The organism is Kitasatospora sp. NPDC004240 (assembly GCF_053603215.1).
In genome coordinates this window covers 1-55,752 of record NZ_JBSGFD010000035.1, presented here as the reverse complement: position 1 = coordinate 55,752, position 55,752 = coordinate 1, and the positions used below count along the sequence as shown (strand labels likewise).

Here is a 55,752-nt window from a genome sequence, read left to right as displayed (position 1 = left end):
ACCCGGCGGCGGGGCCGTCCGGGTCCTGCGGGGGCCGTGCGGGCGCCTCGACGTCCACGCCGATCACCAGGTCGACCCCGGGGCGGCGGCGCAGCTCGGCGACGAAGCGGGCCCCGAGCCGGCGGGCCACGCCGGTGACGAGCACGACCATGCCCACGGTGCTGCACCCCGTTCCTCGGCCCGGACGACCTTGGGTACGGCCCGGGCGACCTTGGGTGCACCGTACCGCGCCGCCCGTACGGGCCGTGAAACGACACCGCCCGCCCGGGCCGCGGAGGGCCTGGGCGGGCGGTGGAAGCGCCGGGCGCGCAGGGCGCGGCCGGGGGCGCTTACTTCTTGTTGCGACGCTGAACGCGAGTCCGCTTCAGAAGCTTGCGGTGCTTCTTCTTGGCCATACGCTTGCGACGCTTCTTGATGACAGAGCCCACGGAACAACCCTCGCTCACTGAGACTCTCGCCCGTGAGAGACGGAGTCCATACGACTGACGGAGGGCCTAGCCTACCGTCGAAGCGGCCAGGGCCGTAATCGTGCCTCCCGGCGCCGGGAAACTCGCGGGAAATCTGCGGCAAACGGGGGCGGGGCCCGACGATACCGGACCCCGCCGACCCGACCAGGACCCTACGCGCTCTCGAGCCGCACGTAGGAGTCCTTGAGGTACTCGTGCACCGCCTGCTGCGGGACCCGGAAGGACCGGCCGACCCTGATGGCCGGCAGCTCTCCGCTGTGCACCAGGCGGTACACCGTCATCTTGGACACCCGCATCACCGCGGCGACCTCCGCCACGGTCAGGAAGACAACCTCCTGCAGGGGGCGCTCGACGGAACTCATGACCATCACCCGACCCTTACCCGTGTGCAAGGCACCGGCTTCCCCTCCGGTGACTCCACCGGCACACGTGTATCCCCAGAGTAGTTATGGGTGGTACCAGTGGGAAGAGGGAGATGCGCAATCCTCGTACGGTGCGGCATCCCCCCGTTGCAGTACGTAGTCGGTCGACGGTCTGTATCAGTGGGTTTGCGCACCGTGCGGGGGCGCGCGACGCAAACGGGCGGTTTCAGGCCAGCAGGCCGTGGTGCGGGAAGATCTCCCGGCGGGCGGCGAGAATCGCCTGGTCAAGACGGTCGGCGGGGTCGTATCCGGCCTCGAAGTCCCGCCAGGCGGGCTCGGCGCCGTCGGTCATCCGGCCCGGCGCGGGCCGGCGGGTGAGCCGGTGGACCTCGGCGCGCCAGGCCTCCGGGGTCTGCGTGGCCGGGTCGACGGGCCGGCCGGCGGCGATCGCGACCAGGTGGGTCCAGCTGCGCGGGACGACGTCCACCACCGCGTACCCGCCGCCGCCGAGGGCCAGCCAGCGGCCGTCCGCGTAACGGTGGGCCAGGGCGTGCAGGTCCTCGGCGACCAGCCGCTGGGCGTCCACGGTGACCGCGAGGTGGGCGAGCGGGTCCTCGACGTGGGTGTCGGCGCCGTGCTGGGTGACCAGGACCTGCGGGCGGAACGCGGCCAGCAGCTCGGGCACCAGGGCGTGGAAGGCACGCAGCCAGCCGGCGTCGCCGGTGCCCGCGGGCAGCGGCAGGTTGGCGGCGGAGCCGGGGGCGTCCGGGCCACCGTGCTCGGTGGACCAGCCGGTCTGCGGGAAGAGCGTGGCGGGGTGCTCGTGCAGCGAGATCGTCAGCACCCGCGGGTCGTTCCAGAAGGCCTCCTGGACGCCGTCGCCGTGGTGGACGTCCACGTCCACGTAGGCGACGCGCTCGGCGCCGAGCTCCAGCAGCCGGGCGATGGCGAGGGCCGGGTCGTTGTAGACGCAGAAGCCGGACGCCCGGTCGGGCATGGCGTGATGCAGTCCGCCGGCGAAGTTGACGGCGTGCGGCGTCGCGCCCCGCCAGACGGCCTCGGCGCCGGCCACCGACTGGCCGGCGATCAGTGCGGAGGCGGAGTGCACGGTGGGGAAGGACCAGTTGTCGTCGGTGCCGAGGCCGTGTCTCAGGTCGACCTCGCCGGGGTGCGCGGCGGCGTGCTTGACCGCCTCGACGTACTCGCGGGTGTGCACCAGGCCGAGGGTGGAGTCCCCGGCGGCCGGGGCGGACCGCACCGTCACGCCCGGCCCGGAGCCCAGCCCGAGCGACTCCACCAGGCGCATGGTGAGCGCCAGCCGGGTCGGGTCCATCGGGTGGCCGGGGCCGAAGTCGTAGCTCGTGAGGGCCTCGTCCCAGAAGAGGTGGAGGCCGCAGGGGTGGTCACGCTCGGCTTCGGGCATGGCCTCCACCGTACTCGGTGAGGCCTCAGGTGCCGGGCAACGGGTCCTGTCCGAGCGAGGTTTCACCGGCGGCGGTGGTGCGGCCGGGGCCGTCCGCGGTGCCCGGCGGCGACTGCCGTACGGGCTGCGACTGCCGTACGGGCTGCGGGGCGAAGCGGCCGGCCAGCGGCAGCACGGCGAGCACCAGCAGCATCGGGGCGAGCAGCGCCCAGCGGTACGAGCCGAGCCCGGCCAGTGCCCCCACCAGCGGTGAACCGACCAGGAAGCCCACGTAGTTGAAGAGGTTGAGCCGGGCCACCGCGGTGTCCGCGGCGGCCGGCATCAGCAGCCCGCCCGCCGCGAACACCTGCGGGATGATCGCGCAGATGCCCAGGCCGAGCAGGGTGAAGCCGGCGATGCCCGTCCCGGGGCCGGGCGCGATCGCGGCGGTGGCGAAGCCCAGCGCGGCCAGCGCGGCCCCGGCCCGGACCACCGGGACGGCGCCGAGCCGCCGCACCGCGCGGTCGCCGACCGTCCGGCCGAGCAGCATGGCGACCATGTAACCGAGGTAGGAGAGCTTGGCGACGTCCTCGGGGCTGCCCAGGGTGTCGGTGAGGTATTTGACGCTGTAGTTGGAGACCGAGGCGTCGGCGATGTAGGCGAAGGCCATCGCCAGGCAGAGCGGCAGCAGCGGCCGCCAGGGGACGGACGCCGGGCCCTTGGCGGTGGCCGGTTCGGGGCCGGCCTGATCGCGGGCGGGGTCGCGGGCCTGATCGCGGGCGGGGCGGGGCAGCCGGGTGCCGACGGCCACCGCGAGCGGCACGATCACCGCGACCGAGCCGCCGAACAGCACGGGCAGGCCGAGCCCGTAGTGCGCGCCGAGGCCGGCGACGGCGGTGCCGAGGATCGCGCCGAGGCTGAACGCGGCATGGAAGCCGATCATGATCGAGCGGCCGTAGCGCTGCTGGAGCTCCACCCCCAGCATGTTCATCGCGGCGTCCAGCGCCCCCACCAGCAGGCCGAACACACCCAGCGCGAGGGCGAGTTGCCAGAGCGTCCCGCCGATCCCGGCGGCCGCGAGGGCCAGGCAGACCCCCGGCTGGACGGCCCGCAGCACCGCGCGGGCGCCGGTGCGCCGCACCACCCGCTCGCAGCCCACCGAGCCGACCCCGGCGAGCACCGGGACGGCGGCCAGGAACACCGGCAGCAGGTCGTCGCCCAGCCCGTACCGCTCCTGGAGCTCGGGGATGCAGGTGACCAGCAGGGCGAAGGTGGCGCCCTGCAGCAGGAACCCGGCCGCGAGGGCGGCCCTGGCCCGGCGCAGGGCGGGGGCCGGGCGGGACGGTGTCGCGGTGCTCATGCGCGCTCCTCGCTACCGCCCGGTAGGACGGCGCGGTGGCGAGGAGCGTAGGCGGTGGCCCGGCGTCGCGGAAGGGGTCGCGCAGACCCGGGTGCGTCAGGACGTCCCGGCGGCGGCGAGGAAGCGGCCCACCTCGGCCAGGTCGGCGACCAGGCCGGTGGCGCCGGCGGCGGTGAGCTTCGCCGGGTCGGTCAGCGCGGTGTACCCGAGCACGTCCATTCCGGCGGCGCGGGCGGCCAGCACGCCGTTGACGCTGTCCTCGACCACCAGGCAGCGGGCCGGCTCGGCGCCCAGGACGCGGGCCGCGTGCAGGAACAGGTCGGGCGCGGGCTTGCCGACGCCGACGTCCTGGGCGCTGAAGATCCGCTCCTCGGGGAACCAGCCGCGCAGCCCGGTGACGTCCAGCGCCGTCCGGATCCAGGCATGGTGCGCCGAGGAGGCCAGTCCGTACGGCAGGGAGCGTTGCTGAAGGTCCTTCAGCAGCCGGTCGGCGCCCTGGACGGCGGTCAGCTCGCTCTCGAAGGCGGCGAACACCCGGCCGTGGAACAGCTCGTCGAAGCCCTCCGGCAGGGTGGCGCCGTGGCGCTCGGCGATCACGTCGTGGATCCGGTGGGCGGCGGTGCCCATGAAGTCCCGGTACGAGTCCTCGATCGTGGTCGGGTACCCGAGCTCGGTCAGGTACTCGGCCAGCAGCCGGTTGGAGAGCGGCTCGCTGTCCACCAGGACACCGTCGTTGTCGAAGATCACCAGTTCGTAGGACATCGCACGAGCCTAAGCCCTGCCCTACTTGCCCCCGGAGGCCAGCTCCCGGGAGCGGTCGCGGGCCGCCTCCAGGGCGCCCAGCAGGGCCGCCCGCACCCCGTGGTTCTCCAGTTCGCGAATGGCGGCGATGGTGGTGCCGGCCGGCGAGGTGACCGCCTCGCGCAGCTTCACCGGGTGCTCGCCGGAGTCGCGCAGCATCACCGAGGCACCGATCGCCGACTGCACGATCAGGTCGTGCGCCACGTGCCGGGGCAGGCCGAGCAGGATGCCCGCGTCGGTCATCGCCTCGACCAGGAAGTAGAAGTACGCGGGGCCGGAGCCGGAGAGCGCGGTGGCCGCGTCCTGCTGGGACTCGGGCAGCCGCAGCGCCTTGCCGACCGAGCTGAAGATCTCCTCCGCGCGCTCCAGGTGCGCCTCGGCGGCGTGCGAGCCGCCGGAGATCACGCTCATCCCCTCGTCCACCAGGACGGGCGTGTTGGGCATCACCCGGACGACCGGGGTGCCGGCCGCCAGCCGGGCCTCGAACCAGGCGGTCGGGATGCCGGCGGCCGCCGAGATGACCAGCCGGTCCGGGCTGATGTGCGGGGCGAGTTCGTCGAGCAGGGTGCCCATGTCCTGCGGCTTCACGGCCAGGATCAGGGTGTCGGCGAGCTTGGCGGCCTCGGCGTTGTCGACCGCGGTGACCCCGTACTTCGCCGCCAGTTCGACGGCGCGCTCCGGGCGGCGGGCGGTGACCAGCACGTCGGCGGGGTCCTTGCCGGCCCGCAGCAGACCGGAGAGCAGGGCTTCGCCGATCTTGCCGGTGCCGAGGAAGGCGATCTTCTGTCCGTGTGCTCCGCTGCTGCTCATGGCCGCTCCTTCGTCCGGTACTGCGGCCATCCTCGCACCGTCGCCGCACCCCTCGGCGGAACCGTCCACCCTGCGGAAGGCCGCGGCCGGGGTGGGCGACGGCCCCGCCCGCGCGACGGCGGGCGGGGGCCCGGTCGCCGGGTCAGACAGGTGTGCGGTGGTGCTGGTCGGGCCGGGGGCCGGAGGTGGTCTCGGGGCCGAAGCTGCGGGCCTGGCGGGCGATCCAGGCGTACTCGCTCGTCCCGTCCGGGAGCTGTCGCAGCTCCCAGCGGCCGTGGCGGGTGATGGGCGGCGGCGCCTCGGCCCGCGGTGCGCGGGCGGCCTGCGGGTCGTCGGGGCGGGGGTCGTCGGGACGGGGCATGCGGAGGGCGGCGAGGACGCCGAGGGCGACGGTGAGGAGGGCGAGGGCCAGCAGGGCGAGCAGGGCGGCGCCGGCCAGGAAGCTCGCCGTACCGGACCTCATCGGCCCACCCGGAGGGCCCGGTGGCCGAGGTGGGCGGCGAGGGTGTGCAGCAGTTCCTCGGCCTGGTCGCGGGTGAGCGGCAGGGCGAGCTGCTCGCCGGGCCCGGCGTGGACGTCGAGGTCGACGGCCAGCCGGAGCTGGACGGCGGCGTCGGGCACGCTCTCGACCGTGAGGTAGGAGACGGTCGTGCGTTCGGCGTGGGCCGCGTCGGCGGCGGCGAGGGGGATCACGACTCCCATGCCGGACCTCCTTCGGTGTCGCGGAGCAGGTGGAGGAGGTTGAGGAGGGTGGCGAGCGGGGCGTTGCCGAAGTCGACGAGGAGGCGGCCGTCGACGGCCCCGTTGACGGTGGTCGCCGAGCCCCACCGGAGGCCGAACGGGCGTCCCCGTTCGTGGAGTTCGCGCAGCAGGACGGTGACCTGGGCATCGGTGTAGTCGCGCATCCGGGGGTCGTCCGGGGCGATCGGCTCGCGGCGGACGGCGCTCACGCGGCGGCGTCCAGCTCGAACCAGACGCGCTTGCCCTTACCGCGCTCGCGCGGGTCGGCGCCGAACCGGTCGGTGAGGGAACGGACCAGGTGCAGGCCCCGGCCGGAGAGCTCGTACGGGTCGGCGGAGCGGCGGGGCTCGGGCAGGTCGGGGCTGTCGTCGGCGACGCAGACCCGCAGGGTGTGGTCGGCGAGCAGGGTGACCACGACGACGGGGGCGGGGCTGTGGCCGTGGCGCCAGGCGTTGACGAACAGCTCGCAGAGAGCGAGTTCAGCGTCGCGGATGAGGTCGTCGGGCCAGCCGGCGAGGGTCATGACGGCCCGCAGCTCCTCCCGGGCGGCCGACCAGTCGGGCGGCGGGGCGGAGCGCGAGGGCGCGGGCGCGGGCGCGGGCGCGGGCGTGCTGAAGGTGCACATGAGGAACCTCCGTGCGAGGTCAGTGGCGTGGTGAGGGAGACAAGTGGTGGCGGATACGTCGCCGTGAGCCAAGCCGGGGGCGGGACTGGTGCGTGCCGCGTCGGCTGCTCTGCGGTGCGAGATGGGCAGCAGGCGCCTACTGCCTTGGAAACAGGCGTTACTGACGATCCGTCCGATCGCTGTGATGTAGACCATAGCGCACGCTGGCTGAGTTTTAAGCCGACTACGCGCGAGTTCCCCCTCCGGAGGGACGTCGCCTGCGCCCGCCCTCAAATGGACCCCCACACGGCCTGCGCGGCACACTGACCTCAGCCCGCAGAGAGAGGACACCATGGCCAACCGCCCGAACCCGACGCTGCGTCAGCGCCGCCTCGGTGCTGAGCTACGGCGGATGCGAGAGCAGGCAGGCTTCGGCGGAAGCCAACTCGCCCGCACGCTCGGGGTGACTCCTGCCCAGGTGACCCAGATGGAGAACGGGAAGAGCGGCGTCAGCGTGGAACGCCTGCGCACGATCGCCGCAACATGCCTGTGCGTCAACGAGCCTCTGATCGACGCCCTCGCCGACATCATCATCGACAAAGGGCAGGTCGGCTGGTGGGAGGAGTACCGCGGATCCTTGGCGACGGACTTCCTTGAGGTAGCCGAGCTTGAGAGCGACGCGCAACGGCTCTCGACCTACACGATCACTTTCATTCCGGGGCTGCTTCAGACCAACGCGTATGCCTCCGCCGTCTTCGCACAGGCCTATCCATCCCCGCCGCAGACCGAGATCGACCTCAGAACGGCTTTCCGCATCCAGCGTCAGCACCTCGTCCGGTCTGGCACGACGCCATACACCGCGTTCATCCACGAGGCGGCGCTACGAATGCAGTTCAGCGGTCCAAAGGTGCGGGCCGAACAGCTCAACGCTCTCGTCGAGGACTCCGAGGCTCCCGGAATCTCGATCCGGGTCCTCCCGTTCGACGGGATCGGCCTGCCAAGTCCGATCGACAACTTCACCTACGCCGAAGGTCCACTTCCAGATCTGGACACGGTGCAGACGGACACAGGCTTCGGAATCAAACTCCTCGACGCCCCAGTCCATGTTGCGAGGTTCCGGGCCATCCTCACCCAGATGGGGGCGGCTGCTCTCTCGGTGGAGGAGTCCCAGGAGTTCATCCGAGCTCTGAGGAAGGAAATGGAGGGCAAGCATGACTAGCGCCGCGTGGCAGAAGTCCAGCTACTCCGGGGCGCACGACGACTGCGTCGAGGTGCGTACCGTCGACGGGCTGATCGAACTCCGCGAGTCCGACGACGGCCACGTCATCATCCGCACCACCCCCGCCAAGTTCGCCGCCTTCCTCCACGGCGCCAAAGCCGGCGAATTCGACCACCACGCCGACCCTGCCCAATAGCCGACGGTGCCCTCGCTCACCGAGCGAGGGCACCGGATGGACCCGCGCGGCAGTGGGAAGTCGCGACGCTTGATCCGGTTCATCAAGGAAGAGCAAGGAGAGCAGGCATGGCTAGCCCCGCATGGCAGAAGTCCAGCTACTCCGGCGCGAACGCCGACTGCGTCGAGGTGCGCACGGTCGACGGGCTGATCGAACTCCGCGAGTCCGACGACGGCGACATCATCATCCGCACCACCCCCGCCAAGTTCGCCGCCTTCCTCCACGGCGCCAAGGCCGGCGAATTCGACCACCTCACCACCCCCTGACCCACCCCGCCCCCGCCGAGCCACCGCTCGGCGGGGCGGCGAAAACCGAGCACCGCGACGCCACTTCGCCTCCTCGCCCCCTGCACGGAGGCGCGCTCCCCGCCCTGGCACCACGCGCCGTACCGGAACCTCTGAGCGGCCCCACGCCCCCGTTCTGCCCCTCGCTGGGCAGAACGGGGCATCTCTGCTTTTGGGAACCCGCATGAACCCCTGACAGCAGGAGCGGCGAGAGCCATGCTGATAGGTCGAGTCCGTACGACGAAGGGAACCGCCGTGGCAAGGCGACTGCGAGTCATCGGAAGCACTTCCGGTGTCGGCGACTGCCCCACGCTGTACGAGGACGTGGACACCGGCGAGGTGGTGGTGCAGGGGTACGCCGTCACCGACCCGGAGGACGTGGCGCAGCTCAAGTACGTCACGGACGGCGAGGGATTCGTCGTGGTGCCGCGCGAGTTGCTGGTGAGGTTCGCGCCCAAGGGGGCGACCAAAGTGCCGGAGTTCGTTCCTCAGCAGAAGATCACCGAGTTCATCAACGACGGATTCGAGCACACCGCTTGGCGGCTGGAGACCCGAACCGGCTACCTGTCCGACAAGCAGATGCCGTCCTATGCCGAGTTTCTGCGCACCGGCGACACTGCCGGAGAAGTCGGGCACCCGTGGTTCGACAACGTGCGTCGAATGATCAGCAACGGCAAGCGGTTCGAGCGGGTCCGCCTGGTCGACAACCCGCCGACCGAGGGGCAGCGCTACCTGCTGGCCTGCGCCAGGACGAACGTCGCAGCCGGTGAGGACATCCGCTGCATGTGGCGCTCGGACGCGGAGGCAGCCGGTTTGGGCGGGCTCTCGGACTTCTGGCTGTTCGACTCGCGGACCGTCGCCCGATTCCACTTCGAGGGGGAACGGACGGTCGGGATGGAACTGATCACCGACCCGCTGGAGGTGCTCCGCGCCTGCCAGATCCGCGATGCCGCCTGGCACCACGCGACCCCCTACGGCGCGTTCCTGTCTCAGGTACCTTCCGCCATGTGAGCACCGACCACCAACAGGCAAGGGCCGCTCTCGGTGCCCGAATGCGGGAGCTTCGCAACGAGAGCGGCCTTTCGGGCCGTGCGCTGGCTGTCCGTCTGGGCTGGCCTCAGTCCAAGATCAGCAAACTGGAGAACGGCAAGCAGACGCCGACCATGGCCGACGTCCGAGCGTGGGCCGAGGCCATAGGCAGACCGGACGCTACGGCCGAGCTGCAAGGCCGCCTGCGGACCGTGGAGACGCAGTACCGATCCTGGCGACGGCAGCTTGCCGGTGGGTACCTGCCGGTGCAGGAGGCGCACGCCGCGCAGGCCAGGCGGACGAGCGTTCGCCGATCGTTCGATCCGACGCTGATCCCAGGGCTGTTGCAGACCGCTGGTTACGCACGGGGAGTGCTGTCGCGCTACACGGCCGTTCACCCTTCCATCAGCGACGTCGATGCTGCCGTGGCCGCCCGTATCGAGCGACAGCAGGTGCTGAAGGACCGCCGCCGGTCGTTTCACTTTCTCGTCTGGGAAGGCGCGTTGGTCTCTCGACTCTGCCCGTCCGCAGCGCACGCCGACCAGCTGGAACGTCTCGTTCCCTGGCTCACTGCGGGGCATGTTCAGCTAGGGATCATCCCCTTCGGGGCCCCGCTGAACGTACCGGCAGGCGTCGGCTTCTCCATTCACGACGATGCGCTTGTGATCACTGAGTCCTGGCATGCCGAGATGTGGCTCGATGACCCGGCAGACGTGGCGCTCCACCGGCGGGCATGGGATGCGTTGGCGGCCAGCGCCGTGTACGGACCAGAGGCTCACCGGGTGATCATCCGAGCCAGTCACGCACTGCGCGAGAATCATTGAGAATCACCGGCGAGTTCGCCGCCCCTGTCGCCCTACCTTTCTTGTGACGATGCGTCACATTACGGAGGGAAGCGGCATCGCATGACCGAGCTGGAGACAGAGGCGGAGCGACTGCGACACTTCCGCGCGGAGGCGGAGGAGGCTGCCGAAGCACTGGAGACGGCTATCAGGGTCTCGGGCCTGCCGCCGCTGATCAGCCTCTCACCGGTCTACGCGGCCAGTGGCCTGCCCGATGGTGCCCACGTCCACATCGGCGGATGTAGCGCCCGCACGGCCCGCGCGCTGGCCGACGCGCTCACGGAGTACGCCCGATTGACCGGGCGGCTTGTCGACGGCGATTCTCGGCGGCTCGTCGCTCGCATGTTCGCCGACTCCGGCGTGACGCCCGCCCTGCCGAGCGACGGACTCTACGTCGTACGTGGGGAGTTGAGCGCGCGACTACTCCGCCACACCGAACGGCCCGGACACCAGCCGGTGACCCGGAACCCCGCAGTGCGAGGAGGCGCCAGTATGAGCACCCCGACACCCGGACCCAACAAGCCGCCCGGCCCCGGCCCGATGCCGCCGGACACCCCGGTGACCCCGCACGCCAACTGACCGGCACCACCGACCGAGAGGAACCCGCCATGGGCAAGCACGGCGACGGCAAGGGCGGAAGCTCCGGGGACAAGCAGCAGTCCCCGAAGGAATCGGACGGGCAGTGGAACAAGCCCATCCCGCCCGCCCCGGGCAAGTGAGCGACAGCTCATGGACAACTACGCGCAGTTGCTCGCCGAACTGACCGAGGCGGGCGCGCTGGGCGCGGAGTGGCGGGGGGCGTTCGAGCGCGCCCCGCGCTCTGCCTTCATCCCGGACACCGTGTGGACCCCCGACAGCGACGCCCCTACCGGCTACCGCCGGATCACCCGGGCCGACCACCCGGCGGACTGGTGGACGCTGGTGAACGCCAACGGGGTGGTGGTCACGCAGGTGGACGACGGAACCGACGACGGGCCCGGCACGGCAACCTCTTCGGCGTCCATGCCGTCCCTGGTGGCGTCCATGCTCCGGCACCTGGACGTGAGCGACGGACACGCCGTTCTCGACATCGGCACCGGAACGGGTTGGACGAGTGCCTTGCTGTGCAGCCGACTTGGTGACGAACGGGTGACCACCATCGAGGTCGACCCGGCCGTGGCCGCCGAGGCTGCGGACCGGCTCACGAAAGCCGGGTTCTTCCCGACACGCGCCGTCGGCGACGGGCTCACCGGCTGGCCGTCGGGTGTGCCGTACGACCGTGTCCACTCGACGGCAGCCGTTCAGCGCGTGCCGCTCGCGTGGCTGGAACAGACCCGCCCCGGGGGTGTGATCGTCACCCCGTGGGGCACTCCGTACGCCAACGCCGGACTCCTGCGCCTGGTGGTCGGCGAGCGCGGCGACCCGTCGCACGGCCGGTTCGTCGGCGACGTCAGCTTCATGTGGATGCGGGCCCAGCGACCGCACCGCGTGACCGGCCCGGCCAGCGCTCCCGAGTACCGCAGCGCATCCCCGATGGACCCGGACCTGGCGCTGGAGGACGTGAACGCCGCGTTCGCCATCGGCGTCCAGGTGCCCGGCGTCCGATACGAACACCTCTGGGACGACGCCGACCCGCACGGCACGTACCGGATGCAGCTCTCGGACGGCGCGGGATCATGGGCGTCCGTCCGGTACAGCGGGTGGGACGCCGAAGACGCCGTTCACCAGACCGGTCCCCGCCGACTCTGGGCCGAGATCACAGCGGCCCGCCTGTGGTGGCTGGAGGAAGGCAAGCCGGACCTCTGCCGGTTCGGCGTGACCATCGCCCCGGACGGCGGGCAAACCGTCTGGCTGGACGACCCCGGCACCGTAGTCCGCTGACCCTGGACCGGCCCGGCCGTCGCCGTTCCCTCACGGAGCGGCCAGGCCCACGTCCCCCGCTGCCGAGATCGGCCGCCCCCGCCGAGCCACCGCTCGGCGGGGGCGGCGGAAACCGAGCACCGCGACGCCACTTCGCCTCCGCGCCCCTGCACGGAGGCGCACTCCCCGCGCTCGCCCGCAAGTGCCTGCCACCGGCCACGGCCGGACAGTCGGGATGGAACTGATCACCGACCCGCCGGAGGTACTTCGCGGCTGCCAGGTCCGCGATGCCGCCTGGCACCGCGCGCCCCCTACGGGATGTTCATCACCTCGGGAGGCGCCTCGGTCCGGTCCTGTTCGATGGTCCCTGCTCCGGGCTTCGCTGGCCGCCGGCGAGGACCAGGCCCGTCTCGTAGGCGAGGATGACCAGTTGGGCGCGGTCGCGGACGCCGAGCTTGGCGATCGCGCGGGTGACGTGGGTCTTGGCGGTGAGCGGGCTGATGAAGAGCTGTGAGGCGATCTGGTCGTTGGACAGGCCGGTCGCGATCAGGCGGGTCACCTCGACTTCCCGCGCGGTGAGCACGGCGAGCTGTTCGGCGGTGTCGGTGGGGGCTGCCGGGCGGTGCGCGAACTGCTCGATCACCCGTCGGGTCACGCTCGGCGAGAGCAGCGCGTCGCCGGCCGCCACCGCCCGGACGGCCTGGCGCAGGTCGTCCGGTTCGGTCTCCTTGGTGAGGAAGCCACTCGCGCCCGCACGCAGGGCCGCGAAGACGTACTCGTCGGTCTCGAAGGTGGTGAGAACGATGACGCGGCAGTCCGCCAGTTCGGGGTCCTCGGTGATCGTGCGGGTGGCGGTGAGGCCGTCCGTGCCGGGCATGCGGATGTCCATGAGGACGACGTCGGGGCGGACGGCGCGAGCCGCACGGACCGCCTCGTCGCCCGTGCCCGCCTCGCCGACGACCTCGATGTCCTCCGCGCGGGCGAGGAGACTGCTGAATCCCGCCCGTACCAGGGCCTGGTCGTCGGCGAGGAGCACCTTGATCGTCATGGGCGGAAGCCTGGCACAGGGATGGCGGCCCGCACGAGCCATCCGTCGCCCTTTCCGTGCGGTCCGGCGGAGAAGTCTCCGCCGAGCGCCCGGACCCGTTCGTCCATCCCGCGCACGCCGTGCCCGGCCGTCCCCGGTGGCTGTGCCGATGTCCGGCCGTCGTCGGTGACGCTCACCTCCACCTGCCCGTCGCCGCACCGGATGCCGACCTCGGCCCGTGACGCCCCTGCGTGGCGGACCGTGTTGGTGAGGGCCTCCTGGACGATCCGGTGGACCGCGAGGGAGACCGGTGCGGGGACGGCGGCGAGGTCGCCGGATGTCTCCAGCCGGATGTCCAGCTCCGTCGACCGCATACGGTCGACGAGCGCCGCGATCTCGAAGACCCCGGCCACGGGATCTTCCGGGGCCTCCCCCGGCGCGCGCAGCACGTGGACGAGCGCGCGGAGATCCCGTAGGGCCTCGGTGCGGACCTGCTGCGCGGTGGTGAGGGCATTGCGCGCCTCTTGCGGGGAGTCGTCCAGGGCCTCGGCCGCGACCCGGAGCTGAAGCCCGACGACAGTGAGGGTGTGCCCGACGACGTCGTGCAGTTCTCGGGCGATGTCCAGGCGGGCCTCCGCGATCCGCCGGCCGGCCTCCAGGTCCCGTTCCCGCGCGGCCCGCAGAAGGCGCTCGTCGAGTTCGGCGCGCCAGCGCAGGCGGTTGCGGTAGGCGGTGGCGGCGGCGAGGAGCACCGCGAGCCAGAGGGCCTCGGCGCCCAGGGAGCCGAGGACCTCGCGAGGGGTGGCGCCGGCGGCCGTCGTCTCCCAGGTCGCGGCGAAGGCCAGTTCTGCCAGACCGACCCCGGCCGCCCAGGGGAGGCCGGGGCGGCCGGGCCGGTCGTCGGCGGCCAGGGTGGCGTACGCGGCGGAGACCGGCCACACCCAGCCCACGTCGGTGAGGCCGGAGGTGCGGAACACGACGACGGCCTGCACGCTCAGCAGCAGCACGGCGAGCGGCCACCGACGGCGCGCCAGAAGGAGCGGGCCCAGCCACAGGGCGAGCGGCAGAGTTCCTGCGGCATCCAGCCGGCCGTCGAGGCGGGCGGTGGCGGCCAGGACGGCGACGGCGGTGCCGGCCGCGAGGAGCCAGTCGGCGGGTCGCACCGCGCGGAGACCGGCAGGGACGGCGAGTCGGTCCATGCGCAGATCATGCACGACGGTCCCGCCCCTGCTCGTTGCGGGTGCCCGCCGCCGATACGGCGAGCGCGACCCATCCGAAGTCGGCGGCGAGTACCAGGCGTTCGACGAGACCGACGAGCGTGGGGGCACCGCCCAGTCCCAGCGAGGGGCCACCGTCCATCACGTCGATCAGGAAGACCGCGAGCGCCGCCGTGGCCGCGACCGAGGCCACGGTGAGGGCGTTCAGAGCCGTACGCAGCCCGGGCCGCCGGGCCGCGAGCGTCCTGCGGAGCAGCACGGCAGCGGTCGGCAGGGCGGCGAAGGCGAGGAAGGCGGCGTTGCCGTGGACGAGTTCCGAGAGAGAGGGGCGGCTCCAACGGCCGGGCGGGTCCGCCGGGAAGACGGCCGCGACCAGGATGCCGACCGCCCACACCAGGAGCGCCACCCGGCCCGCCCGCCGGGTCCCGGCGCCGAGCCGTACCGCGAGGACGGCGGAGGCGGCGCCGACGGCCAGCAGCGCCGCCGGGAGCAGCCAGCCCGCCGTGCCGTGCACGTACCGGCTGAGGGTCTCGCTCACCAGGTCGTACTCCGGGTTGAGCGTCTCCACCGCGGCCATCGCCAGGGCCCCGATGCCGATCAGGGTGAGCGGAGCCCGTACCCCCGCGGCCGGAGCCGTGTTCGTCGCCGTCATGCCGTCCTCCTCGGTGTCGTTCTTGTGATCCAGAACCTACGGAGGGGGCGGGGACGACCGCGTCGTCCCGATGCGGACACCCTGTCGTACACCGGCGGGTGTCGTCGGCCGGCCCGGCTGCACCGTTCGGTGTACGTCTACCCGGAGCTCGCGCCGCTCCTCGCCGAGGAGGCGTCCCGGCTCACCGGGGTCCGCCCCGCGCACTGACCGACCCCGGTCCGCCACTCGGGGGAAACTCCGGGTTGTCCCCTATGGCCCCGCACCGCGCGGAGGCGCACCGTGGAGACATGGCACACGGAGACATGTCCCGACGTGAGAACCGGCAGCTCGCCGTCGCCTCCGCGACGGTGGGACCGTGGCGAACGGCCGCGGGAGTCGGTGCGGTGGTGGGTGCGACGTCCCTGGGGATCGAACTGGTCACCGGGGACTGGTCGCTGAGCATGCTGGCCGGTCCGGCCGGCTGGGCGCTGTTCTTCTTCTTCCTGGTCGGCACGGTGGGCGGGCAGTTGCGCCGCGACACCACCGACCGCAAGCTGCGGCGCTGGGCGGCGGAGCACCCGTGGCAGTCGGCGCTGCCGGCGGCTGGGGGTCTGCTGCTGCTGAACACGCTGGCGCAGACGGTGCTGGGGGACGCCAGCCTGCTCGGCGCGTTCTTCCTGTCGCTGCTGCCGGCCGGCGTGCTGCTGGCCGTGGCGGGGGTGGTGGGGTCGGTGAAGCGCGCCCGCGAGAAGGGGTGACGGGAAGGGTCGACGGGAAGGACCGCGAAAGGGGCCGGGAGAGCGCCGGGGGCGGCCCCCGACCGGACGAATCGGGGACGATCGGTACGGACCGCACCGGCGTTCACCGTCCGGTCCGCCCCCGATCGGCCGACCGTCACACCCCCTCGACATACTGGCTCGATGCCGATAGCCGAAGATCCACAGCCTCGCCCCTCCGAGGGCGGGGAACCGGGCGGTTCCGACCCGTCCGGGCCGGGCGGGAAGGACCCGTTCGCCGACCTCGTCCTGGACGACGATTTCATCCGCGGCGCCAGCGTGAAGGAGCAGACCGCCCGTACCCGGATGCTCAGCGCCCGCTGGAAGCACACCCCGCCGGTGGATCCGGGCGGTCGGCGCTCGGTGAACGACGGCCCCAAGCCGAAACGATTCGCCCGAAAGCCCCGGCCGGTGGACCCGTGGGGCAACCCCCGCCCCCGCCGCCGGTTCGAGTGGCGCACCCCGCTGTTCGTGGCCCTCGCCATCGCCCTGGTGCTCGCCGCGCTCAACGTCGACCAGCTGCGGAACTGGACCGGGCGCGACGGCTCCGACTCCTCCTCCCGGCGCTCGGCCCCGGTGGTCACCGAGGCGCCCGAGACGGCCCGGCCGACCACGGCCCCGCCTCAGGTCGACCCGAAGCAGCCGACCGTGGCCCACCCGTGGGCGGGCTCCCCGGCCGAGGGCTGGCCGACCGGCGCCGAGGCGTTCGTCCTGCCGCAGGCGCAGGCCATCGGCACGTTCAGCGCCGAGGAGGTGGCGGCGCAGCTGCGGCTGGTGAAGGACTACCTGACGGCCGCCAACCTGGATCCGAAGGTGATCGCCGGCGGCCGCCCGGAGGCCGCGCTGGCCATGCTGGGCACCGAGGAGCGGGCCGTCGTCACGGCCGCGCTCGCCGCGCCGTCGGAGAAGAGCGACCCGACCAACTGGTTCAGCCGCTTCGACCCGCGCGACGCCATCCCGGCGACCGAGGTGGTCAAGGTCCAGGGCTCGATGCGGATCGAGAGCGACGGTGAGCGGGGCGTGCGGGTGCACACCGACTTCACCTACGTCTACGCCCTGCGCCCGGGCCCGGAGGCGGCCAAGCGGGCCGCCGCGCCGAAGCCCTCGGCGAGCCGGCCGGCCGCGCCGGCGGCCGCCACGGACGGGGCGGTCAAGCCGGTCGGCCTGGTGACCACGGTGGCCGACGTGCCCGGGGACACCTGGACGGCCCGGACCATCGTGCGACGGACGGAGACCTTCCGCTTCTACGACCCCGCGAAGTACCGGGTCGACCCGAAGAAGATCGTCTTCGAGCAGTCGCTGTCCCGCTCCAGCAACAGCGAGTGCGGCACCACGGACGGCTTCTACCACCCGCAGTTCGACCAGTTCGCCCCCACCGCGCCGAACCCCGGGCAGACCGGGCCCACCCGGGACCCGTACGACCGCTCCAAGGACCTGCCGGAGGGCGAGGACTGCGGCACGGCCAGCCGCAGCTGACCGCCGTCAGCGACGCTTCTTCGCCCGGCCGGACGCCCCGGCACCGGCCGTGCCCGCACCGGTCGCCCCGGTGCCGGGCCGGCCGCCGCGGCCGGTCCGGCGCCGTCCGTGCCGGGCGAGCGCCCGGTCGTACGCGGCGCGCTTGAGCGATTCGCCCGGGGCCTCGGTGAGGCTGCGCAGGAAGTACGCGAAGAGCGCGCCGACACCGCCGATCAGCCAGACCGCGCCGAGCGACTTGTCCTCGGCCATCCAGCCGGTCAGCTGCTCCTTGCCCTCGGTGAACACCTTCCAGGTGCGCAGGCCGGCCAGGCAGGAGCAGATGGCGACGGCCGCGATCAGCAGGCCGTCGACGAAGCCGCCGGCCTCGGAGAGCTGGACCCCGCCCACGGCGAGACGCAGCAGGAACGCCCCGGCGGCGGTGGCCAGCAGGGCCCCGACCGGGACCAGGACACGACGCAGCCGGTAGTCGCCGCCGCGCTCGACCCAGCTGGTGCCGAACCAGCGGATCGGCTCCGGTTCGGGGGCGCCGGAGGGGCCGGGGGCAGGGGAGGCGCTGGAGGCGGGGGCGGGGGTGGGGTGCTCGCTCACGGGTCCGATTATCACCCGCTGCCCCCGGAACGCGGCGGAGCCGTCCCGCCAGGCGGGACGGCTCCGGGGGGTGTGCGGCGGGCTCAGCCGAGCTTGCTGACGTCGCGGACGGCGCCCTTGTCGGCCGAGGTGGCCATGGCCGCGTAGGCGCGCAGCGCCTGGCTGACCTGGCGGTCGCGGTTCTTCGGCCGGTAGCCGGTACCGGCCTCCAGGGCGGCGCGGCGCCGGTCGAGCTCGTCCTGCGGGACCTCCAGGGAGATCGTCCGGCCGGGGATGTCGATGGCGATGGTGTCGCCGTCCTCGACCAGCGCGATGGTGCCGCCGGAGGCGGCCTCCGGGGAGGCGTGGCCGATGGACAGGCCCGAGGTGCCGCCGGAGAAGCGGCCGTCGGTCACCAGGGCGCAGGCCTTGCCGAGACCCCGGCCCTTGAGGAAGGAGGTCGGGTAGAGCATCTCCTGCATGCCCGGACCGCCCTTGGGGCCCTCGTAGCGGATGACGACGACGTCGCCCTCCTTGACCCGCTTGGCGAGGATGGCCTCGACGGCGTCCTCCTGGGACTCGACGACGACCGCGGGGCCGCTGAAGGTCCAGATGGACTCGTCGACGCCGGCGGTCTTCACGATGCAGCCGTCCTCGGCGAGGTTGCCGTACAGCACGGCGAGGCCGCCCTCGACCGAGTAGGCGTGCTCGACGCTGCGGATGCAGCCCTTGGCGGCGTCCGTGTCCAGCGACTCCCAGCGCTCGGACTGCGAGAAGGCCTCGGCGGAGCGGACGCAGCCGGGGGCCGCGTGCCACAGCTCGACGGCCTCGGCGGACGGGGAGCCGCCGCGCACGTCCCAGGTCTTCAGCCACTCGGCGAGCGAGTCGGAGTGGACGGTGCTGACGCCCTCGTTGAGCAGGCCGCCGCGGTACAGCTCGCCGAGGATGGCGGGGATGCCGCCGGCGCGGTGCACGTCCTCCATGTAGTACGAGCCGTTGGGCGCGACCTTGGAGAGGCAGGGCACCCGGCGGGAGACCGCGTCGATGGCCCGCATGTCGAAGTCCAGCTCGGCCTCCTGGGCGGCGGCGAGCAGGTGCAGGATCGTGTTGGTGGAGCCGCCCATCGCGATGTCGAGGGCCATGGCGTTCTCGAACGCGGCGCGCGAGGCGATCGCGCGGGGCAGCACCGAGGGGTCGTCCTGCCGGTAGTGCCGGTCGGTGATCTCGACGATCGTGCGGCCGGCCCGCTCGTACAGGGCGCGGCGGGCGGTGTGGGTGGCGAGCACCGAGCCGTTGCCGGGCAGCGAGAGGCCGATGGCCTCGGTGAGGCAGTTCATCGAGTTGGCGGTGAACATGCCCGAACAGGACCCGCAGGTCGGGCAGGCGTTCTCCTCGATGATCGCGATGTCCTCGTCGGAGACGTTCTCGTTGACCGCCTGGGAGATCGCGTCGACCAGGTCGAGCTTGCGGACGGTGCCGTCGACCAGGGTGGCCTTGCCGGCCTCCATCGGGCCGCCGGAGACGAACACGGTCGGGATGTTCAGGCGCAGCGCGGCCATCAGCATCCCGGGGGTGATCTTGTCGCAGTTGGAGATGCAGATCAGGGCGTCCGCGCAGTGCGCGTTGACCATGTACTCCACCGAGTCGGCGATCAGGTCGCGCGAGGGCAGCGAGTAGAGCATGCCGCTGTGGCCCATGGCGATGCCGTCGTCCACCGCGATGGTGTTGAACTCGCGGGGGATCCCGCCCGCCTGCTTGATCGCCTCGGAGACGATCCGGCCGACCGGCTGGAGGTGGGTGTGGCCCGGCACGAACTCGGTGAAGGAGTTGGCCACCGCGATGATCGGCTTGCCGAAGTCCTCGCGGGCTACGCCGGCCGCCCGGAGAAGCGCCCGGGCGCCTGCCATGTTGCGACCGTGGGTGACCGTACGGGACCTCAGCTCTGGCACTGTGCTCCACTCCTTCGGAGGCTGGCTGGCGGCCGCGCTCGATTCGGAGGGTGCGGCGGCCGCTGTGTCTGTCGAGCCTACGCCCGCAGCGGGGCCGGGGGCCCGCACGTCCGCGATGCGGTCAGTCCCGGCGCCACGCGCTCAGTCCCGGGCCGGGCCGGGCCCGGTGGCCTGCTCGGTGGCCTGCTCGGAGCCCCGTTCGGGCGTGAGCGCCACGGACAGGTGGAGCACGTACGGCTCGGTCACCCAGCCGTCCGGGAACTCGGCCAGCAGTGCCTCGCGCTCGACGGCCAGCAGCCGCCCGCGGTGCCCGGGGTCGAGCGAGGCCAGGTAGGAGCGGGAGGTGAGGTCGGTGAGCACGTGGTCGACGGTGACCCGGCGCTCCCAGCGCAGCACGGCGTCGGTGACCGTCAGCCCGAACGGGGCGATCTGACCGGCGAACTCGTGCACCGCGCCGTAGCCGTGGTACGTCTGCGGCAGGACGGCGGCCATCCGCTCGCCCAGCGCGCGGACCCAGCCGACGGTGCTGTCCTTCACGTTCCACCAGACGGCCAGCGCGCCGCCGGGACGCAGCACGCGGACCGCCTCGGGGACGGAACGCTCGGGGTGCGTCCAGTGGAAGGCCTGGGCGTAGGTGACCAGGTCGGCGGTGCCGTCGTGGAAGGGCAGCTCGTCGCCGTCGCCCTTGACCAGCGGGATGCCCGGCGAGGAGGCCAGGAACTGGGCGCCCATGCCGGGGGTCGGCTCGACGCCGACGACCTCGGCGCCGCGGGCGGCCAGCAGCCGGGTCGCGATGCCGGTGCCGGCGCCGACGTCCAGCACCCGGGCGCCCTTGAGCGGGCGGCCGGCCAGCCGCTCCAGCTCGTCGAAGAGCGCGTCGGGGTAGGAGGGCCGGGCCCGGTCGTACTCGGCGGCCACCGCGCCGAACGAGCTGCCGAGCACCCGGTAGTCCTGGCGCTCCTGATGCCCCTGCTGCTCCTGGTGCTCCTGCCGCTCCGTCATGAGGCCCCCTCCGTACGACGGTTCGTGTGCTCAGCGTACCCGCGAGGCCGTCGCCAGGTGCAGCCGAGTGAAGGCCAGCGCCTCGGCGAGGTCGGCCTCGCGCTCGGCGGGCGAGGCGGAGCGGCGGGTGTTGACCTCCAGCACCACGTGGCCGTCGAAGCCGGTGCGGGCGAGGTGCTCCAGCAGCTCGGCACAGGGCATCTTGCCGCGGCCCGGGATCAGGTGCTCGTCCTTGCCGGAGCCGCTGCCGTCCGCGAGGTGGATGTGCGCCAGCCGGTCACCCATCCGGTCGACCATCTCCAACGCGTCGATCCGGGAGGTCGCGGCGTGCGAGAGGTCGATGGTGAAGTGCCGGTACGCCTCCTCGGTGACGTCCCAGCCGGGGGCGTAGGCGAGCATCTCGCGATCGCGGTAGCGCCAGGGGTACATGTTCTCGACGGCGAAGCGGACGTCGGTCTCGCCGGCCATCCGGTCGATGCCCTCGACGAACTCGCGGGCGTACTGGCGCTGCCAGCGGAACGGCGGGTGGACGACGACCGCGCTCGCGCCGAGCTTCTCGGCGGCGGCGCGGGCCCGGACCAGCTTGGTCCACGGATCGGTGGTCCACACCCGCTGGGTGATCAGCAGGCAGGGCGCGTGGACGGCGAGGATCGGCAACCGGTGGAGGTCGGAGAGCCTGCGCAGCGCGTCCACGTCCTGGCTGACCGGATCGTTCCAGACCATCACCTCGACGCCGTCGTAGCCGAGTTTGGCGGCCAGCTCGAAGGCGACGTTGGTGGGCGCCGGGTACACCGAGGCGGTGGAGAGGGCCACCTTGGTGTCGGGGATGTGCAGGGCCGGGTGCGGGGGCATCACCAGCCGGTCGGTGGTGCGCAGCAGCGGGGCCTGGCGGGTGGCGGCCTGGCGGGCGGCCTTCACGGACTTCACCGACTGGACGGCGGCCTTGGCGGCGGAGGCGGCACGGCCGGTCCGGGTGTCCCGGCGGGCGGGGTCGGGCCGGGCGGCGGGCTCGGTGGTGCGGGTGGGCTCGGGGGCCTTGGGGGCCTTGGGGGCTCCGGTCGCCTTCGGGGCTCCGGTGGACCGGGTCCTCGGGGTCTTCGAGGTCTTCGGGGTCTTCGGGGTGGTGGTTCCGGTGGCCTTGGCGGGTTCGGGGGTTCCGGGGGTTCCGGCGGGTTTGCGTGCCCTGGTGGTCCCGGGCGCCCCGGCGGTCGGGGGGGTCCCGGAGTCCTCGGCCGCCTTGGTGGTCCTGGCCTTCTTCACCGCCTTCGCGGGTGCGGCGGCCCGGGCCGCCTCGGCGGTCTTGCGGACCGCCCGCGCGGCCCGGCGGCGCGGGGCCTCCGGCCGCGGCTGCCCGTCCCCGGGAGCGCGGCCCTCCTGCGTACCGTCCTCGCCCGCTGGTTGTGCCACGGGAGACAGCGTATGCGGACCGCGCCCCGAACGGGGATCGCGTCGTGCTCCGGCCGGCCTCGGCGGCCCGGTCGGTCAGGACCGGGCTCGACCGGGTCGGACCGGGTCGGACCCGGACTCAGCCGGTCAGGGCCGGACGACGGGGGTCCGCCGGGGGACTGTCCAACGAGTCCAGCCGGCGCAGGATGATGCCCTCGCGCAGCGCCCAGGGACAGACGTCCAGCTCCTCCAGCCCGAACAGGTCCATCGCCGCGTCCGCCACCATGGCCCCGGCCAGCAACTGCTTGGCCCGCCCCTCGGAGACCCCGGGGATCTGGGCCCGCTCGGCGACCGTCATCGCGGACAGCCGGGGCAGCCAGGCGGACAGGCCGCTGCGGGTGAGCCGGCGGTCGGCGTACGGGCCGGCGTCGGCGGGCGCGGCACCGGTCATCCGGGCGAGCTGCTTGAAGGTCTTGGAGGTGGCCACCGCGTGGTCCGGGGCGCCGAGCCGGGAGATCTCGCCGACCACCGTGCCGATCTCGGCGCGGATGTGCCGTCTGAGCTCCCGCAGGTCGTCCGGGTCCGCGACGTCGCCGGGCAGCCAGCCCCCGGTGAGCCGGCCCGCGCCCAGCGGCAGCGAGCAGGCGACGTCGGGCTGCTCGTCCAGCCCACAGGCGATCTCCAGTGACCCGCCGCCGATGTCCAGGTTGAGCAGGCGCCCGGACGACCAGCCGAACCAGCGGCGCACCGCCAGGAAGGTCAGCCGGGCCTCGTCCTGCCCGGAGAGCACCCGCAGCTCGACGCCGGTCTCCTCGGCCACCCGGCGCAGCACCGCCTCGCCGTTGGCCGCCTCCCGCACGGCGGAGGTGGCGAACGGCAGGACGTCGACCACGCCCTTGTCCTCGGCGACCCGGATCGACGAGGCGACCATGCCGATCAGCTTGTCCACCCCGGGAGCGCTTATCGCCCCCTGCTCGTCGAGGAGTTCGGCGAGCCGGAGCTCGGCCTTGTGGGAGTAGGCGGGCAGCGGGGCGGCCCCGTGGTGGGCGTCCACCACGAGGAAATGGACCGTGTTGGAACCTACGTCGAGCACTCCGAGTCGCATAGCTCTCCAAGTTACGCGATGCGTCCCGCGCGGAGGGGGCGTTGCGGCGCGTAGCGGGCGTCGGCCCCGTCCCGGGCCGCCTCGGGGCCGGGGCCGGGCCGGGGCCGGGGCGCGGCTGGGTCCCGGCCCGGCCGGGTCAGAGCAGACCGTCCCAGAGCTGCTCGACGATGACGGCCCACCAGTTCTCCGGGTCGTCGAAGACCGTCGGGTCGATCGCCGCCAGCTCCCGCTGCAGGGCGGCGACGAGCGGACCGGCCGTCTCCGGGGCCGCCCCGCGCAGCGCGGGCCGGTGCCGTGCGAACAGCTCCAGCGAGCGGACGAACGCGGCCGGATCGGCGTTGCAGTGCCGGGCGGTCGCGTAGTCCGGGTCGACGGCTCGGACCGCGCCCCGCGCGGTGTCCAGGGTGATCAGCGACCAGCCGTCGGTGCCGAGCAGCAGCTGTGGGACGAGCGCCCGGCGCTCCCGCTCGGCGATCCGGGTGCCGCGCCCGATCCGTTCCAGGTGGTCGGCGATCCCGGGCAGCACCGGATCGGGCCGGGTGCCGTCCGCGACCGCGTCCGGCCCCGGGTGGTGCAGCGCGAAGAAGTCCGGGACGGCCACCGGCACACCGACCGTGAGCAGGGTCCGGGCGCTCGCCTCCGGCAGGTCGGCGCGGGCCACGTCCGCCGCGTCGAAGCGCCGTACGCCGCCAGGGCCGAAGCACGCGTCCAGCCGGGCGGCCAACGCCCGGTCCGGCTCGGCCGGGGCCGGCGGCACGGCCCGCGGGAACGGCACCCGGTTGCGGCGCGGCGCTTCCGGGGTGGGCTTCCCTTCCGGGGTGGCCTGTGCTTCCGGGGTGGCGGGCGCTTCCGGGGCGGTCGGGGCGGCCGAGGTGGGCGGCAGGGCGCGTACCGCCCGGGCACGGTGGTAGAAGCGCGGCCCGTACGGCAGGTCGCAGCCGACCCGGGCGGCGGGCAGCTCGGCGGCCAGCGCGTACGCCACGTAGCCGCCGGGCAGGGCGCTCAGCCGCAGGTCGGTGTGGACGGACAGCACGTCCTCGGGCCGCACGCCCTGGCCGCGCAGCAGCTCCCAGGCCCGCAGCGCGGGGTGCGGCAGGCCGGGTTCCGAGTGCAGCGCGAGCGTGCGGGGCTCGCCGAAGCCGTCCCGGTACGTCAGCTCGGCCCGCGCGCCGCGGCCGGTCACCGGCGGCAGCGCCGGGTCCCAGGCGCCGGCGCCCAGGCTGTCCCGGTACAGCTCCACCACCCGGTCGACCGGCACCGACGGCCAGACGCTGAACCGGCCGTCCTCCCGGTCCACGACCGCGCACGCGGCCCCGATCTCCTCGGGCGGGCGCCGCTCACCCGTCAACGGGTCCACCCCGACCGGCGCGGGCTCGGCCCACACCACCCAGCCGAGGTCGAACTCGTGCGAGCACACCCGACGGCTCGTGGCAGCGGCGGGCAGCTCGCCGTTGATCCATCGATGGGCGGCGTCGATCGCCTGCGCGCGGGTGATCACGGGGTGGTGCTCCTCAGTTCGGCACGGACAACGGTGGTCCCACCCACCCGGACGCCCCGCCGGCCCGGAACGGATCCCGCTTCCCGGCGGCGAGGCACCCCGGCGGACGGACGGACGGCCCGCGACCTCACGGCCCCGCACTCCCGGCGCTCCCCGCGCTCCCCGCGCTCCCGGCGAGGGGCGGCGACCCCGTGCACGCGCGCGGCGACACGGGACGGCGACCCGGCCGACCACGCACCGCCACCGCCACCGCCACCGCCCGACGGCCACCCGGCCGGGCGGCCCGCCACACCCCGCTTCACGAAGCCGCGCTCCCCACCAGGTCCAGCGGGCGGCCCTCGGGGGTGAGGGTGATCGCCCAGAGGCCGTGGTCGGCGGGGTGGAGGGGGGTGGCGTCGTGGTGGCCGGTCTGGTGGTCGAGGTAGGTGACGGTGTCCCGGTGGTTGACGGCGTTCCAGGCGTGGGGGCGGCCGAAACCGTCCAGGGTGAGCAGGACGGCCTGGGCGCCGTGGCCGGCCCGGCGCAGGTCGGCGGCGAGGCGGTCGAAGGCGACGGCGCCGTCGCCGAGATCGCGGAACGGCGCGCCGAGTTCGCGTTCGGCGCGGTCGCGTCCGCCGCGCTCGCCCGCGTCGCCCTCGGTGGGGATCCGCGGGGCGGCGCAGGTCGGGCGGCCGGCGAAGGTCTCCACGGCGGAGAGGGCGATCTCCACGCTGTTGTTGGCCCGGCCGGGCTCGCGCGGGCCGCCGTCGTTGAGGACCTCGGCCCAGCCGCCCGCCACCGGATCGGGGTGGGGCAGCGGCACGCCGTCGGCGTCCCTGGGCACCCGGCGTTCCACCTCGGCCTGGTGCTCGGGGTCGACCGGGCCGAGCCCGCCCGGCAGACCGTACGGGCGGCCGTCGGCGAAGGTGCGCGGCCTCGGCCGGAGATCGGGTTCCTGGTGGCCGCCGCTCCGGGCGAGCCGGAGGGCCAGCGCATGGGCGGCGGTGACCGGGACGGCGGCCCAGGCCGCGCTGGGGCCGTCCTCGCCGTGCGGGCCGTCGGGGCGGCGGCGCTGATCGGCGGGGTGCTGGCCCTCGGGCCTGGCTGGCGCCGGGGTGAGCACCGGTGCGCCGGCGGGCGGCGGCGTGACCGGCACGGGGCCGGGGGCGATACCGGGGTGCGGGGCGGTCCCGGGGTGCGGGGCGGTGGTCGCCTGCTGGCCGGGACCGACCGCGCGCGGGCCGCCGGGGCCGATCACCGGCTGTCCCGGCTGCGCGGGCTGGGCCGGCTGCGCGCCGGGGACGGCGCCGGGGACGGCGCCGGAAACGGCACCGGGGACGGCCGCACCCGCGACCGCGCCCGGCCCGGCGACCGACGCGCCGGTGAAGGGGGTGGGAGCGGCCACGAAGACACCCGGCGCGGTGCCCGGCACCGGCCCGGTGCCCGAACCCCCGCCACCGTGGGAGCCGCTACCTCCGCCGTACGGTCCGCCGTACCCGCCGCCGCCCGGCTCGGCGGACCGTCCGCCGGCCGCCGCCGGGGCGGGCGGGGCGAGCACCGAGTCGGTCCGCACCGTGACCGGGCCGGGCGCCGCTGATCCGGCACCGCCGCCGCTCGCGGGCGCGGCTGCGGCTGCGACAGGGGCCGCCGCCGCCGACGCGACGGGCCGGTCGACGGTCACCGGGCCGCCGCCACCGCCCTGCGGGGCGCCTTGGTGGGCACCCGGGTGGCCGCCGCCCTGCGGGCGCGCCGGGGCCTCCGGCCGACCGGCGGGCGCGGTCCAGCCGCCGCCGTCGCCGGTGGTGGCACCGGCGGTGGCGCCGGGACCCACCGGGCCGGTCCGCACCTGGACCGGTCCGTCGCCCGGCCCGGTCGTCCCGGCCGCGGTCTCCGGCCCGGCCTTGACCGTGACACCGTCCGGACCGACCGTCACCGTCGCCCCGGCCACCACCACGCCCGGGCCACCCGGCCCGTCCTTGGTCCCGTCGGGCCGGCCCGGCCCACCCGGGCCGCCCGGCGCCCCTCCCGGTGCCGCGGCGGTGTGCGAGCCGGCCAGCGGGACGTCCTGGAGCTCCTTGCCGTCCTTGCCGGTGAACACCGGCTTGCCGTGCGGGTCCACCGTGACGGTGAGCTCGGCCACGCCCACGACCGGACGGCCGGCCTGGTCCCGGACGACGAGCAGCCCCCCGGTGTCCGCCACCGGCGTGCCGTCGGCGCGGACGATCACCGGCTGGCCGTCCTTGCCGAGGACCGGCTGCCCGTGCTCGTCCACCTTCACGATCAGGCCCGGGACGCCGGCCAGCGGCTTGCCGTCCTGGCCCACGACCACCGCCAGGCCCGCCCCGGGCTCGGCGAGGACGGCGGGCAGTCCGGCCGCGACCGGGTCGAAGGTGCCGCGGGCGCCGGTGTGGGAGGCCTGGTGCACGCCACCGTGACCGGCGCCGGCCGGGGCGAGTCGCAGCAGCGCTACCACGGCGGGTTCCTTGAGGGCGGTCCGCAGACCGTCCCGCATGGCCCGGCCCAGTTCGTCCAGCAGGCCGCCGATCTTCAGCGCCGCCGCCTCGACGGCGACCGCCGCCACCACCTCGGCGATCTTCTCGGTGGCGGTGTGCTGGATACCGTCGGCGATCGCCGAGACGCCCTGCTTCAGCGCGCCGAACACACCGCCCGGCGCGGCTCCGCCCGCACCCGGGCCCGCGGCACCGGGGCCGGCCGGCGGGAAGGCGGCCGCGACCTTGGCGGCGGCCTGCTGGGCCCGCGCGGCCTGCTCCTCGGCCTTCTTCAGTTCGGCGGCCAGTTCGGTGAGGGTGGCGACGATGTCGGCCTTGCAGCCGTCGACGGCCGCGGCGGCCTTGTCGAAGGCGCCGGCCACCAGTCCGGCGGCGGAGTGGGCGTCGTCCAGGTGGCCGCGGCCGGAACCGCTGAAAGCCGTCCAGTACGTGCCGAAGGCCTCGACCGCGCGGCCGGAGTTGTCGGCGGTGACCCGCCGGACGGAGTCGGTGCCGCGCTTGCCGAGCCGTTCGGCCTCCACGCCGAACTCCCGCCACACCGCGGCCGCCCGCCGCAGCCCGTCCTCATCGGCCTGCGGCCAGTGGTGACCGGTCCTCGCCAGGACCGGCGCCAGCTCCTCGGGCAGCTTCCGCGACACGTGCCCTCCCCCTTCGCAACGCTGAGATTCGCTGAGTTCGCTGTTCGGTGTGTTCTCGGGATGTCGGACGTCGGATTTCAGACGCCGGATGCCGGATGACAGATGACAGGTGGCCGATCACCGATGACTGATGACCGATGCCGGACGACGGACGACGGACACCTGATGACAGACGCCGGATGTCGGATGACAGACGTCGAACATCGGCTGTCGGACGACAAACACCGGATAGCAGATGACAGATGACAGATTTCGTCAGGCCGACGCGCTCGCCGGCCCCGCCTTCCCCCCGCCCGGCTTCCCGGCACCCGGGCTCCCCGCGCCCGCCCCGAAGCCCGAGGCCGCCGTCGTGTCGGCGTCCACGGTCCGTTCGGCCATGGTGTGCAGGCCGGTGCCGACCTGGCCGAGCCGCCCGGCGAGTCCGTGCAGGCCGCCGACCAGCGAACCGTGTGCCTCCCCGTAGACGGCGGCGAAGGCCGTGCCGGGCCGGTCCAGGCCCCAGGGGGTGCCCAGGGCCGCGAGCTTCTGCTCCAGGGCCGCCGCGGCCTTCGCGTACTCGCCCGAGATCTTCTCGAACTCCCGCCCCTCGCCGTGCACTTCCCACGGCTTGATGGTGAACTCCCCGTTCCCGGGGCCACCCTTACCCGTCCCGCCGGCCATTCCCCGTACCTCCCCCGTAGCGGACAGGCGGCCCATCCTAGGGCCGCCCCCGCCGGCACCCGCCGCGCACGGCCGCCTCTTCACCCCGCCTTCACGCCGCCGCCCCGGGGTGCCGGGCCCCGTCCCCGCACCCCACCACCGTCCCCGAACCACCCCCGCCGCCGTCCCGACCGGCGCCCCACCCCGGCCCTGACCTCGGCCCGAACCCCCGCGAAGGCTCTACCCTTGCCAGGTGGCAGCAGCTGAAACGTCCAAGAAGAAGTCCAAGGCCGGTTCGACCCCGGTCGACCTCGCCATGCCGGTCCTCCGCCCGGAGGTCCCGCTCGACTTCCCGCGCGCCTGGGTCGAGTTCGCCGACCCCGACGACGAGGAGCAGGTCTTCCGCTGCGACCTGACCTGGCTCACCTCCCGCTGGAGCTGCATCTTCGGCAAGGGCTGCCACGGCATCCGCGAGGGCCGCGGCGAGTCCGACGGCTGCTGCACGCTCGGCGCGCACTACTCGGACGAGGACGACGAGAAGCGGGTGGCCGGCCACGCGGCCCGGCTGACGCCCGAGCTGTGGGAGAACTTCGAGCACGGCACCGACGCCAAGGGCCGGATCAGGCTCGACGGCGGCATCACCATGCTCGACGAGGACGGCGACCGCCAGACCCGCCGGGTCAACGGCGCGTGCCTGTTCCTCAACAGCCCCGGCTTCCCCGGCGGTGCCGGCTGCGCGCTGCACACCCTGGCCCTCAAGGAGGGCCTGGAGCCGCTGGAGACCAAGCCGGACGTGTGCTGGCAGCTGCCGGTGCGTCGCACCTACGAGTGGATCGACCGCCCCGACGACACCCGCTACCTCCAGGTGACCATCGGCGAGTACGACCGCCGCGGCTGGGGCCCGGGCGGCCACGACCTGCACTGGTGGTGCACCGGCAGCCCGGAGGCCCACCAGGGCCCGGACCCGGTGTACGTCAGCTACCGCCCGGAGCTCACCGAGCTGATGGGCGCGGCCGCGTACGAGGTCCTGGCCGGCCTGTGCGAGCAGCGGATCGCCACCAAGGGCGACCGCAAGGTGGCCCCGCACCCGGCCGACCCGGCCCGGAAGAAGAAGGCCTGAGCCCTCCCCCGCCGGCGGTGCCTCAGGCCACCGCCGAACCCGCCGCCCTACTTGTCGATGTCGCCGACGACGAAGAACATCGAGCCCAGGATCGCCACCATGTCGGCGACCAGGGTGCCGGGCAGCAACTCGGTCAGGGCCTGGATGTTGTTGAAGGACGCCGAGCGCAGCTTGAGCCGCCACGGCGTCTTGTCGCCGCGCGAGACCAGGTAGTAGCCGTTGATGCCGAGCGGGTTCTCGGTCCACGCGTAGGTGCTGCCCTCGGGCGCCTTGAGCACCTTGGGCAGCCGCAGGTTGACCGGGCCCGGCGGCAGGGTGGCCAGCTTGTCGAGGCAGGCGTCGGCGAGGTCCAGCGAGTTGACCGTCTGCTCCAGCAGGCACTCGAAGCGGGCCAGGCAGTCGCCCTCCTCGCGGGTGACCACGGTGAGCACCTGCCGCAGCTCGTCGGAGTCGTACGCGAGGTAGGGCTCGTCGCGGCGCAGGTCGAGGTCGAGGCCGCTGGCGCGGGCGATCGGTCCGCTGACGCCGTACGCCGCGGCCTGGGCACGGGTGAGGACGCCGACGCCGGCGGTGCGGGCGCGGAAGATCTCGTTGCCGAGGACGAGATCCTCGAAGACCGGCAGCTGGGAGCGGACCACGGCGACCGCCGCGCGGACCCGGCCGAGCCAGCCGGCCGGGAGGTCCTCCTTGAGGCCGCCGACCCGGTTGAACATGTAGTGCATGCGGCCGCCGGAGGCCTCCTCCAGCACGTGCTGGAGGTCCTCGCGGCCGGAGAAGGCGTGGAAGATCGGGGTGATCCCGCCCAGCTCCAGGGGGTAGGAGCCGAGGAACATCAGGTGGTTGAGCACCCGGTTGAGCTCGGCGAGCAGGGTGCGGATCCACACCGCGCGCTCGGGGACCTCCATGCCGAGCATCCGCTCGACGCCGAGCACCACGCCGAGCTCGTTGGAGAAGGCGGAGAGCCAGTCGTGCCGGTTGGCCAGCATGATGATCTGCCGGTAGTCACGGGCCTCGAAGAGCTTCTCGGCGCCGCGGTGCATGTAGCCGATCACCGGCTCGGCGGTCACGATCCGCTCGCCGTCCAGCACCAGCTTCAGGCGCAGCACGCCGTGGGTGGCGGGGTGCTGCGGGCCGATGTTGAGCACCATGTCGGTGGTGCCCGCCTGATCCGCGAAGTTCTCGGCTCCCGCCCCGATGCCGACCGTGGTCTCCCTCATGACCCCAGAGTCTGCCATCCCGGCAGGGGCTCCAGGCTCAGAGGTACCGGCATGCGGACGGTCTGTGAGAGCCAGCCGAAGGAGCCCAGGCCCGCGGGGTCGGTCAGCTCGGCGCCCTCGCCCGCGCCGGACAGGGCCCGCAGGTAGGCCACCGGGTCGGTGGAGGCCAGCGCCAGGGCCGGCCGGGCGCCGCTCACCCCGAGCGCCCGCAGCGCCTCCCGCTGCGTCGCCCACAGGCTGTGGAGACCGGGTACGGCGGCGGCGTCCAGCGCCACGTGCAGGGTGACGTCGCAGGAGCCGTCCGGTACGGGCGTCACCTCGCGGCCCTCCCGGAAGCCGGTCAGGGTGGTGAACGCCGGGCGCCGCCCGGCGGTGTGCCCGTAGTCGACGGCGACCGCGAGGCCGCGCTCCAGCGCGCCGACCGCCGAGGCCCAGGCGGCGTCGCGCGGCGCGCCGAACTCCACGAGGTCCCCGGGCCGGCGCGCCGGCCACCAGCGTTCCGCCCACGCGGCGTCGGCCGCGTCCACCGGCGCGCCGAGCCGCTGGTCGCCGGTGACGGTGTCCACCTCGACGTAGCGCAGCACCCCGTCCTCGTCCACCTCGCCGGTGTCCACCGGCACGTTGTCCAGCCACTCGTTGGCGAACAGCAGCCCGGTCACCCCGCGCGGCACCTCGTCCGTCCACCGCACGGCGTCCGGCAGCCCGGCCGGCCGGTCCGCGACCTCCACGCCGTACGGGCGCAGCCGCGCGGCCGCCTCCGCCGGGAGCGCGGCCAGCACGCCGGTCAGCAGTTCGCCGCGCCCGGCCCCGACGTCCACCAGGGCCAGTTCCCGGGGGTGTCCCAGGGCCGAGTCCACCTCCAGCAGCAGCCGGGCCACCGCCCGGGCGAACAGCGGGGAGGCGTGCACCGAGGTGCGGAAGTGCCCCGCCGGGCCCTCCGGCCTGCGGTAGAACCCGCTCTCCGGGTCGTACAGCGCCTGTTCCATGGCGGGCCGCCACCGCATCCAGCTCATGGGGGTGGACGCTACCCTCCCGACACTCCGGCCTCCGGGGTGTCTCCGACCTAGGGAGTAGGCCGGATCGCCCTCCCGGCGGACCTGGGCACGTTCCGCGACTGCCTAGGCTTGAGGCGTGCATCGACTCAACGCCTGGCTCCGCCGACACCCCATGGTCGTCGACTCCGCGTGGGCGTCGCTCGTGCTCCTGATCGGCCTCCTCCCCGAGGATCCCGGCCGCGCCGACGGCTGGCGCATCGGTGTGCACTACGCGGTCGCCGTGCTGCTCCCGCTGCTGATGGTCTTCCGCCGCCGCCACCCGGACATCACCGTGTGCGCCGCGGGCGGCCTCGGGCTCGCCCAGGTGGCGCTGAACGTCGAGCCGGGCGCCTCCAGCATCGGGTACCTGGTCTTCGCGTACACCGGCGCCGCCTTCGGCTCACCGTGGGTCTCCCGGCTCGCGCTGGCCTTCGGGGCGCTCGCCGGACCGCTGGTGTTCTGGCAGCTCGGTCCGGAGAAGACCCGCCTGGACGAGAACGACCAGATCGTCACCCAGCCGTACGGCATCGGCGAGAGCCTCTTCATCATGGGGCTGATGACCACGCCGTTCATCCTCTGCTGGGCGTGGGGCCGGCTCACCCGGGTGCGCCGGGCGTACCTGGTCGAGCTGGAGGACCGCGCCTCCCGCCTGGAGCGCGAACGGGACGCCCAGGCCAAGGTGGCGGTCGCGGCCGAGCGGGCCCGGATCGCCCGCGAGCTGCACGACGTCGTCGCGCACAACGTCTCCGTCATGATCGTCCAGGCCGACGGCGCCGCGTACGTGCTGGACAACTCGCCGCAGCAGGCCAAGGAGGCGCTGGGCACCATCGCCTCGACCGGGCGCCAGGCGCTGGTCGAGATGCGCCGCCTGCTGGGCGTGCTGCGGACCTCCGACACGGTCGGCGAGGAGTACGTGCCGCAGCCCGGCGTCGAGGAGCTGCCGGAGCTGCTGGAGCAGGTCCGCACGGCCGGGCTGCAGGTCGACTACGCCACCTCCGGCGAGGCCCGTGAACTCCCCCGCGGGGTCGAGCTCACCGTCTACCGGATCGTCCAGGAGGCGCTGACCAACGTCCGCAAGCACGGCGGGCCCGATGTGCACGCCCGGGTCGCCGTCGACTTCGGCGAGCGCGAGCTGGCCGTCCTGGTCGAGGACGACGGCCGGGGCACGACCGACGAGCAGCTGACCACCGGCGGGGTCGACGGACTCGGCCATGGTCTGATCGGCATGCGCGAGCGCGTCGGCATGGTCAGCGGCAGCCTCGACGTCGGCCCCCGCCCCGGCGGCGGCTTCCGCATCCGAGCCGTACTACCGCTCAAGGCTGCCAAGTAGCCGGGGCGCCCAACCGAGGAGTCACCTTGACCATCCGCGTGATGCTCGTCGACGACCAGGAGCTGCTGCGCACCGGGTTCCGGATGATCCTGCAGTCGCAGGGCGACATCGAGATCGCCGCCGAGGCCGGGGACGGGGTCCAGGCGCTGGAGAGGCTGAAGCACACCCAGGTCGACGTGATCCTGATGGACGTCCGGATGCCCCGCCTGGACGGGGTGCAGGCCACCCGGCGGATCTGCCTGGCCGAGGACGGCAGCCCGCTGCCGGGGGCGCCGCACGTGCTCATCCTCACCACCTTCGACCTCGACGAGTACGCCTTCGCCGCGCTCAAGGCGGGCGCCAGCGGCTTCCTGCTCAAGGACGTGCCGCCGACCGAGCTGGTCGCCGCGATCCGGGCGGTGCACGGCGGTGACGCGGTGGTCGCCCCGACCACCACCCGGCGCATGATCGACCGCTTCGCCGAGGTGCTGCCGACCTCGCAGACCGCCCCCGGCGCGAACGCCCTCGCCCCGCTCACCGAGCGCGAGCGCGAGGTGTTCCTGCTGGTCGCCCAGGGCCTGTCGAACGGCGAGATCGCCGCCCGGCTCACCCTCTCCGAGGCCACCGTGAAGACCCACGTCGGCCGCATCCTCGCCAAGCTCGGGCTGCGCGACCGCGTCCAGGCCGTCGTCCTCGCCTACGAGGCCGGCCTCGTCCGCGCCGGCGCCACCGACTGACGCCCCGGCCGCCGGACAGGCCGGTGGACCCGCGACACCCCCACACCCCCGTCCCCACCCCTCCGGCTCTCCCCGCCGGAGGCGGCTTCCCCCCGGCCGTAGAATGGGCCGGTACGTCCGGTACCCGGAGGGGACCGGAACGGAGAGTGAGGACGAGGGCCGAGCCGTGAGCACGTCCGACAGTGCCGAGTCCGCCGGGTTCGGCGACTTCGCCCCGCTCGCCGACGGCTTCGGCGATCCCACCGACCCCGGCAACCGGCCCGCGCGGCTGGCCGTCGGGGTGGTCGGCACCGGCCGGGTCGGGCCGGCGCTGGGCGCCGCCCTGCAGCTGGCCGGGCACCGGGTGGTGGCCGCCTCCGGGGTGTCCGCGGCGTCGCGCCGCCGGGCCGATGCCCTGCTGCCGGGGGTGCGGATCGTCACCCCGCCGCAGGTGCTGGCCGCGGCCGACCTGGTCCTGCTGACCGTCCCCGACGACGCGCTGGCCGATCTGGTGGCCGGCCTGGTGTCGACCGGCGCGGTCCGTCCGGGCCAGCTGGTGGTGCACACCTCCGGCGCGCACGGGGTGGCCGTCCTGGAGCCCGCCACCAAGGCCGGCGCGCTGCCGCTGGCCCTGCACCCGGCGATGACCTTCACCGGCACCTCGGTGGACCTGGCCCGGCTGGCCGGCTGCCCGTTCGGGGTGACCGCGCCGGACGAGCTGCGGCCGGTGGCCGAGGCGCTGGTGGTGGAGATGGGCGGCGAGCCCGAGTGGGTGCCCGAGCAGGTGCGTCCGCTGTACCACACGGCCCTGGCGCACGGCGCGAACCACCTGGTGACCCTGGTCGCGCAGGCGCTGGAACTGCTGCGCACGGCCGGGGTGGCCGAGCCCGGCCGGCTGCTGGGCCCGCTGCTCGGGGCCGCGCTCGACAACAGTCTGCGCTCCGGCGACGCGGCCCTGACCGGCCCGGTCGCGCGGGGCGACGCGGGTACCGTGCGCCGTCACCTGGCGCAGCTCAGTACGGTGTCCCCGGACATCCCGGCGGCGTACCGGGCGATGGCCCGCGCCACCGCGCAGCGGGCGCTCGCCCGCGGAACGATCGACGAAGCGTCGGCGGCGGCGCTGCTGGACGTACTGAACGAGGAGAAGCGCTGATGGCACGCGGCAAGCAGCCGGGCAAGGCCCCCCGGGCACCCAAGGTCCACCGGGCGGTCGTGACGCACACCGTGACGGACTTCGAGGCCGCGTTCTGGCCGGACGAGCAGCCGGTGGACAACGCGGTCGTGATGACCATGGGCGCGCTGCACGAGGGCCACGCCGCGCTGATCCGCGCCGCCCGCAAGCAGGTCGGCCGGGAGGGCCGGGTCGCCGTCACGGTGTTCGTGAACCCGCTGCAGTTCGGCGCGGGCGAGGACCTGGAGCGCTACCCGCGCTCGCTGGAGGCGGACGTGCGGCTCGCCGAGGAGCACGGCGCGGACGTGGTCTTCGCCCCGTCCGTCGAGGAGGTGTACCCGAACGGCGAGCCGCAGGTGCGCCTGGTGGCCGGTCCGATGGGCGAGCGCTTCGAGGGCGCCACCCGCCCGGGTCACTTCGACGGCGTGCTGACGGTGGTGGCCAAGCTGCTGCACATCACCGACCCGGACTTCGCGCTGTTCGGCGAGAAGGACGCCCAGCAGCTGGCCGTCATCCAGCGGATGGTCGCCGACCTGGACTTCGACGTCGAGGTGATCGGCGTGCCGACCGTCCGCGAGGAGGACGGCCTGGCGCTGTCCTCGCGCAACCAGTACCTCTCCGCCGAGGAGCGCGGGCAGGCACTCGCCCTGTCCGGGGCGCTGTTCGCCGGCCGGGACGTGGCCGCGCAGGGCCCGAAGGCCGTGCGCGAGGCCGCCTCGGCCGTCCTGGACGGCGCCGAGGGTGTCACCCTTGACTACCTCGCCCTGATCGATCCGCACGACTTCACCGAGGCGCCGGACGACTTCCAGGGCGAGGCGGTGCTGGCCGTGGCCGCGAAGGTGGGCGCCACCCGCCTGATCGACAACGTCCGCCTCATCTGCCGCTAGGCGGATGAGCGGCAAGCACCGAATCGTCCGGCGGCCCGCGGCGCCGGACGCCCCGCGGTACCCGTCGCACCGCAGTACCCCGCTCCACCCGTCACACCCGTAGCACCGCCCCACCCCCGGCAGTACCCCCTAGGCATGCACTCACAGGAGGCGTGACCCCATGCTCCGCACCATGCTCAAGTCCAAGATCCACCGGGCCACCGTGACCCAGGCCGACCTGCACTACGTCGGCTCGGTCACGGTGGACGAGGACCTGCTCGACGCCGCCGACCTGCTCCCCGGCGAGCTGGTCCACATCGTCGACATCAACAACGGCGCCCGGCTGGAGACCTACACCATCGCCGGGCCGCGCGGCTCCGGCGTGATCGGCATCAACGGCGCCGCCGCCCGCCTGGTCCACCCCGGTGACCTGGTCATACTCATCGCCTACGGGCAGATGGAGACGGCCGAGGCCAAGGGCTACGTGCCGAAGGTGATCTTCGTCGACGGGGACAACCGGATCACCGGCACCGGCGGCGACCCCGCCGAGGCGGGGGAGGGCACCGGCCTGCTCCGCGGTGACGCGGCGTACGGTGACGGCAACGGCGCGGCCCCGACCGCCGCGCGCTGAAGGAGCCACTGAACGCCATGCCCGTCACCCATCGCCTCACCGCCCCGGCGCCCGGCTGGACCAGCACGACCGACGTCGTGGTGGTCGGCTCCGGCGTGGCCGGCCTCACCGTCGCACTCAACGTCCGCAAGGCCGGCCTGCGGGCCGTGGTGGTCACCAAGGCGATGCTGGACGACGGGTCCACCCGCTGGGCCCAGGGCGGCATCGCCGCCGCCCTGGGCGAGGGCGACACCCCCGAGCAGCACCTGGACGACACCCTGGTGGCCGGGGCCGGGCTCTGCGCCGAGGACGCCGTCCGGGCCCTGGTCACCGAGGGTCCGGACGCCGTCCGCCGGCTGATCGAGGTCGGCGCCGCCTTCGACCGCGACGCCGACGGCGAGATCCTGCTCACCCGTGAGGGCGGCCACCACCGCCGCCGGATCGCGCACGCCGGCGGGGACGCCACCGGCGCCGAGATATCCCGCGCGCTGGTCGCCGCCGTCCGCTCCGACCCGGGTCTGGAACTGATCGAGCACGCGCTCGTCCTCGACCTGCTGACCGACGCCGAGGGCCACGCGGCCGGCCTCACCCTGCACGTGATGGGCGAGGGCCAGCGCGACGGCGTCGGCGCGATCCGGGCCCGCGCGGTGGTGCTCGCCACCGGCGGCATGGGCCAGGTCTTCTCGGCGACCACCAACCCGGCGGTCTCCACCGGCGACGGCGTGGCGCTCGCGCTGCGGGCCGGGGCCGAGGTGACCGACCTGGAGTTCGTCCAGTTCCACCCGACGGTGCTCTGGCTGGGCCCGGAGGCCGAGGGGCAGCAGCCGCTGGTCTCCGAGGCGGTCCGCGGCGAGGGCGCCCACCTGGTGGACGCGGCCGGCACCCGCTTCATGCTCGGGCGGCACGAGCTGGCCGAGCTGGCCCCGCGGGACATCGTCGCCAAGGCGATCACCCGGCGGATGCAGGAGCAGGGCGCCGAGCACATGTACCTGGACGGGCGGCACTTCGGCGCCGAGATGTGGGAGCGGCGCTTCCCGACCATCCTGGCGTCCTGCCGCGCCAACGGCATCGACCCGGTGACCGAGCCGATCCCGGTCGCCCCGGCCTCGCACTACGCCTCCGGGGGCGTGCGCACCGACCTGCACGGCCGCACCACCGTCCCGGGCCTGTACGCCTGCGGCGAGGTCGCCTGCACCGGGGTGCACGGCGCCAACCGGCTGGCCTCCAACTCGCTGCTGGAGGGCCTGGTCTTCGCCGAGCGGATCGCCGCCGACCTGGCCGCCCGGCACGCCGCGGGCGGGCTGCCCGAGCGGACGGTGGACGTGGTCGCCGCGCGCGCCGCGCACGCCGTACCGCTGCCGGCGCCCGAGGCGCGGGCCGAGATCCAGCGGCTGATGTCGCGCGGCGCGGGCGTGCTGCGCTCGGCCGCCTCGATGGCCGACACCGCCGCCGGGCTGGCGCTGCTCGCCGAGGACACCTACGCGCACGTGGCCGAGGAGAAGCCGGCCGACCCGCGGGTGGAGACCTGGGAGGCCGCCAACCTGCTGCTGGTCGCCACCGCCCTGGTCACCGCCGCCGCCCGCCGCGAGGAGACCCGCGGCTGCCACTGGCGGGAGGACTTCCCCGAGCGCGACGACGAGCACTGGCAGCGCCACCTGATCACCACCCTCGCCGCCTCCGGCGACCTTGTCAGCACCCCTGAGGAGCAGTAACACCATGACCCACTCCCACGAGGAACTCCCCCTGGCCGGCGGCGGCTGCGGCGACGGCTGCGCCTGCGGGGACGGCGAGGGCTACGAGACCGGCCTGGACCCCCAGCTCGCCGCGCTGCTGGAGGAGGCCGGCCTGGACCCGGTCGAGGTCGAGGACATCGCCACCCTGGCGCTGGCCGAGGACCTGGCCGGCGGCGAGGACGTCACCTCGGTGGCGACCGTGCCGGCCGGCGCCGTCGCCACCGCCGACTTCACCGCCCGCCAGGCCGGCGTGGTGGCCGGACTGCGGGTCGCCGAGGCCGTGGTCTCGCTGGTCTGCGAGGAGGAGTTCGAGGTCGAGCGGCACGTCGAGGACGGTGACCGGGTCGAGGCCGGCCAGGTGCTGCTGTCGGTGCGCGGCCGCACCCGCGACCTGCTGACCGCCGAGCGCAGCGCCCTCAACCTGCTCTGCCACCTGTCCGGAATCGCCACCGCCACCCGCGCCTGGGCGGACGCCCTGGAGGGCACCGGCGCGGTGGTGCGCGACACCCGCAAGACCACCCCGGGCCTGCGGGCGCTGGAGAAGTTCGCGGTGCGCGCCGGCGGCGGGGCCAACCACCGGATGGCGCTGTCCGACGCGGCCCTGGTGAAGGACAACCACGTGGTCGCGGCCGGCGGGGTCGCCGAGGCGTTCCGGGCCGTCCGGGCGGCGTACCCGGAGCTGCCGGTCGAGGTCGAGGTGGACACCCTGGAGCAGATCCCGCCGGTCCTGGAGGCCGGGGCGGACCTCATCCTGCTGGACAACTTCGCGGTCCCGCAGCTGAAGGAGGCCGTGGAACTGGTGGCCGGCCGGGCGAAGCTGGAGGCGTCCGGCGGACTGACCCTGGCCACCGCGCGCGAGGTCGCCCAGACTGGTGTCGACTACCTGGCCGTGGGCGCGCTCACGCACTCCTCGCCGATCCTGGACATCGGTCTCGACCTGCGTCCGTAACCGTCTCTCGCAGAAAGCGCCCCATGCTGCTCACCATCGACGTCGGCAACACCCAGACCACGCTCGGCCTGTTCGACGGCGAGGACGTGGTCGAGACCTGGCGGATCTCCACCGATCCGCGCCGCACGGCCGACGAGCTGGCGGTGCTGCTGCACGGCCTGATGGGCTCGCACACCGCGATCACCGACGCGGCGATCGAGGGCCTGGCGATCTGCTCGTCCGTCCCCTCCGTGCTCCACGAGTTCCGCGAGGTGACGCGCCGCTACTACGGCGACGTCCCCGCGGTGATCGTGGAGCCGGGGGTGAAGACGGGCGTGCACGTCCTGATGGACAACCCCAAGGAGGTCGGCGCGGACCGCATCGTGAACGCGCTGGCCGCCAACCACCTGTACGGCGGCCCGTGCATCGTGGTCGACTTCGGCACCGCGACCACCTTCGACGCGGTCAACGCCCGCGGCGACTACGTGGGCGGCGCGATCGCCCCCGGCATCGAGATCTCGGTGGAGGCGCTCGGCAACCGCGGCGCCCTGCTGCGCAAGATCGAGCTGACCCGGCCACGCAACGTGATCGGCAAGAACACCGTCGAGGGCATGCAGTCCGGCATCCTGTACGGCTTCGCGGGCCAGGTCGACGGGCTGGTCGACCGGATGGCCAAGGAGCTGGCCAAGGACCCGGACGACGTCCAGGTGATCGCCACCGGCGGGCTGGCCACGCTGGTCCTCGGCGAGGCCGGGACGATCGACGTCCACGAGCCCTGGCTGACCCTGATCGGCCTGCGGCTCGTCTACGAACGCAACCGTCCCACGGCGGCCTGACCGGGCCCGGGTCCGGCCGTCCCACGGCGGCCCGGCCGGGCCCGGTTCGCACCCGCAGGGCCCCTCCGGGCCAAACGTGGGACTTGGCGCGGCAGTCCCAACAAATCGGATATACCTCACGTAGTGTCAGCGCATGCCTACGCCACACGGATCGCGCGGCGGGATGGCCTTCAGCGCCGACGAAGTCCGCGTGCTGCGCCGTGCCCTCGCCCAAGCCCTGCACCCCGCCGTCCCCTTCCACCCGCGCAGCCCCGACGGGCCGCCGTTCCCGTACCCGGCCGCCGAGCTGTGGGCCGAGGACGTCCAGGACGCGCTGCGCCTCACCGAGGCCATCGACGAGGCCGTCCGGGAGGGCGGCCGGCTGCGCGCCTTCCTGCTCGCCGACCTCGCCCGCTACCGCGACGCGCTGCCCGGCGGCGCCACCGGGTACCTGGAGCGGCTGGAGGAGGCGGTGACCGACGGTTACCTGCCGGGCCCCGAGGACCTCACCGCCCTGCGCGGGCTGACCCGGCAGCCGTGCGGCCAGGGCGAGCGCTCCCGCCGCTCCCGGCTGGCCGGGCGCTGCCACGCGCTGGCCGAGGCGGCCGTCCGGGAACGGCTCGCGCTCACCACCGGGCAGCGCCACCTCATGGCCGTACCGAGCCCTGCCGGACCCCCGAGCAGTCTCCCCATCCCTGTTGGAGGACGGATCCCGATGAGCAGCAACGTCTCCCCCGCCGACCGCACCGCCGCCGGGAAGCCCGCCACCGGAAGGACCGCCGCCGGTACGACCGCGCCCCGCACGCACCGGATGCCCACCCCGGCCGAGCTGTTCGGCCGCCGGCCCAAGCCTCCGGCGCGTCCCGCGCCCGCCGCCGAGGCCCCCGAGGAACTGGAGCTGGCCACCGGCACCGGCTGACCCCCGGCACCTCCCCTCCCGCCCCGGGCGGGCCGCACCACGCGGCCCGCCCGGGGCTTCGTGGTGCGGGCCCGCAGGGGCTTCGCGGTGCGCCCCACGGGCCGGGGCGGCGAGGAGCACCGCCGCGGGCTGGCTACCCTGGTGGGGTGAGCGATCAGAGCCCCCTTTCCGCGACCGACGACCTTCCCGAGCAGATGCGCGTGCGGCGCGAGAAGCTGGACCGGCTCCGCGCCGCCGGCGTCGACCCGTACCCGGTCGGCTTCCCCCGCACCAGCACCATCGCCGACCTGCGCGCCAAGCACCCGGACCTGGCCCCCGACACCGCGACCGGCGAGCGGGCCGGCATCACCGGCCGGGTGATCCTGTCCCGCACCGGCGGCAAGCTCTGCTTCGCCACCCTGCGCGACGGCAGCGGCGACCTCCAGGTGATGTTCTCCCTGGACAAGCTGGGCGAGGAGCGGCTGGCCGCGTGGAAGTCCGACATCGACCTCGGCGACCAGGTCGGCGTCGAGGGCGAGGTGATCACCTCCCGCCGCGGCGAGCTGTCCGTGATGGTGGACAGCTGGGTGCTCACCGCCAAGTGCCTGCGCCCGCTGCCGGACAAGCACAAGGGCCTGACCGACCCCGAGGCGCGGGTGCGCCAGCGGTACGTCGACCTGATCGTCAACCCCGAGGCCCGCGAGATCCTGCACCTGCGCAGCAAGGTCGTCCGCTCGATCCGCCGCACCTACGAGGAGCGCGGCTACATCGAGGTCGAGACCCCGATGCTGCAGCCGGTGCACGGCGGCGCCAACGCGCGGCCGTTCAAGACGCACATCAACGCGTACGACATCGACCTCTACATGCGGATCGCCCCCGAGCTGTACCTCAAGCGGCTGGTGGTCGGCGGCGCGGAGAAGGTCTTCGAGATCAACCGCAACTTCCGCAACGAGGGCGCGGACTCCACCCACAACCCCGAGTTCACCTCGCTGGAGTCGTACGAGGCGTACGGCGACTACGACACCCAGGCCGAGCTGATCCGGGCCACCATCGTCAACGCCGCCCGGGACGCCCTGGGCACCACGGTGATCAAGGGCCTGGACCCGCACGGCGTGGAGCACGAGATCGACCTGGCCGAGCCGTGGGAGGAGATCGGCGTCTACCCGGGCATCTCCGCCCGCCTCGGCACCGAGGTCACCCCGGACACCACCGTGGAGGAGCTGCGCAAGCTGGCCTTCGACCACGGCATCCCCTTCGAGAAGGAGTGGGGCCACGGCCAGATCGTGCTGGAGATGGTCGAGCGCCTGCTGGAGGAGAACGCCGTCCGGCCGACCTTCATCAGGGACTACCCGACCGAGGTCTCCCCGCTGACCCGCCAGCACCGCTCGATCCCGGGCGTGGCCGAGAAGTGGGACCTGGTGATCTTCGGCACCGAGATCGGCACCGCCTACTCCGAGCTGGTCGACCCGGTCGAGCAGCGCGCCCGGCTGACCGCCCAGTCGCTGCTGGCGGCCGGCGGCGACGTCGAGGCGATGCAGGTGGACGAGGACTTCCTGCGGGCCCTGGAGTACGCGATGCCGCCCACCGGCGGCCTCGGCCTCGGCGTGGACCGCCTGATCATGCTGCTGACCGGCAAGAACATCCGGGAGACGGTGCTCTTCCCGCTGGTGAAGCCGGAGCCCAAGGCCTCCGCCGCCGCGGCGGAGAAGACCGAGGAGGAGTGACCTGATGGACTACGTCAGCGCGATCGTCCCGCCGCTGGTCATGGCGATCGGCTTCGGCTTCCTGGTGCGGGCCATCATCCGCAGCCAGGGCGGGGCCCAGAAGGCCAAGGAGGACCTGGTCGACTGACCGGTCCCCCGGGCCGCCGCCCACCGCACCACCGGCGCGCCGCCATTCCCGAATCCCGGGAGTGGCGGCGCGCCGGTTTGGCGGCACTTCACAAGATTTGCCCCATTCACTCCCTATCCTGGCCGCACTATGGTCCGGCAACTCGGTGAACTAGAGAACGCCATCATGACCAGGGTGTGGCGGTGGAACCGCCCGGTCACGGTTCGCGAGGTTCTGCTGGATCTCCGGTCGGAACGCGATATCGCGTACACCACGGTGATGACCGTCCTGGACAAGCTCCACAGAAAGGGCTGGCTGCGCCGGGAGCGGGCCGGCCGGGCCTATCGATATGAGCCGGTCTCCTCGCGTGAGGCGTACACGGCCGCCCTCATGAACGACGCGTGGGCGACCAGTGACAATCCGGCCGCCGCCCTGGTGCACTTCTTCGGCCTGATGTCGCCGGAGCAACGCGAAGCCCTCCGGGACGCGCTGCGGGTGGCCGCTCCGTTCCCGACCGACCCGGCCGCCGGGGATTCCGCGGAGAGCGGCCCGGATACCGGGGAGACCGGGTCGGGTCCGGCGCGATAACGTCCCGCCATGGAGGTCACCATCCGCCGGGCGCGGACCACGGACGTGCGAGCGGTGCGCAGGCTCATCGACGCCTACTCGCGCGACGGCATTCTGCTGGACAAGCCGACGGTCACACTGTTCGAGTCCGTCCAGGAGTTCTGGGTGGCCGAGCGGGACGACGACGGCACGGTGGTGGCCTGCGGCGCGCTGCACGTGATGTGGGAGGACCTCGCCGAGGTCCGCACCCTCGCGGTCGACCCGGTCTGCCGCGGGATCGGCGTCGGGCACCTGCTGCTGGAGAAGCTCGTGCAGACCGCGCGCTGGCTGGGCGTCCGTCGGATTTTCTGCTTGACGTTCGAGGTGTCCTTCTTCGCGAAACACGGTTTCGTCGAGATCGGCGAGCTCCAGGAAACCGACGATGGTACGACAGACCCCGCGGCGATCGCTACGGATGTCTATGAGGAACTTCTCCGCTCGTACGATGAAGGAGTCGCGGAGTTCCTCGACCTGGAGCGTGTGAAGCCCAACACTCTGGGCAACTCTCGCATGCTGCTGCACCTGTGAGCCGCTCCCGGGAGGGCCAGGGGTTTGTGTTTTCCGGTGAAAGGCGCTTTCCTTTCCTTAGGCAATGGGTCGTTTAGCGGAAAGGGAAGCCCGTGGCACAGAGGGTGCAGGTCATTCTTGAAGACGATCTCGACGGCGGTTCGGCGGACGAGACGGTGACGTTCGCGCTCGACGGCGTTGCCTACGAGATCGACCTGAAGAGCGCCAACGCGGACAAGCTGCGCGGTCTGCTGGCCCCGTACGTCGAGAAGGGCCGCAAGCAGAGCGGCCGCCTCGCCGGCGCCCGCCGCAGCGGCCGGGGCGGTTCGCCGCGCCCGTCCGGCGGCGCCGCTCCGGACACCGCCAAGGTGCGCGCGTGGGCCAAGGAGAACGGCTACGAGGTCAACGACCGCGGCCGGGTGCCCAGCACCGTCCGCGAGGCGTACGAGAAGGCCAACGCGGCCTGAGGTCCGGCCCGGGACACCTCCCGGGAGCCGGTCCGATCCGGCCGTGCGGCCGCCGGGGCGGGTGCGGGGCCCCGGCCGCCGGCCCGTCGGGTCGGACCGCCACGCCACACGCGCGGGGCGCGGAGGGGCCCGCCACCGCGCCCCGCGGCGCGTCCGCGCGGGGCGCCCGGCCGTGCCGTCGGCCCCGCCGCGGGCCGGCCACGGGGGGCGGAACGTTCACGGGTTGTGCAACGCTGTAGGAGCGAAGCGGTAACGCCGCCACCCCCCGGGTGGCCCAAGCGATGTCCGGGTGGCCCCCACCGGCCCGCCCGGGACACCGGCGCGATCGCGGCCGTGGCTGAACCACCGTCACCGCCGCCGGGCGCCGCCGCCCGCCCGCGATCGGGCGGGCCGTCAGCCGACTTCTCGCCAGGCGAACACCGCCACCGCGGAAACTGCGCGAGAAGCCGCCCGATACCGGGTATGAATGCAGGTGGGCAGGGTCGAGCACCCCGCCCCGGGCAGTACGCGCGATCGGCCGGAAGCCGTCCGACTCCGTCCCGGCGGCCGTTGTTCGCCGATGGCGTAGCGGTATCTGGTGCATCGGGCCCACCTGTGGGAACACCGTCTCCCAGCATCAGGTTGGGATTGGTGTCGGCTGGTCGCGCAGCATCTCGTTCCCCCGGCGGGAGCGAATCCGTGGGCCGCGCCGCTGAGCGGGACTAGCATGCGGAAGGACAGGGCGGGGACCGACCCCGAACTGCCCGACCGCTCTGAGGAGCGATAAACGATGTTCGAGAGGTTCACCGACCGCGCGCGGCGGGTTGTCGTCCTGGCTCAGGAAGAAGCCCGGATGCTCAACCACAACTACATCGGCACCGAGCACATCCTCCTGGGTCTGATCCACGAGGGTGAGGGTGTCGCCGCTAAGGCCCTGGAGAGCCTCGGGATTTCTCTTGAGGCCGTTCGCCAGCAGGTCGAGGAGATCATCGGCCAGGGCCAGCAGGCCCCGTCCGGTCACATTCCCTTCACCCCCCGGGCGAAGAAGGTCCTGGAGCTCTCGCTCCGGGAGGCCCTGCAGCTCGGCCACAACTACATCGGCACCGAGCACATCCTGCTCGGCCTGATCCGCGAGGGCGAGGGCGTCGCCGCCCAGGTCCTGGTGAAGCTGGGCGCCGACCTGAACCGGGTGCGCCAGCAGGTCATCCAGCTGCTCTCCGGCTACCAGACCCCCGGCAAGGAGTCCGCCACCTCCGGCGGGCCGGCCGAGGGCACCCCGTCGACCTCGCTGGTCCTCGACCAGTTCGGCCGCAACCTCACCCAGGCCGCCCGCGAGGCCAAGCTCGACCCGGTCATCGGGCGCGAGAAGGAGATCGAGCGGGTCATGCAGGTGCTGTCCCGCCGCACCAAGAACAACCCCGTGCTGATCGGTGAGCCCGGCGTCGGCAAGACCGCCGTCGTCGAGGGCCTGGCCCAGGCGATCGTCAAGGGCGAGGTCCCGGAGACGCTGAAGGACAAGCAGCTCTACACGCTGGACCTCGGCGCCCTGGTCGCCGGCTCCCGCTACCGCGGTGACTTCGAGGAGCGCCTGAAGAAGGTCCTCAAGGAGATCCGCACCCGCGGCGACATCATCCTGTTCATCGACGAGCTGCACACCCTGGTCGGCGCGGGCGCCGCCGAGGGCGCCATCGACGCCGCCAGCATCCTCAAGCCGATGCTGGCCCGCGGCGAGCTGCAGACCATCGGTGCCACCACCCTGGACGAGTACCGCAAGCACCTGGAGAAGGACGCCGCGCTGGAGCGCCGCTTCCAGCCGATCCAGGTCGCCGAGCCGTCGCTGCCGCACACCATCGAGATCCTCAAGGGTCTGCGCGACCGCTACGAGGCCCACCACCGGGTCTCCATCACGGACGCCGCCCTGGTCGCCGCCGCCACCCTGGCCGACCGGTACATCTCGGACCGCTTCCTGCCGGACAAGGCGATCGACCTGATCGACGAGGCCGGCTCCCGGATGCGCATCCGCCGGATGACCGCGCCGCCGGACCTGCGCGAGTTCGACGAGAAGATCGCCGACGTCCGCCGCGAGAAGGAGAGCGCGATCGACGCGCAGGACTTCGAGAAGGCCGCGTCGCTGCGCGACGACGAGAAGCAGCTCCTGCAGGCCAAGGCCAAGCGCGAGAAGGAGTGGAAGGCCGGCGACATGGACGTCGTCGCGGAGGTCAACGAGGAGCTCATCGCCGAGGTCCTGGCCACCGCCACCGGCATCCCGGTCTTCAAGCTGACCGAGGAGGAGACCTCCCGCCTGCTGCGCATGGAGGACGAGCTCCACAAGCGCGTCATCGGCCAGAAGGACGCCATCAAGGCGCTCTCCCAGGCCATCCGGCGCACCCGCGCGGGCCTCAAGGACCCGAAGCGTCCCGGCGGCTCGTTCATCTTCGCCGGCCCCTCGGGCGTCGGTAAGACCGAGCTGTCCAAGACGCTCGCCGAGTTCCTCTTCGGCGACGAGGACGCGCTGATCGCGCTCGACATGTCGGAGTTCTCGGAGAAGCACACCGTCTCCCGGCTGTTCGGCTCCCCGCCCGGTTACGTGGGCTACGAGGAGGGCGGCCAGCTGACCGAGAAGGTGCGCCGCAAGCCGTTCTCCGTCGTCCTCTTCGACGAGGTGGAGAAGGCCCACCCGGACATCTTCAACTCGCTGCTGCAGATCCTGGAGGACGGTCGCCTGACCGACTCCCAGGGCCGCGTGGTCGACTTCAAGAACACCGTCATCATCATGACGACCAACCTCGGCACCCGGGACATCTCCAAGGGCTTCAACCTGGGCTTCGCGGCCACGGGTGACACCCAGACCGGGTACGAGCGGATGAAGGCGAAGGTCGGCGAGGAGCTCAAGCAGCACTTCCGCCCCGAGTTCCTGAACCGCGTCGACGACATCGTGGTCTTCCACCAGCTGTCCGAGGACGACATCATCCAGATCGTCGACCTGATGATCGACAAGGTGGACCAGCGCCTCAAGGACAAGGACATGGGCCTGGAGCTCAGCGTCGAGGCCAAGAAGCTGCTGGCCAAGCGCGGCTACGACCCGATCCTGGGTGCCCGTCCGCTGCGCCGCACCATCCAGCGCGAGATCGAGGACCACCTCTCCGAGAAGATCCTCTTCGGCGAGCTGCGGGCCGGCCACATCGTGGTCGTGGGTGTCGAGGGCGAGGGCAAGGACGCCACGTTCACCTTCCGCGGCGAGGAGAAGTCGGCCGTCGCCGACACCCCGGCCGCCGTCGCTTCGTCCGGACCCGACCTGACGAAGTAGAAACATTTAACAGATAACAGCAAACATTCGAGGCCCCCGGCGTTCCCGCCGGGGGCCTCGGCTTTTTTACTCCCTGTCCAAGAAGCTGTGATCCCGCCCACTGACTCGGCCGCCTGCCGCCTGGTCAGCGGCTGGTGCGGGTACGTTCCGCCAGGTCGAGCCGCTTTATCGCTAAAGTTTTTGACTGTTCATCAGCTGATAGGGCGTCGCGGAGGATAGCGCTGTGGCCATGTAACGGTCAAGGTCTATCTTTTCCGTCTTCACTTGGATCAAATACGTCCACCTGTCTTTCATTGGTTTGCCGGGAGGGCCAAGAGCCAGACCGGTTTGGGGAGGACGTCACAACGTTGAAGATGACCAGGAAATCCGCTGCGGTCGGCGTGGCCACGGCGGTCATTGCGGCGCTCGGTGCGGGGATGCTCCCGGGTGTGGCCACCGCGGCCCCCACGGCCCCGGTTCCGACTGACCCGGCCGAGGTCCAGACCTCGCTCGAGCACAACTTCCCGGGTCCGCTGACCGAGAAGGTCGAGGCCGAGCAGAAGGCCGCGACCGAGCAGCTGCTCGCCGGCACCGCCAAGGTCGAGCAGATCGGCGGCGGCAGCAGCATCAAGCTGGGCCGCAACAAGTACGTCGAGCTCGCCCGCGAGCGCACGGACAAGATCTTCACCATCCTGGTCGACTTCAGCGACCAGGTGGACAACACCACGACCACGCCCGACGGCAAGGTCAAGTACGGCGGCACGCCCGGTCCGGTGCACAACCAGATCGAGAAGCCGGACCCGGCGACCAACAACTCGACCGCCTGGCGCGCTGACTACAACCAGCAGCACTTCCAGGACATGTACTTCAGCACCACCAAGGACTCGCTGAAGACCTACTTCGAGAAGCAGTCCTCGGGCCGCTACTCGGTCGAGGGCACGGTCACCGACTGGGTCAAGGTGCCGTGGAACGAGGCCCGTTACGGCTCGGACTACTGCGGCCAGCACGTCTGCTCCAACGCCCAGGACCTGATCCGCGACGGCATCACCGCGTGGGTCCAGTCCGAGAAGGCCAAGGGCAAGACGGACGCTCAGATCCAGGCCCAGATCGCCGAGTACGACAAGTGGGACCGGTACGACTTCGACCACGACGGCAACTTCAACGAGCCCGACGGTTACATCGACCACTTCCAGATCGTGCACGCCGGTGAGGACCAGTCGGCCGGCGGTGGCAAGCAGGGCACCGACGCGCTCTGGGCGCACCGCTCGTACGTCTACGGCACCCAGCAGGGTTCCACCGGTCCCGCCAACAACAAGCTCGGCGGCACCCCGGTCGGCACCACGGGCATCTGGGTCGGCGACTACACCATGCAGCCCGAGAACGGCGGCCTCGGTGTCTTCGCCCACGAGTACGGCCACGACCTCGGTCTGCCGGACCTCTACGACACCTCCGGCAGCGGCATCGACAACTCGGTCGGCTTCTGGTCGCTGATGTCGTCCGGCTCGTGGCTCGGCGAGGGCAAGAACGAGATCGGCGACATGCCGAACGACCTCGACGCCTGGAGCAAGCTGCAGCTCGGCTGGCTGAAGTACGACAAGGCCAAGGCCGGCACGGAGTCGAAGCACCACATCGGCCCGGCGGAGTTCAACACCCGTCTGCCGCAGGCGCTCGTCGTCGACCTGCCGAAGAAGACCGTCACCACCGAGATCAACACCCCGTTCGCGGGTGCCAACGAGTGGTGGAGCGGCAGCGCCGACGACCTGAACGTCTCGCTGACCCGTGACCTCGACCTGACCGGCAAGTCCAAGGCCTCGCTGACGGCCAAGGGCTGGTACGACATCGAGCAGGACTTCGACTACGCCTACGCCGAGGTCTCGACCGACGGTGGCGCCAACTGGTCCGCCCTGGCCGGTACCTTCAACGGCACCGCCCTCCCGGCCGACCCGTCCGGCAAGCCCTCGCTGTCCGGTTCCTCGGGCGGCAAGTGGGGCGACCTGGCCTACTCGCTGGACGCCTACGCCGGCAAGGCCGTCAAGGTCCGCTTCCGCTACGTCACCGACGGCGGCCTGCACCTCAAGGGCCTGGCCCTCGACGACATCGCCGTCACCGCCGACGGTGCCGCGGTCTTCACCGACGGTGCCGAGAACGGTGACAACGGCTGGGCCCCGAAGGGCTTCTCCCGGATCACCGGCAAGTTCTCGAACGACTACGCGCAGTACTACATCGCCGAGAACCGCCAGTACATCTCGTACGACCGCACCCTCAAGGTCGGCCCGTACAACTTCGGCTTCGGCGCTGCCAAGCCGGGCTGGGTGGAGCACTACCCGTACCAGGACGGTCTGCTGATCTGGTACTGGGACACCTCCCAGAGCGACAACAACGTCACCAACCACCCGGGCCAGGGTCTGATCCTCCCGGTCGACTCGCACCCGACCCCGATCAAGTGGGCCGACGGCACCCTGATGCGTCCGCGCATCAACGGCTACGACTCGACCTTCGGCTCGCAGCGCACCGACGGCCTGACCCTGCACAAGAACGGCGTCGAGACCATCGTCCCGCGCGCCAAGGGTGTCGACGAGTTCAGCGACCTCAAGTCGTACTGGACCAAGGACAACCCGTACAGCAGCGTCATCGTCCCGAAGACCGGCACCAGCATCGAGATCGAGAACGAGTCCTCGAACTACCTCGAGACCTGGATCCGCGTCCGCCCGGTCGACAACTGATCGCACCGAGCAGTGACGATCAGCCTGTGATCAGGCACTGAATCACCCGTCCGGCCCGTCCCCGCAGTTCGCGGGGGCGGGCCGGACTCCTTTGCCGGGCCGGACTCCTTTGCCGGGCGGGTCGCCTGACGGTGCGGTGCCTGACGCACCGCGACCTGATTCGGCGACATCTCACGACCGGTCAGAGGCGGTCGGCCCAGACCGGCCCCAGCAGCAGGGCGAGGAAGGCCTCGACCGCCGCGCCGACGTCCTTGGCCGTCCACTCCAGGGCCGCCCCGGCGACGGTCACCTCGGTCATCGCCAGCCCCGGCGGGCCGGGCTCGCGCCAGTTGCCGAAGAGGCCGGTCCGCGACTCCTCCGCCAGCCGCAGCCCCGCCTCGTTGAGCTCCGCCGCGCCGTACGGGAGCCACAGCTGGAACTGGTGGGTGTGCGGCGGCGCCGGGTGGACCCGGGCGCCGGGCACGTCGGCGACCGCCTCGGCGAGGGCGGCCGCGACCGTCCCGGCGTGCGACACGTACGCGGGCAGCCGGGGCAGTTCGCGCTCCAGCCCGGCCAGCGCCGCCAGCGCGGCCGGCCACTGCTGGAACAGCTGGCCGCCGTAGCGGTGGCGCCACGCCTTGGCGGTGCGGACGAAGGCACCGTCGCCCGCCAGCACGGCGCCGCTGATCCCGCCGAGGGTCTTGTAGAAGGAGACGTAGACCGAGTCGGCCAGCGCGGCGATCTCCGGCAGCGAGCGGCCCAGGTACGTGGTGGACTCCCAGAGCCGTGCGCCGTCCAGGTGCAGGGCGGCCCCCCGCTCCTCCCGGACCACGGCCGCCACCGCCGCCAGATCGCCCCACGCGGGCAGGACGAACCCGGCCTCGCGCAGCGGCAGCTCCAGGATCATCACGGCGAACGGCTCGTCGAAGTCGCGCACCTCCCGGACGGTCGGGATCCGCGGCTCGACGGTCGGCCAGAGGCTGCGCAGCCCGCCGAGGACGGCGTGGGCGTGGCGCTCGTGCTGCTCGGTGTGGGCGAGCGGGTGGGTGGCGACGGCGCGGATGCCGGCCTCCTCGGCACGGATCCGCGCGGCGACCTGCTGGGCCATGGTGCCGGTCGGGAAGAAGGCCGCGTCCTCGGTGCCCAGCAGCTCGGCCACCCGCCGCTCCAGGGTGCGGACCACCCCGTCGCCGTACTGGTCGGGGCGGCGGTCGAGGTCGTACGCGTCGCCGTGCCCGTCCGCGAGGGCGGCGAGCCGCTCCCGCAGGCTCTGCGGCCGGGTGCCCGAGAGCAGGCGGTCGCAGCCGCGCAGGGCGGTGAACCGGCGCTGCAGGGCACTGGGGGCGGTGCCGTCCGTGTCTTCGCTCCAGTTGGCATACATGCGTCGATGGTCCCGCAGAACGGCCGTTCGGTCAGGGGGTCCGCGCGGGCGGTCACGGGGCGGTCGTGGCACGGCCGCGGGGTGAGCGCCGCCACGTCGCGCGGGTGCCCTCCGGTGGCACTGGTCACAGGCCCCCGGCCCGGTACGAGCGACGGTAGTAACCCGGACGGGTGCGGCGACCGGGGTACGGCGGAGCGAAAAGCGTATGAGAGGACCGCCGGATCGCATGATCCTTACTCCATCGGATTGAATCTCCGGCGCCACGCTGACTACACGCCGTAGTAGGTCACACCGTTTGGGACCGCGTTCGGTGACGGTTACACCTGAGTGGTCCCCGCTCTGCACGCCCCCGACGGGCTCAGTGCCACCCCCGTACGTCCGTGAGGTTGAGCTTCCCGATGTCCTCCTTCCCGCCCATGGGGCCGGCCCTCCGCCGACTCGCCGACCGCACGGCGACCCACGCGGCGGCCTGGCAGTCCCGACTCGGCCACGCCCTCCGCACCCGCACCGCGCCGTCCGCCCCCGCCTCCGGCCTCCCGGCCCGGCTCTCCGCCGGCCTCTCGGCCGCCCTCTCCGCGGACCTCCCGGCCCGCCTGACCTCCGACACCGGGCACCGCCGGGCGGTCACCGCGGTGGGCGCCGCCACGGTGATACTCTCCGGCGCCCTGCTGGTCGCCGCCCCGGGCAACGCCGCGGCGCAGACGGTCCTCCCCACGACCCCCGGCAGCTCGGCGTTCACCGCCCCGCAGAGCGCCGCACCCGCGCCCGCCGCGGTGCAGGTGGCCGGCCCCAGCGCGTACCGGATGCCGCACCAGCACGGGTCGGCGCAGCAGTACGTGGCGGTGGCCGCCAACCTGCTGACCGCCGCGCCGGCCGAGGCGCCCGCGACCTCCGCCGACCACGCCCAGCCGGCCGGCCAGGAGCCCGCGCCCGCCGCAGAGCCGGCCGCTCCGGCCGCAGAGCCGGCCCCGGCTCCCGAGGCGGCCCCGGCCCCCGCTCCCGAGCCCGCGCCGGCCCCCGCTCCCGAGCCCGCTCCCGCGCCGCCCAGGGCCGAGTGGTCCGCCCCCGTTCCGGGCGCGCCGACCAGCAACCCGTACGGCGTGGTCAACCCCGAGTACGCGGCCGGCTACCACACCGGCGTGGACTTCGCGGTCGCCCCGGGCACCCCGCTGCTCGCGGTCGGCGACGCCACCGTGGTCTCGGCGGGCTGGGCCGGCGCGTACGGCAAGGAGGTCGTGCTGCGGCTGGCGGACGGTCACTTCGCCGAGTACGCCCACATGTCGTCGATCTCGGTGTCGGCGGGCGAGCGGGTCGAGGCCGGCGAGCGGATCGGCAGCTCCGGGAACACCGGCAACTCGACCGGCCCCCACCTGCACTTCGAGATCCGCAACAAGAACCACTACGGCTCGGTGATCAACCCGATCGCCTTCCTCTCGGCACGCGGGGTCACCTCCTTCTGACGCCCCGCCATCAGCCCCGAGGGCCCCCACCGGTGACCGTGCCGACGGGGGCCCTCCGTGTGTCCGGGGACCGGCTCGGGGGCCGGTCAGTCGCGGTGGATCAGCGCGGCGATCTCCAGGGCCACCCGCTGGGAGGCCGCCATCGCCTCCTCCAGGGAGGCCGTGGGCACCTCGTGCTCCTCCTGCGGGAAGTCGCAGGCGTTGTGCTCCTGCTTGAGCAGGAAGAACGCGGAGTTGATGGTGAACAGCGACATCGCCGCGCGCAGCCGGTCCTCGAAACCCGCCCCCGGGCCGTGCACCAGCCGGATCATCGCGATCATCCGGTCGCGGAACTCCACCCCGGCCGGCGACTCGCGCAGCGCGGGCTGGTTCTCGTGGAAGAAGCGCAGCAGCGGCGCCCGCTCGGACATCCCGGCGGCGAAGCGGCGGATCAGCTCGTCGCGCAGCTCCGGCGTCCACTCCTGGCCGCGGCCCCACTCGATGGTGTCGTCGATCGGCGCGGCCATGCTGACCACGATGCCGTGGACGATGTCGTCCTTGGTCTTGAAGTGGTAGTACAGCGCCGCTTTGGTGACCCCGAGGCGGTCGGCGATCTCGCGCAGGGAGGTCTGCTCGTACCCCTGCTCGGAGAACAGCTCCAGTGCCACCGCGATGATGCGGGCGCGGGTGTCGCTGCGGGGGCTCTGCGTCGTGCCCATGGCCTGCCTCGTGACTGCGTCGGTGAACTACTGCGGGGCCCTCATTGTGGCCCGTCCGGAGCGCGGGCGGGAAAACTGGCTTGACGCCCGGCTAGTGAACAACTTACCGTGCCGACGGTCCAAGAAACTAGCCGGGCGACAAGTAAGTAGGGCAGCGAAGGCCTGCGAGGTCGTCCCGAACCGACTCCGGGAGACACCACCCATGTCACAACCGCAGGCCGGCGGCGCGGCGGGCGAGAAAGCCACGCCCGCGCGCGAGACCGGGCAGAAGGATCCGGCGAAGGCCGGACCGGCGGCCGAGAAGCAGCCGGAGCAGTCCGGGCAGCAGCCGGCCGCCGTGGACGAGACCCCCCGCTCGCCGCGCGAGATCCGGCTGGTCATGATCGGCCTGGTCGTGACCATGCTGCTGGCCATGCTCGACAACCTGATCGTCGGCACCGCGATGCCGACCATCGTGGGCGAGCTCGGCGGTGCCGAGCACCTGGCCTGGGTGGTCACCTCGTACACCCTGGCGACCGCCGCCTCCACCCCGATCTGGGGCAAGCTCGGCGACCTCTACGGCCGCAAGGGCACCTTCCTCACCTCGATCGTGATCTTCCTGGTGGGTTCGGCGCTGTCCGGCCTCTCCCGGGACATGACCGAGCTGATCGGCTTCCGCGCCCTCCAGGGCCTGGGCGCCGGCGGTCTGATGGTCGGTGTGATGTCGATCATGGGTGCGCTGATCCCGCCCCGTGACCGCGGCAAGTACCAGGGCATGTTCGCCGCGGTGATGGCGCTCGCCACCATCGGCGGCCCGCTGGTCGGCGGCTTCATCACCGACCACCTGAACTGGCGCTGGACCTTCTACATCAACCTGCCGCTCGGCGCGGTCGCCCTCGCCGTCGTGGTGGCCACCCTGAAGCTGCCGAAGGTCCGCTCCTCCGCCCGGATCGACTACCTCGGCGCCCTGCTGCTGACCACCGGCATCGTCGCGCTGACCCTGATCACCACCTGGGGCGGCCAGGAGTACTCCTGGGGCTCCAAGCAGATCCTGGGCCTCGCCGCGCTGGCCGCCGCCGCGCTGATCGCCTTCTGCTACGTCGAGCAGCGGGTCGAGGAGCCGATGCTCCCGCTCGACCTGTTCAAGAACGTGAACTTCACCATGGTGAGCATCATCGGCTTCATCGTCGGCTTCGTGATGTTCGGCTCGACCGTCTTCCTGCCGCTCTACCAGCAGACCGTCCAGGGCGCCTCGGCGACCAACTCCGGCCTGCTGCTGATGCCGATGATGCTGGGCATGCTGGTGATCTCGCTGGTCGTCGGCCAGGCCATCACCAAGACCGGCAAGTACCGGATCTACCCGATCATCGGCACCGCCGTGATGGCCGCCGGCTCGCTGCTGCTGTCCCTGCTGGACACCGGGACCAGCACCTTCACCTCCGCCTGCTACATGGTTGTGCTCGGCGCCGGCATGGGCTTCCTGATGCAGGTCACCATGCTGGTGGCGCAGAACAGCGTCGAGCTCAAGGACATGGGCGTGGCCAGCTCCACCGCCACCCTGTTCCGCACCATCGGCGGCTCCTTCGGTGTGGCGCTGTTCGGCGCGCTGTTCAACAGCCGGGTCACCGCGACCATGGAGGAGCGCCTCGGCGGGTCCGCCGCGCTGCAGGGCGACCCGGGCCAGATGACCCCGGCGGCGCTCAAGGCGCTGCCCGCGCCCGTCCAGGACGCCTACCACCACGCCGTCGCCAACGGCATGCACACCGTGTTCCTCTGGGGTGCCGCCGTCGCCGTCATCGCGATCGCCGCGGCGGTCTTCCTGCGCGAGGTGCCGCTGCGCGGGGCCGGCGCGCCGCAGGGCCAGGACGCCGCGAAGGCCGACGGCCCGGCCGACGGCAAGCCCGCCGAGCCGGTGACCGCCTGACGTGACCGCCGGCGCCCCGGTGCCGGGACGACGACGGCCGGGCCCCCCCCCCCCCCCCCGGGGGGGGGGCCCCCCCCCGCCCCCCCCCCACCCGCGAAAAGGCGAAGCCCGGGGAAAGAGA

Annotated in this window: 54 protein-coding genes (1 of these 54 only partly in view); 28 read left to right on the top strand and 26 right to left on the bottom strand. The window is 73.1% G+C overall.

Going from position 1 to position 55,752, the window contains the following annotated elements; translation table 11 throughout:
- From ACWEQL_RS12410 to ACWEQL_RS12360, 11 genes are all read right to left on the bottom strand, one after another.
- On the bottom strand, positions 1-157 hold the 5' end (the start) of the coding sequence (locus ACWEQL_RS12410) for an NAD-dependent epimerase/dehydratase family protein (RefSeq protein WP_452150169.1). Its footprint begins 989 nt before the window's first position; the window shows 157 of its 1,146 coding nt (coding positions 1-157); the start codon lies at positions 155-157; its stop codon lies beyond the left edge, outside the window.
- 172 nt (positions 158-329) lie between these two features.
- Positions 330-428 carry a 30S ribosomal protein bS22 gene (locus tag ACWEQL_RS12405; protein ID WP_003948845.1) on the bottom strand — a complete coding sequence of 33 codons (99 nt, stop codon included), beginning with the start codon at positions 426-428 and terminating at the stop codon, positions 330-332.
- A 191-nt stretch (positions 429-619) separates the two neighbouring features.
- The gene (locus ACWEQL_RS12400) at positions 620-829 is read right to left on the bottom strand and encodes a helix-turn-helix domain-containing protein (RefSeq protein WP_452150168.1); all 210 of its coding nucleotides are present in this window, start codon (positions 827-829) and stop codon (positions 620-622) included.
- Positions 830-1,055: 226 nt separating this feature from the next.
- A complete protein-coding gene (locus ACWEQL_RS12395) occupies positions 1,056-2,252 on the bottom strand; it encodes an acetoin utilization protein AcuC (RefSeq protein WP_452150167.1) in 1,197 nt (398 codons plus the stop codon).
- Positions 2,253-2,277: 25 nt separating this feature from the next.
- Complete coding sequence (locus tag ACWEQL_RS12390) at positions 2,278-3,591, bottom strand: MFS transporter (RefSeq protein ID WP_452150166.1); 1,314 nt, start codon at positions 3,589-3,591, stop codon at positions 2,278-2,280.
- Between the two features lie 96 nt (positions 3,592-3,687).
- The gene (locus tag ACWEQL_RS12385; RefSeq protein WP_452150165.1) at positions 3,688-4,353 is read right to left on the bottom strand and encodes an HAD family hydrolase; all 666 of its coding nucleotides are present in this window, start codon (positions 4,351-4,353) and stop codon (positions 3,688-3,690) included.
- A gap of 21 nt (positions 4,354-4,374) precedes the next feature.
- Positions 4,375-5,202: a pyrroline-5-carboxylate reductase gene (proC, locus tag ACWEQL_RS12380; protein WP_452150164.1), complete on the bottom strand. Its 828-nt coding sequence runs from the start codon at positions 5,200-5,202 to the stop codon at positions 4,375-4,377.
- Between the two features lie 142 nt (positions 5,203-5,344).
- Positions 5,345-5,665, bottom strand: coding sequence for a hypothetical protein (locus tag ACWEQL_RS12375; RefSeq protein WP_452150163.1), 321 nt, complete (start codon positions 5,663-5,665; stop codon positions 5,345-5,347).
- Positions 5,662-5,904: a hypothetical protein gene (locus tag ACWEQL_RS12370; RefSeq protein ID WP_452150162.1), complete on the bottom strand. Its 243-nt coding sequence runs from the start codon at positions 5,902-5,904 to the stop codon at positions 5,662-5,664. Before ACWEQL_RS12370 ends, ACWEQL_RS12375 begins: the two co-directional genes overlap by 4 nt.
- Positions 5,892-6,152, bottom strand: coding sequence for a hypothetical protein (locus tag ACWEQL_RS12365; RefSeq protein WP_452150161.1), 261 nt, complete (start codon positions 6,150-6,152; stop codon positions 5,892-5,894). The genes ACWEQL_RS12370 and ACWEQL_RS12365 overlap by 13 nt, the downstream gene beginning before the upstream one ends.
- Complete coding sequence (locus ACWEQL_RS12360; protein ID WP_452150160.1) at positions 6,149-6,568, bottom strand: ATP-binding protein; 420 nt, start codon at positions 6,566-6,568, stop codon at positions 6,149-6,151. Before ACWEQL_RS12360 ends, ACWEQL_RS12365 begins: the two co-directional genes overlap by 4 nt.
- Before the next feature lie 331 nt (positions 6,569-6,899).
- Here ACWEQL_RS12360 and ACWEQL_RS12355 point away from each other — a divergent pair, with 331 nt between their 5' ends.
- The 7 genes from ACWEQL_RS12355 (at position 6,900) to ACWEQL_RS12325 (ending at position 12,016) form a co-directional block, all read left to right on the top strand.
- Entirely contained in the window at positions 6,900-7,766 is an 867-nt protein-coding gene (locus ACWEQL_RS12355) for a helix-turn-helix domain-containing protein (protein WP_452150159.1), read from the top strand.
- On the top strand, positions 7,759-7,962 hold the full coding sequence (locus ACWEQL_RS12350) for a DUF397 domain-containing protein (RefSeq protein WP_452150158.1): 204 nt from the start codon (positions 7,759-7,761) through the stop codon (positions 7,960-7,962). Before ACWEQL_RS12355 ends, ACWEQL_RS12350 begins: the two co-directional genes overlap by 8 nt.
- Positions 7,963-8,069: 107 nt before the next feature.
- A complete protein-coding gene (locus tag ACWEQL_RS12345) occupies positions 8,070-8,267 on the top strand; it encodes a DUF397 domain-containing protein (RefSeq protein ID WP_452150157.1) in 198 nt (65 codons plus the stop codon).
- A 273-nt stretch (positions 8,268-8,540) separates the two neighbouring features.
- A complete protein-coding gene (locus ACWEQL_RS12340) occupies positions 8,541-9,296 on the top strand; it encodes a DUF6879 family protein (RefSeq protein ID WP_452150156.1) in 756 nt (251 codons plus the stop codon).
- The gene (locus tag ACWEQL_RS12335; protein WP_452150155.1) at positions 9,293-10,138 is read left to right on the top strand and encodes a helix-turn-helix domain-containing protein; all 846 of its coding nucleotides are present in this window, start codon (positions 9,293-9,295) and stop codon (positions 10,136-10,138) included. The genes ACWEQL_RS12340 and ACWEQL_RS12335 overlap by 4 nt, the downstream gene beginning before the upstream one ends.
- Before the next feature lie 81 nt (positions 10,139-10,219).
- Entirely contained in the window at positions 10,220-10,735 is a 516-nt protein-coding gene (locus tag ACWEQL_RS12330; protein WP_452150154.1) for a hypothetical protein, read from the top strand.
- Between the two features lie 150 nt (positions 10,736-10,885).
- Entirely contained in the window at positions 10,886-12,016 is a 1,131-nt protein-coding gene (locus tag ACWEQL_RS12325; RefSeq protein ID WP_452150153.1) for a methyltransferase domain-containing protein, read from the top strand.
- A gap of 304 nt (positions 12,017-12,320) precedes the next feature.
- Here the strand turns inward: ACWEQL_RS12325 and ACWEQL_RS12320 are convergent, their stop codons facing one another.
- The 3 genes from ACWEQL_RS12320 to ACWEQL_RS12310 are packed head-to-tail and all read right to left on the bottom strand — an operon-like array spanning position 12,321 to position 14,891.
- Positions 12,321-13,043, bottom strand: coding sequence for a response regulator (locus tag ACWEQL_RS12320; protein WP_452150152.1), 723 nt, complete (start codon positions 13,041-13,043; stop codon positions 12,321-12,323).
- Positions 13,040-14,221 (bottom strand): sensor histidine kinase, encoded by a 1,182-nt coding sequence (locus tag ACWEQL_RS12315; RefSeq protein WP_452150151.1) that lies wholly within the window; start codon positions 14,219-14,221, stop codon positions 13,040-13,042. The genes ACWEQL_RS12320 and ACWEQL_RS12315 overlap by 4 nt, the downstream gene beginning before the upstream one ends.
- A gap of 7 nt (positions 14,222-14,228) precedes the next feature.
- Entirely contained in the window at positions 14,229-14,891 is a 663-nt protein-coding gene (locus ACWEQL_RS12310) for a DUF998 domain-containing protein (protein ID WP_452150150.1), read from the bottom strand.
- Positions 14,892-15,193: 302 nt separating this feature from the next.
- Between ACWEQL_RS12310 and ACWEQL_RS12305 the strand changes: the two genes are divergently transcribed.
- On the top strand, positions 15,194-15,628 hold the full coding sequence (locus tag ACWEQL_RS12305; RefSeq protein WP_452150149.1) for a hypothetical protein: 435 nt from the start codon (positions 15,194-15,196) through the stop codon (positions 15,626-15,628).
- A 162-nt stretch (positions 15,629-15,790) separates the two neighbouring features.
- The gene (locus tag ACWEQL_RS12300) at positions 15,791-17,122 is read left to right on the top strand and encodes an SCO2583/SCO2584 N-terminal domain-containing protein (protein WP_452150148.1); all 1,332 of its coding nucleotides are present in this window, start codon (positions 15,791-15,793) and stop codon (positions 17,120-17,122) included.
- Between the two features lie 6 nt (positions 17,123-17,128).
- Here the strand turns inward: ACWEQL_RS12300 and ACWEQL_RS12295 are convergent, their stop codons facing one another.
- From ACWEQL_RS12295 to ACWEQL_RS12260, 8 genes are all read right to left on the bottom strand, one after another.
- The gene (locus tag ACWEQL_RS12295; protein WP_452150147.1) at positions 17,129-17,710 is read right to left on the bottom strand and encodes a hypothetical protein; all 582 of its coding nucleotides are present in this window, start codon (positions 17,708-17,710) and stop codon (positions 17,129-17,131) included.
- An 83-nt stretch (positions 17,711-17,793) separates the two neighbouring features.
- Positions 17,794-19,638: a dihydroxy-acid dehydratase gene (gene ilvD, locus ACWEQL_RS12290; RefSeq protein WP_452150146.1), complete on the bottom strand. Its 1,845-nt coding sequence runs from the start codon at positions 19,636-19,638 to the stop codon at positions 17,794-17,796.
- A 141-nt stretch (positions 19,639-19,779) separates the two neighbouring features.
- Positions 19,780-20,640: a class I SAM-dependent methyltransferase gene (locus tag ACWEQL_RS12285; RefSeq protein ID WP_452150145.1), complete on the bottom strand. Its 861-nt coding sequence runs from the start codon at positions 20,638-20,640 to the stop codon at positions 19,780-19,782.
- A gap of 30 nt (positions 20,641-20,670) precedes the next feature.
- Positions 20,671-21,492 carry a sugar phosphate isomerase/epimerase family protein gene (locus tag ACWEQL_RS12280; RefSeq protein WP_452150173.1) on the bottom strand — a complete coding sequence of 274 codons (822 nt, stop codon included), beginning with the start codon at positions 21,490-21,492 and terminating at the stop codon, positions 20,671-20,673.
- A 673-nt stretch (positions 21,493-22,165) separates the two neighbouring features.
- On the bottom strand, positions 22,166-23,131 hold the full coding sequence (locus tag ACWEQL_RS12275; RefSeq protein WP_452150144.1) for a Ppx/GppA phosphatase family protein: 966 nt from the start codon (positions 23,129-23,131) through the stop codon (positions 22,166-22,168).
- A 136-nt stretch (positions 23,132-23,267) separates the two neighbouring features.
- Positions 23,268-24,629, bottom strand: a complete 1,362-nt coding sequence (locus tag ACWEQL_RS12270; RefSeq protein ID WP_452150143.1) for an SUKH-4 family immunity protein — start codon at positions 24,627-24,629, stop codon at positions 23,268-23,270.
- Between the two features lie 298 nt (positions 24,630-24,927).
- Positions 24,928-27,756, bottom strand: a complete 2,829-nt coding sequence (locus ACWEQL_RS12265) for a toxin glutamine deamidase domain-containing protein (RefSeq protein WP_452150142.1) — start codon at positions 27,754-27,756, stop codon at positions 24,928-24,930.
- Positions 27,757-28,011: 255 nt separating this feature from the next.
- On the bottom strand, positions 28,012-28,416 hold the full coding sequence (locus tag ACWEQL_RS12260; protein ID WP_452150141.1) for a hypothetical protein: 405 nt from the start codon (positions 28,414-28,416) through the stop codon (positions 28,012-28,014).
- A gap of 295 nt (positions 28,417-28,711) precedes the next feature.
- Between ACWEQL_RS12260 and ACWEQL_RS12255 the strand changes: the two genes are divergently transcribed.
- Positions 28,712-29,515 carry a hypothetical protein gene (locus ACWEQL_RS12255; protein WP_452150172.1) on the top strand — a complete coding sequence of 268 codons (804 nt, stop codon included), beginning with the start codon at positions 28,712-28,714 and terminating at the stop codon, positions 29,513-29,515.
- 47 nt (positions 29,516-29,562) lie between these two features.
- On the opposite strand, the gene ACWEQL_RS12250 is transcribed toward ACWEQL_RS12255, so the two are convergent.
- On the bottom strand, positions 29,563-30,732 hold the full coding sequence (locus ACWEQL_RS12250) for an NADH-quinone oxidoreductase subunit D (protein ID WP_452150140.1): 1,170 nt from the start codon (positions 30,730-30,732) through the stop codon (positions 29,563-29,565).
- On the bottom strand, positions 30,729-31,745 hold the full coding sequence (locus ACWEQL_RS12245; RefSeq protein ID WP_452150139.1) for an SAM-dependent methyltransferase: 1,017 nt from the start codon (positions 31,743-31,745) through the stop codon (positions 30,729-30,731). Before ACWEQL_RS12245 ends, ACWEQL_RS12250 begins: the two co-directional genes overlap by 4 nt.
- Before the next feature lie 118 nt (positions 31,746-31,863).
- Between ACWEQL_RS12245 and ACWEQL_RS12240 the strand changes: the two genes are divergently transcribed.
- The 16 genes from ACWEQL_RS12240 to ACWEQL_RS12165 all read left to right on the top strand — a co-directional run bounded on the left by ACWEQL_RS12240 (position 31,864) and on the right by ACWEQL_RS12165 (position 50,210).
- Complete coding sequence (locus ACWEQL_RS12240; protein WP_452150138.1) at positions 31,864-33,096, top strand: sensor histidine kinase; 1,233 nt, start codon at positions 31,864-31,866, stop codon at positions 33,094-33,096.
- 26 nt (positions 33,097-33,122) lie between these two features.
- The gene (locus tag ACWEQL_RS12235) at positions 33,123-33,812 is read left to right on the top strand and encodes a response regulator (protein ID WP_452150137.1); all 690 of its coding nucleotides are present in this window, start codon (positions 33,123-33,125) and stop codon (positions 33,810-33,812) included.
- Between the two features lie 268 nt (positions 33,813-34,080).
- On the top strand, positions 34,081-34,944 hold the full coding sequence (locus ACWEQL_RS12230; protein WP_452150171.1) for a Rossmann-like and DUF2520 domain-containing protein: 864 nt from the start codon (positions 34,081-34,083) through the stop codon (positions 34,942-34,944).
- Positions 34,944-35,849, top strand: coding sequence for a pantoate--beta-alanine ligase (panC, locus tag ACWEQL_RS12225; protein ID WP_452150136.1), 906 nt, complete (start codon positions 34,944-34,946; stop codon positions 35,847-35,849). The genes ACWEQL_RS12230 and panC overlap by 1 nt, the downstream gene beginning before the upstream one ends.
- Positions 35,850-36,009: 160 nt before the next feature.
- The gene (gene panD / locus ACWEQL_RS12220; RefSeq protein WP_452150135.1) at positions 36,010-36,459 is read left to right on the top strand and encodes an aspartate 1-decarboxylase; all 450 of its coding nucleotides are present in this window, start codon (positions 36,010-36,012) and stop codon (positions 36,457-36,459) included.
- Positions 36,460-36,476: 17 nt separating this feature from the next.
- A complete protein-coding gene (locus tag ACWEQL_RS12215) occupies positions 36,477-38,150 on the top strand; it encodes an L-aspartate oxidase (protein WP_452150134.1) in 1,674 nt (557 codons plus the stop codon).
- A gap of 4 nt (positions 38,151-38,154) precedes the next feature.
- Positions 38,155-39,120: a carboxylating nicotinate-nucleotide diphosphorylase gene (nadC, locus tag ACWEQL_RS12210; protein WP_452150133.1), complete on the top strand. Its 966-nt coding sequence runs from the start codon at positions 38,155-38,157 to the stop codon at positions 39,118-39,120.
- Between the two features lie 23 nt (positions 39,121-39,143).
- Complete coding sequence (locus ACWEQL_RS12205; RefSeq protein ID WP_452150132.1) at positions 39,144-39,935, top strand: type III pantothenate kinase; 792 nt, start codon at positions 39,144-39,146, stop codon at positions 39,933-39,935.
- A gap of 133 nt (positions 39,936-40,068) precedes the next feature.
- Positions 40,069-40,833, top strand: a complete 765-nt coding sequence (locus tag ACWEQL_RS12200; RefSeq protein WP_452150131.1) for a hypothetical protein — start codon at positions 40,069-40,071, stop codon at positions 40,831-40,833.
- Positions 40,834-40,979: 146 nt separating this feature from the next.
- On the top strand, positions 40,980-42,536 hold the full coding sequence (gene lysX, locus ACWEQL_RS12195) for a bifunctional lysylphosphatidylglycerol synthetase/lysine--tRNA ligase LysX (protein WP_452150130.1): 1,557 nt from the start codon (positions 40,980-40,982) through the stop codon (positions 42,534-42,536).
- Positions 42,537-42,540: 4 nt separating this feature from the next.
- Positions 42,541-42,663, top strand: a complete 123-nt coding sequence (locus tag ACWEQL_RS12190) for a hypothetical protein (RefSeq protein ID WP_256463529.1) — start codon at positions 42,541-42,543, stop codon at positions 42,661-42,663.
- A 129-nt stretch (positions 42,664-42,792) separates the two neighbouring features.
- Positions 42,793-43,230, top strand: coding sequence for a BlaI/MecI/CopY family transcriptional regulator (locus ACWEQL_RS12185; RefSeq protein WP_452150129.1), 438 nt, complete (start codon positions 42,793-42,795; stop codon positions 43,228-43,230).
- 9 nt (positions 43,231-43,239) lie between these two features.
- Entirely contained in the window at positions 43,240-43,776 is a 537-nt protein-coding gene (locus tag ACWEQL_RS12180) for an amino-acid N-acetyltransferase (RefSeq protein WP_452150128.1), read from the top strand.
- Positions 43,777-43,868: 92 nt separating this feature from the next.
- Positions 43,869-44,222, top strand: a complete 354-nt coding sequence (locus ACWEQL_RS12175; protein ID WP_452150127.1) for a histone-like nucleoid-structuring protein Lsr2 — start codon at positions 43,869-43,871, stop codon at positions 44,220-44,222.
- Between the two features lie 769 nt (positions 44,223-44,991).
- Positions 44,992-47,508 carry an ATP-dependent Clp protease ATP-binding subunit gene (locus tag ACWEQL_RS12170; RefSeq protein WP_452150126.1) on the top strand — a complete coding sequence of 839 codons (2,517 nt, stop codon included), beginning with the start codon at positions 44,992-44,994 and terminating at the stop codon, positions 47,506-47,508.
- Between the two features lie 353 nt (positions 47,509-47,861).
- On the top strand, positions 47,862-50,210 hold the full coding sequence (locus ACWEQL_RS12165; protein ID WP_452150125.1) for an immune inhibitor A domain-containing protein: 2,349 nt from the start codon (positions 47,862-47,864) through the stop codon (positions 50,208-50,210).
- Positions 50,211-50,391: 181 nt separating this feature from the next.
- Here the strand turns inward: ACWEQL_RS12165 and ACWEQL_RS12160 are convergent, their stop codons facing one another.
- A complete protein-coding gene (locus ACWEQL_RS12160; protein ID WP_452150124.1) occupies positions 50,392-51,570 on the bottom strand; it encodes a threonine aldolase family protein in 1,179 nt (392 codons plus the stop codon).
- Positions 51,571-51,968: 398 nt separating this feature from the next.
- Here ACWEQL_RS12160 and ACWEQL_RS12155 point away from each other — a divergent pair, with 398 nt between their 5' ends.
- Positions 51,969-53,030, top strand: coding sequence for a M23 family metallopeptidase (locus ACWEQL_RS12155; protein ID WP_452150123.1), 1,062 nt, complete (start codon positions 51,969-51,971; stop codon positions 53,028-53,030).
- A gap of 86 nt (positions 53,031-53,116) precedes the next feature.
- Here ACWEQL_RS12155 and ACWEQL_RS12150 read toward each other — a convergent pair whose 3' ends face one another.
- The gene (locus tag ACWEQL_RS12150; RefSeq protein ID WP_452150122.1) at positions 53,117-53,728 is read right to left on the bottom strand and encodes a TetR/AcrR family transcriptional regulator; all 612 of its coding nucleotides are present in this window, start codon (positions 53,726-53,728) and stop codon (positions 53,117-53,119) included.
- 202 nt (positions 53,729-53,930) lie between these two features.
- On the opposite strand from ACWEQL_RS12150, the gene ACWEQL_RS12145 reads away from it, so the two are divergent.
- The gene (locus ACWEQL_RS12145; RefSeq protein ID WP_452150121.1) at positions 53,931-55,631 is read left to right on the top strand and encodes an MDR family MFS transporter; all 1,701 of its coding nucleotides are present in this window, start codon (positions 53,931-53,933) and stop codon (positions 55,629-55,631) included.
- Positions 55,632-55,752: the final 121 nt, after the last annotated feature.

Excerpts from the sequence above, each read along its gene's own strand:
- ACWEQL_RS12400 (WP_452150168.1), bottom strand. The coding sequence starts at position 829 with ATGAGTTCCGTCGAGCGCCCCCTGCAGGAGGTTGTCTTCCTGACCGTG.
- ACWEQL_RS12395 (WP_452150167.1), bottom strand. The coding sequence starts at position 2,252 with ATGCCCGAAGCCGAGCGTGACCACCCCTGCGGCCTCCACCTCTTCTGG.
- ACWEQL_RS12390 (WP_452150166.1), bottom strand. The coding sequence starts at position 3,591 with ATGAGCACCGCGACACCGTCCCGCCCGGCCCCCGCCCTGCGCCGGGCC.
- ACWEQL_RS12385 (WP_452150165.1), bottom strand. The coding sequence starts at position 4,353 with ATGTCCTACGAACTGGTGATCTTCGACAACGACGGTGTCCTGGTGGAC.
- proC (WP_452150164.1), bottom strand. The coding sequence starts at position 5,202 with ATGAGCAGCAGCGGAGCACACGGACAGAAGATCGCCTTCCTCGGCACC.
- ACWEQL_RS12375 (WP_452150163.1), bottom strand. The coding sequence starts at position 5,665 with ATGAGGTCCGGTACGGCGAGCTTCCTGGCCGGCGCCGCCCTGCTCGCC.
- ACWEQL_RS12370 (WP_452150162.1), bottom strand. The coding sequence starts at position 5,904 with ATGGGAGTCGTGATCCCCCTCGCCGCCGCCGACGCGGCCCACGCCGAA.
- ACWEQL_RS12360 (WP_452150160.1), bottom strand. The coding sequence starts at position 6,568 with ATGTGCACCTTCAGCACGCCCGCGCCCGCGCCCGCGCCCGCGCCCTCG.
- ACWEQL_RS12355 (WP_452150159.1), top strand. The coding sequence starts at position 6,900 with ATGGCCAACCGCCCGAACCCGACGCTGCGTCAGCGCCGCCTCGGTGCT.
- ACWEQL_RS12350 (WP_452150158.1), top strand. The coding sequence starts at position 7,759 with ATGACTAGCGCCGCGTGGCAGAAGTCCAGCTACTCCGGGGCGCACGAC.
- ACWEQL_RS12345 (WP_452150157.1), top strand. The coding sequence starts at position 8,070 with ATGGCTAGCCCCGCATGGCAGAAGTCCAGCTACTCCGGCGCGAACGCC.
- ACWEQL_RS12330 (WP_452150154.1), top strand. The coding sequence starts at position 10,220 with ATGACCGAGCTGGAGACAGAGGCGGAGCGACTGCGACACTTCCGCGCG.
- ACWEQL_RS12325 (WP_452150153.1), top strand. The coding sequence starts at position 10,886 with ATGGACAACTACGCGCAGTTGCTCGCCGAACTGACCGAGGCGGGCGCG.
- ACWEQL_RS12320 (WP_452150152.1), bottom strand. The coding sequence starts at position 13,043 with ATGACGATCAAGGTGCTCCTCGCCGACGACCAGGCCCTGGTACGGGCG.
- ACWEQL_RS12315 (WP_452150151.1), bottom strand. The coding sequence starts at position 14,221 with ATGGACCGACTCGCCGTCCCTGCCGGTCTCCGCGCGGTGCGACCCGCC.
- ACWEQL_RS12310 (WP_452150150.1), bottom strand. The coding sequence starts at position 14,891 with ATGACGGCGACGAACACGGCTCCGGCCGCGGGGGTACGGGCTCCGCTC.
- ACWEQL_RS12305 (WP_452150149.1), top strand. The coding sequence starts at position 15,194 with ATGTCCCGACGTGAGAACCGGCAGCTCGCCGTCGCCTCCGCGACGGTG.
- ACWEQL_RS12300 (WP_452150148.1), top strand. The coding sequence starts at position 15,791 with ATGCCGATAGCCGAAGATCCACAGCCTCGCCCCTCCGAGGGCGGGGAA.
- ACWEQL_RS12285 (WP_452150145.1), bottom strand. The coding sequence starts at position 20,640 with ATGACGGAGCGGCAGGAGCACCAGGAGCAGCAGGGGCATCAGGAGCGC.
- ACWEQL_RS12280 (WP_452150173.1), bottom strand. The coding sequence starts at position 21,492 with ATGCCCCCGCACCCGGCCCTGCACATCCCCGACACCAAGGTGGCCCTC.
- ACWEQL_RS12275 (WP_452150144.1), bottom strand. The coding sequence starts at position 23,131 with ATGCGACTCGGAGTGCTCGACGTAGGTTCCAACACGGTCCATTTCCTC.
- ACWEQL_RS12260 (WP_452150141.1), bottom strand. The coding sequence starts at position 28,416 with ATGGCCGGCGGGACGGGTAAGGGTGGCCCCGGGAACGGGGAGTTCACC.
- ACWEQL_RS12255 (WP_452150172.1), top strand. The coding sequence starts at position 28,712 with ATGCCGGTCCTCCGCCCGGAGGTCCCGCTCGACTTCCCGCGCGCCTGG.
- ACWEQL_RS12250 (WP_452150140.1), bottom strand. The coding sequence starts at position 30,732 with ATGAGGGAGACCACGGTCGGCATCGGGGCGGGAGCCGAGAACTTCGCG.
- ACWEQL_RS12245 (WP_452150139.1), bottom strand. The coding sequence starts at position 31,745 with ATGAGCTGGATGCGGTGGCGGCCCGCCATGGAACAGGCGCTGTACGAC.
- panC (WP_452150136.1), top strand. The coding sequence starts at position 34,944 with ATGGCACGCGGCAAGCAGCCGGGCAAGGCCCCCCGGGCACCCAAGGTC.
- panD (WP_452150135.1), top strand. The coding sequence starts at position 36,010 with ATGCTCCGCACCATGCTCAAGTCCAAGATCCACCGGGCCACCGTGACC.
- ACWEQL_RS12215 (WP_452150134.1), top strand. The coding sequence starts at position 36,477 with ATGCCCGTCACCCATCGCCTCACCGCCCCGGCGCCCGGCTGGACCAGC.
- nadC (WP_452150133.1), top strand. The coding sequence starts at position 38,155 with ATGACCCACTCCCACGAGGAACTCCCCCTGGCCGGCGGCGGCTGCGGC.
- ACWEQL_RS12205 (WP_452150132.1), top strand. The coding sequence starts at position 39,144 with ATGCTGCTCACCATCGACGTCGGCAACACCCAGACCACGCTCGGCCTG.
- ACWEQL_RS12200 (WP_452150131.1), top strand. The coding sequence starts at position 40,069 with ATGCCTACGCCACACGGATCGCGCGGCGGGATGGCCTTCAGCGCCGAC.
- ACWEQL_RS12190 (WP_256463529.1), top strand. The coding sequence starts at position 42,541 with ATGGACTACGTCAGCGCGATCGTCCCGCCGCTGGTCATGGCGATCGGC.
- ACWEQL_RS12185 (WP_452150129.1), top strand. The coding sequence starts at position 42,793 with ATGGTCCGGCAACTCGGTGAACTAGAGAACGCCATCATGACCAGGGTG.
- ACWEQL_RS12180 (WP_452150128.1), top strand. The coding sequence starts at position 43,240 with ATGGAGGTCACCATCCGCCGGGCGCGGACCACGGACGTGCGAGCGGTG.
- ACWEQL_RS12170 (WP_452150126.1), top strand. The coding sequence starts at position 44,992 with ATGTTCGAGAGGTTCACCGACCGCGCGCGGCGGGTTGTCGTCCTGGCT.
- ACWEQL_RS12165 (WP_452150125.1), top strand. The coding sequence starts at position 47,862 with ATGACCAGGAAATCCGCTGCGGTCGGCGTGGCCACGGCGGTCATTGCG.
- ACWEQL_RS12160 (WP_452150124.1), bottom strand. The coding sequence starts at position 51,570 with ATGTATGCCAACTGGAGCGAAGACACGGACGGCACCGCCCCCAGTGCC.
- ACWEQL_RS12155 (WP_452150123.1), top strand. The coding sequence starts at position 51,969 with ATGTCCTCCTTCCCGCCCATGGGGCCGGCCCTCCGCCGACTCGCCGAC.
- ACWEQL_RS12150 (WP_452150122.1), bottom strand. The coding sequence starts at position 53,728 with ATGGGCACGACGCAGAGCCCCCGCAGCGACACCCGCGCCCGCATCATC.
- ACWEQL_RS12145 (WP_452150121.1), top strand. The coding sequence starts at position 53,931 with ATGTCACAACCGCAGGCCGGCGGCGCGGCGGGCGAGAAAGCCACGCCC.